The 57,671-nt window shown below is 74.6% G+C and carries 13 protein-coding genes and 3 pseudogenes (2 of these 16 only partly in view); 14 read left to right on the top strand and 2 right to left on the bottom strand.

Annotated features, from left to right (window positions below; genetic code table 11):
* From ACGFIW_RS24685 to ACGFIW_RS24660, 6 genes and pseudogenes are all read left to right on the top strand, one after another.
* Positions 1-2,874 (top strand): annotated as a pseudogene (locus ACGFIW_RS24685) (type I polyketide synthase) (its annotated part extends 3,345 nt beyond the left edge of the window); the annotation flags it as partial.
* A 2-nt stretch (positions 2,875-2,876) separates the two neighbouring features.
* Positions 2,877-12,230, top strand: a complete 9,354-nt coding sequence (locus tag ACGFIW_RS24680) for a type I polyketide synthase (RefSeq protein ID WP_393320012.1) — start codon at positions 2,877-2,879, stop codon at positions 12,228-12,230.
* A gap of 42 nt (positions 12,231-12,272) precedes the next feature.
* A complete protein-coding gene (locus ACGFIW_RS24675; RefSeq protein ID WP_393320009.1) occupies positions 12,273-17,237 on the top strand; it encodes a type I polyketide synthase in 4,965 nt (1,654 codons plus the stop codon).
* A 62-nt stretch (positions 17,238-17,299) separates the two neighbouring features.
* Positions 17,300-28,174: a type I polyketide synthase gene (locus ACGFIW_RS24670; RefSeq protein ID WP_393320006.1), complete on the top strand. Its 10,875-nt coding sequence runs from the start codon at positions 17,300-17,302 to the stop codon at positions 28,172-28,174.
* A gap of 42 nt (positions 28,175-28,216) precedes the next feature.
* Positions 28,217-35,143: pseudogene (locus ACGFIW_RS24665) on the top strand (type I polyketide synthase); the annotation flags it as partial.
* Between the two features lie 29 nt (positions 35,144-35,172).
* The gene (locus tag ACGFIW_RS24660; protein ID WP_393320003.1) at positions 35,173-35,940 is read left to right on the top strand and encodes a thioesterase II family protein; all 768 of its coding nucleotides are present in this window, start codon (positions 35,173-35,175) and stop codon (positions 35,938-35,940) included.
* A 345-nt stretch (positions 35,941-36,285) separates the two neighbouring features.
* On the opposite strand, the gene ACGFIW_RS24655 is transcribed toward ACGFIW_RS24660, so the two are convergent.
* Complete coding sequence (locus tag ACGFIW_RS24655) at positions 36,286-38,481, bottom strand: MMPL family transporter (protein WP_393320001.1); 2,196 nt, start codon at positions 38,479-38,481, stop codon at positions 36,286-36,288.
* A gap of 82 nt (positions 38,482-38,563) precedes the next feature.
* On the opposite strand from ACGFIW_RS24655, the gene ACGFIW_RS24650 reads away from it, so the two are divergent.
* The 8 genes and pseudogenes from ACGFIW_RS24650 (at position 38,564) to ACGFIW_RS24615 (ending at position 57,625) form a co-directional block, all read left to right on the top strand.
* Positions 38,564-39,205, top strand: a complete 642-nt coding sequence (locus tag ACGFIW_RS24650; protein WP_393319998.1) for a TetR family transcriptional regulator — start codon at positions 38,564-38,566, stop codon at positions 39,203-39,205.
* A gap of 379 nt (positions 39,206-39,584) precedes the next feature.
* Entirely contained in the window at positions 39,585-48,848 is a 9,264-nt protein-coding gene (locus ACGFIW_RS24645) for an SDR family NAD(P)-dependent oxidoreductase (protein WP_393319996.1), read from the top strand.
* Between the two features lie 26 nt (positions 48,849-48,874).
* Positions 48,875-49,144, top strand: a complete 270-nt coding sequence (locus ACGFIW_RS24640) for a DUF5988 family protein (RefSeq protein ID WP_393319994.1) — start codon at positions 48,875-48,877, stop codon at positions 49,142-49,144.
* Entirely contained in the window at positions 49,141-50,946 is a 1,806-nt protein-coding gene (locus tag ACGFIW_RS24635) for a methylmalonyl-CoA mutase subunit beta (protein ID WP_393319991.1), read from the top strand. The genes ACGFIW_RS24640 and ACGFIW_RS24635 overlap by 4 nt, the downstream gene beginning before the upstream one ends.
* A gap of 44 nt (positions 50,947-50,990) precedes the next feature.
* Positions 50,991-53,135, top strand: a complete 2,145-nt coding sequence (gene scpA / locus ACGFIW_RS24630; RefSeq protein ID WP_393320126.1) for a methylmalonyl-CoA mutase — start codon at positions 50,991-50,993, stop codon at positions 53,133-53,135.
* Positions 53,132-54,094, top strand: a pseudogene (gene meaB, locus ACGFIW_RS24625) (methylmalonyl Co-A mutase-associated GTPase MeaB); the annotation flags it as partial. The gene scpA and the pseudogene meaB, both read left to right, overlap by 4 nt.
* A gap of 60 nt (positions 54,095-54,154) precedes the next feature.
* Positions 54,155-54,601 carry a methylmalonyl-CoA epimerase gene (mce, locus tag ACGFIW_RS24620; protein WP_393320123.1) on the top strand — a complete coding sequence of 149 codons (447 nt, stop codon included), beginning with the start codon at positions 54,155-54,157 and terminating at the stop codon, positions 54,599-54,601.
* Positions 54,602-54,862: 261 nt separating this feature from the next.
* Positions 54,863-57,625 (top strand): ATP-binding protein, encoded by a 2,763-nt coding sequence (locus tag ACGFIW_RS24615; protein WP_393319988.1) that lies wholly within the window; start codon positions 54,863-54,865, stop codon positions 57,623-57,625.
* A gap of 4 nt (positions 57,626-57,629) precedes the next feature.
* Here ACGFIW_RS24615 and ACGFIW_RS24610 read toward each other — a convergent pair whose 3' ends face one another.
* Positions 57,630-57,671: the end of a metallophosphoesterase family protein gene (locus ACGFIW_RS24610; RefSeq protein WP_393319986.1), read on the bottom strand. It continues 798 nt past the right edge of the window; the window shows 42 of its 840 coding nt (coding positions 799-840); the start codon falls outside the window, past its right edge — the gene reads right to left on this strand; its stop codon occupies positions 57,630-57,632.

Here is a 57,671-nt window from a genome sequence, read left to right as displayed (position 1 = left end):
ACCGACCCGGCCGGCGCGCCCGTCGTCGCCGTCGACGCGCTGACCCTGCGGCCGATCGCCGACCCCGCGGCCGCGCCGGTCGCCAACCTCTACCGGGTGCGGTGGACGCCACTCGCGGCGACCGGCGCGAACGCCCCGGTCGTCGCCGCGCTGCCGGTCGGCGCAACGGACCTGTCCGCGCTGGCCGCCGACCCGGTGCCGGACCTCGTCATCGCGTACGTCGAACAGGCGATCGGCCCGCGCGCCGCGGTCAACGACGTGGCCGGGCTGGCCCGCGCCTGGCTCGCCGACGCCCGTTTCGCCGACGCCCGCCTCGCCTTCGTCATCCGCTCCGGGGACCTGGCACACGCCGCCGCGGGCGGTCTTGTCCGATCCGCGCAGGCCGAGCACCCGGGCCGCTTCGCGCTCGTGGAGAACGACCGGGCCAAGCTCACCGCCGAGGACATCGCCGAGGCGGTCGGCCGCGGCGAGGACCACGTACGCATCGGCGAGGCCGAGGTCAGCGCCCCGCGCCTGACGGCGGCCGGGCAGGGCGACACCCTCGAACCGCCGGCCGAGCGACCGTGGCGGCTGGAGAGCACCGGCGCCGGCACCCTCGACGCGCTGCACCTCGCGCCCGCCGGCGCGGACGTCACCGGCCCGCTCGCCCCGGGCCACCTCCGCGTCGAGGTCCGCGCCGCCGGGGTCAACTTCCGGGACGCGTTGATCGCCCTGGGCATGTACCCGGGCGAGGCCGCGCCCTGGCTCGGTGACGAGGGCGCCGGTGTGGTCACCGAGGTCGCCCCGGACGTCACCGGTTTCGCCGCCGGTGACCAGGTGATGGGCCTGATCCCGCGCGCGTTCGGCACCCATGCGGTCGCCGACGCCCGCCTGATCGTCCCGCTGCCGGCCGGGTGGTCGTTCGAGACCGGGGCATCGGTGGGCATCGTCTTCGCCACCGCGTGGATGAGCCTGGTGGAGATCGCCGCGGTGCGTCCGGGTGATGTGGTGCTGGTGCACGCGGGCGCCGGTGGGGTGGGCATGGCTGCGGTGCAACTGGCCCGGCACCTGGGCGCGGAGGTCTTCGCGACGGCGAGCCCGGGCAAGTGGGACGTGCTCCGCGGGCTCGGGTTGGACGACACGCACATCGGGTCGTCCCGGTCGCTGGAGTTCCGGGATCGTTTTCTGGCCGCGACCGGCGGCCGGGGCGTGGACGTGGTGCTGAACGCGCTGGCCGGCGAGTACGTCGACGCGTCGCTGGACCTGCTGCCCGGCGGCGGCCGATTCGTGGAGATGGGCCGCACCGACATCCGGGACCCGGCCGCGATCGCCGCCGACCGGCCGGGCGTGACGTACCGGGCGTTCGACCTCGTCGAGGCCGGCCCGACAGCGATCGGAACCATGCTCCGCCAGGTGGTCGAGCTGGTGACCGCCGGTGCGCTACAGGTCCTGCCGGTGGCGTCGTGGGACGTGCGGCAGGCGCCGGAGGCGTTCCGGTTCGTCGCCCAGGCCCGCCACGTCGGCAAGGTGGTGCTGCGCGTACCGCCGGCCTGGGACCCGGACGGCACGGTCCTGATCACCGGCGGCACCGGCACCCTGGGCGCGGCTCTGGCCCGGCACCTGGTGTCCACGCGCGGGGTCCGCCGGCTGGTGCTGGCCGGACGGCGAGGGCCGCAGGCGCCGGGCGCACCGGAGCTGCGGGCCGAGCTGGAGGCGGCCGGTGCCGAGGTGACGATCGCCGCCTGCGACGTCGCAGATCGTGACCAGGCCGCGGCGCTGCTGGCCGGGCGGCGGCTGACCGCGGTGATCCACGTCGCCGGGGTGACCGACGACGCGGTGCTCGGGTCGCTGACACCGGAGCACGTCGACCGGGTGCTGCGGGCCAAGGCCGACGCCGCGTGGCACCTGCACGAGCTGACCGTGGGCCAGGATCTCGCCGCGTTCGTGCTGTACTCGTCGGCGTCCGGCATCGTCGGCACACCCGGGCAGGGCAACTACGCCGCGGCCAACGCGTACCTCGACGCGCTCGCCGCCCACCGCCGCACACGCGGTCTCCCCGCCGTCTCGCTGGCCTGGGGGCTGTGGGACGCGGAAAGCACGATCACCGGCAAGCTTGGCGACGCCGACCGGGCCCGTGTGCAGCGTTCCGGCGCGCGTCCCCTCACCACGGCCGAAGGGCTGGCGCTGTTCGACGCGGCGCTGCGCCTCGACGAGCCGCTGGCCGTGCCGATCGGCCTCGACCTCGGTGCCCTGCGCGCGACCGCCGCGGCCGGCAAGCCCGTGCCGGCGCTGTTCCGCGCACTCGTCCGGCCCGCCGCCCGTCGCGCGACCGCCGGCTCCGCGGCGGCGCCGGACGGGCGGGAGTGGTTGCGGCGGGTGGAGTCGGTGTCCGGGGAGGAACGGCTCCGGCTGGTGCTCGACCTGGTCCGGGAGCAGGCCGTGGCGGTGCTGGGATTCGGTGACGTGACCGGGGTTCCGGTGGACCGGCCGTTCCGGGAGGTGGGATTCGACTCGCTGACCGGCGTCGAACTGCGAAACCGGTTGAACGCGGTGACCGGTCTGCGGCTGGCGGCGACGGCGGTGTTCGACCATCCGACGCCCGGTGAGTTGGCGGCGCACGTGATCACCCACCTCGATCCGGCCGACGAGAGCCGGGCGGTGCCCCGGATCCTCAACGACCTCGGACGGCTGGAGGCGGAACTCGCCGGCCTCGTCGCCGGGGACGCCGCACGCCTTGAGATCAGCCTGCGGCTGCGCACCATCCTCGCCCGGTGGGACGACACCCCGGACCGGCCCGCCGACGCGGTCGGTGACGTGGCGACCGCCACCGACGACGAACTGTTCAGCTTGCTCGACGACGAACTTCGCACTCCTGACGCGGCCCGGGACAGGTGACCATGAGCAACGAAGAGAAGCTCCGTTCGTATCTCAAGCGGGCAACGGCCGACCTGCGGGACGCGCGCCAGCGCCTCGCCGAGTTGGAGGAGCGCGACCAGGAACCGGTCGCGATCGTCGGCATGGCCTGCCGCTACCCGGGCGGCATCGCCTCCCCCGAGGACCTGTGGGACCTGGTCGCCGGTGGCCGGGACGCGATCGGCGGCTTCCCGGTGAACCGCGGCTGGGACCTCGACGCGCTCTACGACCCGGACCTGCGGACACCCGGCACCTCGTACGTCCGCGAGGGCGGCTTCCTGCACGACGCGGGCGAGTTCGACGCCGGACTGTTCGGCATCTCCCCGCGCGAGGCGCTGGCGATGGACCCGCAGCAGCGGATCCTGCTGGAGAGCTCCTGGGAGGCGCTGGAACGCGCCGGGATCGACCCCGGCGCACTGCGCGGCAGCGCCACCGGCGTCTTCATCGGCGCCGGCCACCCGGGGTACGGCACCAAGTTCGGCAGCACGCCGCAGGAACTCGAGGGCTACTCGATGACCGGTAAGGCGGCCAGCGTCATCACCGGGCGGATCAGCTACACGTTCGGGCTGGAGGGTCCCGCCGTCACCGTGGACACCGCGTGCTCGTCCTCGCTTGTCGCCCTGCACCTCGCGGTCCGCGCACTGCGCCAGGGCGAGTGCTCGCTCGCGCTGGCCGGTGGGGTCACCGTGATGCCCTCGCCGGAACTGTTCGCCGAGTTCAGCCGTCAGCGTGGGCTGGCCCCCGACGGGCGCTGCAAGCCGTTCGCCGGAGCGGCGGACGGCACCGGCTGGGCCGAGGGTGTCGGTGTGCTGCTGGTGGAGCGGCTTTCCGACGCGCGGCGCAACGGGCATCGGGTGTTGGCGGTGGTGCGGGGTTCGGCGGTCAACCAGGACGGTGCGTCGAACGGGTTGACCGCGCCGAACGGTCCGTCGCAGCAGCGGGTGATCCGGCAGGCGCTCGCCAGCGCCGGGCTCGCCTCCAACCAGGTGGACGCGGTGGAGGCGCACGGCACGGGTACGACGCTTGGTGACCCGATCGAGGCGCAGGCGTTGCTCGCCACGTACGGGCAGGGCCGCGAGCCGGACCGGCCGCTCTGGCTCGGCTCGCTCAAGTCGAACATCGGGCACGCCCAGGCGGCCGCGGGCGTCGGCGGCGTGATCAAGATGGTGATGGCGCTCCGCCACAGCTTGCTGCCCCGCACCCTGCACGTCGACGAGCCGACGCCCCGCGTCGACTGGGAGTCCGGCGCGGTGTCCCTGTTGACCGAGGCCCGCCCCTGGCCGGCCGGCGATCGTACCCGGCGTGCCGCGGTCTCGTCGTTCGGCGTGAGTGGCACCAACGCACACGTGATCGTGGAGGAGGCCCCCGACGAGGAGGCCCCCGAGGAGACGCCCGTCGCACCGGCGCGGGTCGGCGGCGGGATGCTGCCCTGGGTGTTGTCCGCCCACGATCCCGAGGCGGTGCTCGCCCAGGCGCGACGACTGCGCGAGGCGGCGGCGACGGCCGCGCCGGACGCCGTGGCCCGCACCCTGGCGCGAGGCCGCGCGGTGCTCGGCCGGCGCGCGGTGGTCGTCGGATCCACCCGGGAGGAGCTGCTGTCCGGCCTGGACACTGTCGTTCCCGGTGGGGGCGTCGCGGAGGCGGCGTCGCGTCCGGTGTTCGTGTTCCCGGGTCAGGGTGCGCAGTGGGCCGGGATGGGTGTGGAGTTGGCGGAGGCGTTTCCGGTGTTCGCGGATGCCTTGGCCGAGTGTGCGGAGGCGTTGCGTCCGGTGGTGGGTTGGGATCTGCTCGCGGAGTTGTCGGGTGATCTGTTGCGGGTGGATGTGGTGCAGCCGGCGTCGTGGGCGGTGATGGTGTCCCTCGCCCGGTTGTGGGAGTCGTTCGGTGTGACTCCGGCTGCGGTGATCGGTCACTCGCAGGGGGAGATCGCGGCGGCCGTGGTCGCGGGTGCGTTGTCGCTTGCCGACGGTGCCCGGGTGGTCGGCCTGCGGAGCAGGGTGATCGCGTCGCGGTTGGCCGGCAAGGGTGCGATGGCGGCGGTGGCTCTGCCGGTGGACGAGGTGCGGGCCGGGTTGACCGGTGGTGTGGCGGTGGCGGCCGTGAACGCGGAGTCCTCGGTGGTGATCTCGGGTGATCCGGCGGAGGTTGACGCGCTGGTCACGGCGTGGGATGCCGCGGGGGTGCGGGTGCGGCGGGTCGCGGTGGATTACGCGTCGCATTCACCGCAGGTGGAGGTGTTGCGTGCGGAGTTGGTGGAGGCGCTGGGTGGGATTGCGCCGCGTGCGTCGCGGGTGCCGTTCTATTCGACGGTGAGCGGTGGTGTGCTCGACACGGCGACGATGGATGCGGGGTACTGGTATCGGAATCTGCGGCAGACGGTGGAGTTCGCCGCGACGGTGGAGGTGTTGCGGGCCGACGGGTTCGACACGTTCGTGGAGTGCAGTTCGCATCCGGTGTTGACGGTGGGTATTCCGGAGGCGGTTGGGTCGTTGCGCCGTGATGACGGTGGTGCGCGTCGGTTCGTGACGAGCCTGGGTGAGGCGTACGTCGCCGGGGTGCCGGTGGAGTTCGGGTCGTTGCTGGGGGAGGGCCCACTCGCCGACCTGCCCACTTACGCCTTCCAGCGCCGGCACTACTGGCTCGTCCCGGCCGAGGCGGCGACGAGCGGTGGCGACGACGACGGCTTCTGGACGGCCGTCGAGAACGGGGACGTGGCCGCCCTGGCCGGCTCGCTGGCGACCGCCGAGGACGACCTACGGCGGGTGCTGCCCGCCCTGACCGGATGGCGTCGCCGCCGGCAGGAGCAGGCCACGCTCGACTCCTGGCGCTACCGCATCGACTGGCGTCCGCTCACCGTCACCGGCCCCGGCACCCTCACCGGCGCCTGGCTCGTCGTCATCCCGGCGGGCCCCACCCAACCGTGGGCCGCGGAGGCCGTGCGCGCCCTCCGCGACTCCGGCGCCGACGTCACCGAGTTGGTGCTCGACGCCGCCACCGCCGACCGGGCCGCCCTCGGCGGCGACCTCGCCCGGCGCGCCGGCCTGACCGGCGTCCTGTCCCTCCTCGCCCTCGACGAGCACCCGCTGCCGGACCACCCGGCCGTCACCGCCGGGTACGCCGCGAACCTCGCGCTCGCCCAGGCGATGGCCACCGCCGGCACCGGGGCACGCCTGTGGTGCGCCACCCGGGGAGCCGTCGCCGTGACCCCCGGCGAACGACCCGCCAGCGTGTCGCAGTCCCCGCTGTGGGGGCTTGGCAGGGCCGTCGCCCTGGAACACTCCGACCTCTGGGGTGGCCTGATCGACCTGACCGCCACGCCCGATCCGGACGCCCGCGACCGGCTCACCGCGGTCCTCGCCGGCCTCGGCGACGAGGACCAGGTGGCGCTGCGGCCCACCGGTGTCCTGGCCCGCCGGATGGTCCGTGCGCCGCTGCACGGCGCGACGCCGGGCCGCACCTGGCGTCCCGACGGCACCATCCTGGTCACCGGCGGGACCGGCGCGCTCGGCGCCCATGTCGCCCGGTGGCTGGCCCGGGCCGGCGTACCGCACCTGCTGCTCCTCAGCCGCCGGGGAGCCGACGCGCCCGGTGCCGCCGAACTGTGCCGCGAACTCACCGCGCTCGGCACCGAGGTCACCCTCGCGGCCTGCGACATCACCGACCGCCACCAGCTCGCCGCGCAGCTCGACGCCATCCCGGCCGACCGCCCGCTGACCGCCGTCGTGCACACCGCCGCGGTGCTCGACGACGGCATGGTCGACGCGCTGAGCCCCGCCCGCGCCGACCGGGTGCTGCGGGTCAAGGCCCTGGGCGCCGTACACCTGCACGAGCTCACCCGGCACCTCGACCTCTCCGCCTTCGTACTCTTCTCGTCGTTCTCCGCCACCTTCGGCACGCCGGGCCTCGGCAACTACGCACCCGGCAACGTCTTCCTCGAGACCCTCGCCGCGCAGCGCCGCGCGGACGGCCTGCCCGCCACCGCCGTCGCCTGGGGCACCTGGGCCGGCGCCGGAATGGCCGAGGGCGCCGTCGGAGACCGGGCGCGACGGCACGGCATCTTCGAGATGTCCGCCGACGCCGCCACCCGGGCTCTGCAGCAGTCCCTCGACCACGACGAAACCTGCCCGATCGTGATCGACCTGCGGTGGGACCGGTTCGCCGTGGTATTCACCTCGGAACGGCCCAGCCGGCTGCTCGACGAGATCCCGGAGGCCCGGGCGGCGTTCACCACCGCCGAGGCACCGGAGGCCGAGGAGACCGGGGCGCTGACCCGGCGGCTGCGGACCCTGTCACCGGAGGCGCAGACCCGCGAGCTGACCGAGCTGGTCCGGGTCAACGCCGCGCTGGTGCTCGGCCACGACGGACCCGCCACGATCGACCCCCGGCACGCGTTCCGGCAGATCGGCTTCGACTCGCTGACCGCCGTCGAGCTGCGCAACCGGCTCAACGGCCTGACCGGGCTCCAGTTGCCCGCCACCCTGGTGTTCGACTACCCGACCCCCCGGGTGCTCGCCGAGCACCTGCGGACCACCCTGACCGGCGGCGACCACACGCCGGACTCGGTCGCAGCTGTCCACACCGGCGCGGAGGACCCAATCGTCATCGTCGGGATGGCCTGCCGCCTGCCCGGCGGGGTCGCCTCGCCGGACGACCTGTGGCGGCTCGTCGATTCCGCGGGCGACGCGATCACCCCGCTGCCCACCGGCCGCGGCTGGGACGTCGACGGCCTGTACGACCCGGACCCCGACGCCCCCGGCCGCACCTACGTCCGAGTCGGAGGTTTCCTGCACGACGCGGACCGCTTCGACCCCGACTTCTTCGGCATCTCCCCGCGCGAGGCGCTCGCCATGGACCCGCAGCAGCGGCTCCTGCTCGAGGTCGGCTGGGAGCTGTTCGAGAACGCCGGCATCGACCCGGACACCCTGCGGGGCAGCCGCACCGGCGTGTTCGCCGGGCTCACCCACCACAACTACGGCATCACCGACCCCGGCGTGCCGGTGCCGGCGGGGCTAGAGGGCTACCGGATGACCGGCAACACCGCGAGTGTCGCGTCCGGCCGCATCGCGTACACCTTCGGCTTCGAGGGCCCGGCAGTCACGGTGGACACCGCGTGCTCGTCGTCGCTCGTCGCCCTGCACCTCGCGGCGCAGGCCCTGCGCCGCGGCGAGTGCGCGATGGCGATCGCCGGTGGTGTCACGGTGATGTCCTCCCCGGCCGCGTTCACCGAGTTCAGCCGGCAGCGCGGGCTGGCCCCCGACGGGCGCTGCAAGCCGTTCGCCGAGTCCGCCGACGGGTTCGGGCTCGCCGAGGGGATCGGGCTGCTGCTGGTGGAGCGGCTTTCCGATGCGCGGCGTAACGGGCATCGGGTGTTGGCGGTGGTGCGGGGTTCGGCGGTGAATCAGGATGGTGCGTCGAACGGGTTGACGGCGCCGAATGGTCCGTCGCAGCAGCGGGTGATTCGGGAGGCGTTGGCCGACGCGCGTCTGTCCGCTGCCGAGGTGGACGCGGTGGAGGCGCACGGCACGGGTACGACGCTTGGTGACCCGATCGAGGCGCAGGCACTGCTGGCCACGTACGGGCAGGACCGTGACCCGGACCGGTCGCTCTGGATCGGCTCGCTGAAGTCGAACATCGGGCACACCCAGGCCGCCGCCGGTGTGGCCGGAGTGATCAAAATGGTCCAGGCCATGCGGCACGGCACCCTGCCGAAGTCGCTGCACGTCGACGCGCCCTCCTCGCACATCGACTGGTCCACAGGCGGGGTGACAGTGCTCGACGAGGCCCGGCCCTGGCCGCGGACCGGTGCCCCGCGCCGCTTCGGCGTCTCGTCATTCGGCATCAGCGGCACGAACGCCCACATCCTCTTCGAGCAGCCGGAGCCCGCGACGGTTCCGGCCGAGCAGCCGGCGGCCGCTGTCGTGCCGTGGGTGCTCTCCGCGCGTGGCGGCCGGGCGTTGCAGGCCCAGGCGACCCAGCTCCGCGAGCACCTGACCGACGCGGACCCGGCCGCGGTCGCGCGGTCACTGGTCCGCACCCGGGCGCAGCTGAGCCACCGCGCCGTCGTGGTGGGCGCGGACCTGCCCGAGCTCGTCGCCGGCCTGGACCGGGTCGCCGCCGGAGTCGCCGACATCGTCGGTACGGCGAACGCGGCCTCGCCCGACCGTCCGGTGTTCGTGTTCCCGGGTCAGGGTGCGCAGTGGGCCGGGATGGGTGTGGAGTTGGCGGAGGCGTTTCCGGTGTTCGCGGATGCGTTGGCCGAGTGTGCGGATGCGTTGCGTCCGGTGGTGGGTTGGGATCTGCTCGCGGAGTTGTCGGGTGATCTGTTGCGGGTGGATGTGGTGCAGCCGGCGTCGTGGGCGGTGATGGTGTCGCTCGCCCGGTTGTGGGAGTCGTTCGGTGTGTCCCCGGCGGCGGTGGTGGGTCATTCGCAGGGGGAGATCGCGGCGGCCGTGGTGGCGGGTGCGTTGTCGCTTGCCGACGGTGCGCGGGTGGTGGGGTTGCGGAGTCGGGTGATCGCGTCGCGGTTGGCCGGCAAGGGTGCGATGGCGTCGGTGGCTCTGCCGGTGGATGCGGTGCGGGCGGTGCTGCCGGAGGGTGTCGCGGTCGCGGCGGTGAATGCGGCGGAGTCGGTGGTGGTGTCGGGTGACCCGACGGGTGTCGACGCTCTGGTCACCGGTTGGGAGAGCGCTGGGGTGCGGGTGCGGCGGGTCGCGGTGGATTACGCGTCGCATTCGTCGCATGTCGAGGTGTTGCGTGCGGAGCTGATCGAGGCGCTGGGTGGGATTGCGCCGCGTGCGTCGCGGGTGCCGTTCTATTCGACGGTGACCGGTGGTGTGCTCGACACGGCGACGATGGATGCGGAGTATTGGTATCGGAATCTGCGGCAGACGGTGGAGTTCGCCGCGACGGTGGAGGTGTTGCGGGCCGACGGGTTCGACACGTTCGTGGAGTGCAGTTCGCATCCGGTGTTGACGGTGGGTATTCCGGAGGCGGTTGGGTCGTTGCGCCGTGATGACGGTGGTGCGCGTCGGTTCGTGACGAGCCTGGGTGAGGCGTACGTCGCCGGGGTGCCGGTGGAGTTCGGGTCGTTGCTGGGGGAGGGCCCACTCGCCGACCTGCCCACGTACCCCTTCCAGCGGGAGAGCTACTGGCTGCGGGCCGACCCGGCCGAGGCCCCGGCCAGTGCCCGGGACGAGGTCGAGGCGAAGTTCTGGGAGGCCGTCGAACGGGAGGACCTGGAGTCCCTGGCCGACTCGCTGAGCGCCGGCCCGGACGACCTCGAACGGGTGCTGCCGGCCCTGTCCGGTTGGCGTCGCCGGCACCGCGAGCACAGCACCATCGACTCCTGGCGCTACCGCATCGACTGGCGGCCGCTGCCCGACGCCGTCACGCCCCCGCTCACCGGAGCCGTCCTGGTCGTCGCCGGCCCGACGGAGCCGGCCGGCGACGCGCTGGCGGCGCACCTGGCGGCCGGCGGTGCCGACGTGCACCGCCTCGACGTCAGCGCCGAGGACCTCGACCGTGCCGTACTCACCGCCCGGATCGGCGAGCTGGCCGCCGCCGGCACCACGATCGGCCGGGTGGTCGGTCTGTGGGCGCTGGACGAGAGCGCCCACCCGGAGCATCCCTGCCTCAGCGTCGGCGCCGTCGGCAGCCTCCACCTGCTGCAGGCCCTGCACGACCTGGGGATCGAGGCGCCGCTGTGGCTCCTCACCCGGGGCGCGGTCAGCACCGGCGGCGGCGAACCGGTCACCTCGCCCGGCCAGGCGCAGGTGTGGGGTTGGGGCCGGGTCGCCGCGCTGGAGCACCCCCGCCTCTGGGGCGGCCTCATCGACCTGCCGGAACACCTCGACGACCGGGCGCTGCGCCAGGTCGCGCGGGCGCTCACCGCGCCTGACGGCGAGGACCAGCTGGCCGTCCGGCCGGGCGGCACGTTCGTCCGCCGGCTCGCCCGGGCGCCGCTGGCCGGGCGTACCCCGGCGCGGCCGTGGCAGCCGCGCGGGACCGTCCTGGTGACCGGTGGAGTCGGCGGCATCGGCAGCCACCTCGCCCAGTGGCTCGCCCGCAACGGCGCCGAGCACCTGGTGCTGATCAGCCGCCGCGGCAGCGACGCGATCGGCGCGCCCCAGTTGGCCGCCGCGATCACCGAGCTGGGCGCCCGGGTGACGGTCGCCGCCTGCGACATCACCGACCGGGACGCGCTCGACGGCCTCGTCGACGGCCTGCGCGACGCCGGAGAGAAGATCACCGCCGTGGTGCACGCCGCCGCGCACATCGGCCTCGGCTCGCTCGCCGACCTCGACGCGGCCACGCTCGCCGAGATCTGCCGCGCCAAGGTGGTCGGCGCCCAGCACCTGGACGAGATCTTCGCCGGGGCCGACCTGGACGCATTCCTGCTGTTCTCGTCGATCGCCGGGTTCTGGGGCAGCGGCGACCACGGCGCGTACGCCGCCGCCAACGCCCACCTCGACGCGATCGCCGAACGCCGCCGCGCGAACGGCTCCGCCGCCGCCTCGATCGCCTGGGGCATCTGGGACGCCGCCAACGACTGGGACGAGCAGAACACCCGCATCCGGACCCTCAAGAACGAGAAGTCCAGCCGGCACGGCCTGCCGTTGCTCGACCCCGGCCCGGCGTTCACGGCGCTCCAGCAGATCGCCAGCCACGACGAGACAGTCGTCGCCGTCGCCGACGTCGAATGGGGCCGGTTCACCGCGCTGTTCACCATGGCGCGCGGCAACCGCCTCCTCGCCGACCTTCCGGAGGCGCAGGTCGCCGCCGACGAACCCACCGGCGGCGACGCGGCCGAGGGCACCGGCGAGTTCGCCGCGAAACTGTCCGGCCGGCCCCGGGTGGAGCAGCAGCACCTGGCGCTCGACCTGGTCCGGGCGCAGGCCGCGGCGGTGCTTCGCCACGGTGGTGGCGCCGAGGCGATCGACACCGGGCGCGCCTTCCGCGACATGGGGTTCGACTCGCTGACCGCCGTCGAGCTGCGCAACCGGCTGCGGACGGCGACCGGCCTCACCCTGCCCGCCACTCTCGTCTTCGACCATCCGACACCGGCCGACCTGGCCGCCCAGTTGGTCGACCGGCTGGTGCCGGACGAGGACAGCCATCCGATGCTCGGCTCCCTGTCGGCGATGGAGGCGGCACTGGGCGCCACTCCACCCGACCCGGAGACCGGTGCACTGATCGCCAAGCGCCTGCAGAGCCTGGTCTGGAGCATCACCGGCACGAACGGCGACCACGCGGTCGCCCCGGAGACCGCAGTGGACGTGTCGTCCGCGTCCGCCGACGAACTGTTCGACCTGATCGACCGGGGCCTCACCGCCCCCTGAGCGTCGCCCGGCACGAGCCCTCGCACCGAACTGGAGAAGACCATGTCGGACACCCCTACGTCGGCGAACGAACAGAAGCTCCTCGGCTATCTGCGCAAGGTCACCACCGACCTGCAGCAGGCCCAGGCCCGGCTGCGCGCCGCGGAGGACCGCGACCAGGAACCCGTCGCGATCGTCGCCATGGCCTGCCGCTTCCCCGGTGGCGTCCGCGACCCCGAGGACCTGTGGCGGCTGCTCGGCGACGGCGGTGACGCGGTCTCGGCGTTCCCCGCCGACCGGGGCTGGGACCTCGCCGCCCTGCACGACGACGACCCGGACGCGGAGGGCCGCACCTACGTCGAGCGCGGCGGCTTCCTGGACGACGCCGGCCGGTTCGACCCGGCGCTGTTCGGCATCTCCCCGCGCGAGGCCCTCGCCATGGACCCGCAGCAGCGGCTCGTGCTGGAGACCACGTGGGAGGTGTTCGAGCGGGCCGGCATCGACCCGCTGTCGGTACGGGGCCAGCGGATCGGCACCTTCCTCGGTGCGAACCCGCTCGACTACCGCTCCGGGGTCACCGAGGTGCCGGAGGGTTTCGAGGGGCACCTGATGACCGGCGCGGCGGCGAGCGTGGTCTCCGGGCGGGTGGCGTACACGTTCGGTCTGGAGGGCCCGGCCATCACCCTCGACACGGCGTGCTCGTCGTCACTTGTGGCACTGCACCTGGCGACACAGGCGCTGCGCCAGGATGACTGCACGCTCGCCGTCGCCGGCGGTGTGGCGGTGATGTCGACGCCCGCCGAGTTCGTCGGGTTCAGCCGGCAACGCGGGTTGTCCCGCGACGGCCGCTGCCGGGCCTTCTCGGCCGACGCCGACGGCATGGGTCTCGGCGAGGGTGTGGCCGTGCTGCTCGTCGAGCGGCTCTCCGACGCCCGCCGACACGGGCACCCGGTGCTCGCCGTCGTCCGCGGCTCCGCGATCAACCAGGACGGTGCCTCCAACGGCCTCACCGCGCCCAGCGGCCCGGCCCAACTGCGCGTGATCGAGGCCGCGCTGGCCGACGCCCGGCTCGCCCCGGACCAGGTCGACGCGGTCGAGGCACACGGCACCGGAACCCGGCTCGGCGACCCGATCGAGGCGCAGGCCCTGCTCGCCGCGTACGGCCGGACCCGCCCCGCCGACCGGCCACTGTGGATCGGATCGCTCAAGTCCAACATCGGTCACGCCCAGGCCGCCGCCGGCGCCGGCGGGGTGATCAAGATGGTCCAGGCGATCCGGCACGGTGTGCTGCCCCGCACCCTGCACGCCGAGGTCCCCACCCCCGAGGTGGACTGGAGCAGCGGTGCGGTCCGGCTGCTCACCGACGAGGTGCCGTGGCCCGGCTCGGGCCGTCCGCGCCGCGCCGGTGTCTCCGCGTTCGGCATGAGCGGCACCAACGCCCACCTCATCCTGGAGCAGGCCGAGAGCGCGCCCGAGGCGCCGCCGGTGACGCCGGCCTTCGGCGAGCCGGTCGCCTGGGTCGTCTCCGGTCGCACCGCGGAAGCCCGCCGCCGCCAGGCCGCCCGCATGCACGACTTCCTGGCCGGCGCCGCCGCCGACTCGGCCGGCGGCGACCTGGCCGGCGCCGATCCGGCAGATGTCGGCTGGTCGCTGGCGACCACCCGGGCCGCCCTCGACCACCGGGCCGCGGTGATCGGCACCGGCCGGGCGGAGCTGCTCGCCGGCCTGGCCGCGATCGCCGACCCGGCGTCCGCCCCGGCCGCCGACACGACGCTCAGTGGGGCGGCCGTGGCCGGCGCGGGACGGCCGGTCCTGGTCTTCCCCGGGCAGGGCGCCCAGTGGAGCGGCATGGCGGTCGAGCTGGCCGCGGCGTACCCGTCGTTCGCGGCGTCCCTGCGTGCCTGCGCGGACGCGCTGCGCCCGCACGTGGACTGGGATCTCCTGACCGAGCTCGGCGGCGACCTCACCCGGGTCGACGTGGTGCAGCCCGCCTCGTGGGCGGTGATGGTGTCGCTGGCCGCGCTGTGGCGTGAGCACGGCGTCGAGCCGGCCGCCGTTGTCGGCCACTCCCAGGGCGAGATCGCCGCTGCCGTGGTGGCTGGCGCGTTGACGCTCGCGGACGGCGCCCGGATCGTCGCCCGCCGGAGCCGCGTCATCGCCGAGCGGCTCGCCGGCCACGGCGCCATGGGCTCGGTCGCGCTCGGCCAGGCGGAGGTGGCGCAGCGGCTGGCCCCGTGGGCGGGCCGGCTCGGCGTCGCGGTGGTCAACGGCAGCCGTTCCACAGTCGTCGCCGGCGAGCCCGCGGCGCTCGACGAGTTCCTCACCGCGGCGGCGGCCGACGGCGTGCGCACCCGCCGCCTGCCTGTCGACTACGCCTCACACTCGCCGGCCGTCGACACGATCCGGCCGGAGCTGCTGGCCGAGCTCGGTGAGATCCACCCCCGGGCGACCACCGTCCCGCTCTGGTCCACCGTGCGGCCCGGACCCATCGACACCCTGATGATGGACGCCGACTACTGGGTCCGCAACCTGCGGCAGACCGTCGAGTTCGAGGCCGCCACCAGGCTGCTGCACGACGCTGGACACACGGTGTTCATCGAGGTCAGCGCCCACCCGGTGCTCACCGGCGCGATCGAGGAGACGGCCGGGACCGACGTCGTCACGGTGGGCTCCCTGCGCCGCGGCGACGGCGGCCGGGCCCGCTTCCTCGCGGCGCTGGCCGAGGCGTACGTGCACGGCGTCGCGGTCGACTGGGCGCCCTCCTACCCGGGCCGGCGGACCGTGCCGCTGCCCACGTACGCGTTCCAGCACAAGCACTACTGGCTCGAATCGCCCGCCTCCACCACCACCCGGCCCACCGTCACCGGTGACGCTGAGGTGGACCGCTTCTGGGCTGCCGTGAACGGCCGTGACGTCGCCGCTGTCGCCGGCATGCTGAAGGTCGGTGACACCGAGACCCTCGACGCGGTGGTGGACGCGATGTCCGGCTGGCACCGCGAGCGCGGCCGGCGCGCCGCCCTGGACGACCTCCGCTACCGCGTCGACTGGCGGCCGGCCGGTGCCGTGGCACCCGGTGCGCTGGCCGGCACCTGGCTGATGGTCGTGCCGGAGCGGGCCGCGGACGGCGAGTTCGCCACCGGGGTCGCCGCCGCGCTGCGCGACGCCGGCGCCGACGTCGTCACGCTCACCGTCGCGCCGGCCGACGCCGACCGTGGCAAGCTCGCGGTCCGGCTCGCCGAGACCCTCGGCGACGGCACCGGCCTCGGCGGCGTGCTCAACCTCTGGGCGCTGGAGACCGCCGACCACCCCGACCGGCCCGGCGTCCCGGTCGCCGGCGCCGGGACGATGTGCCTGTTGCAGGCGCTCATCGACTCCGGTCTGCCGGGCCCGCTGTGGTGCGTCACCCGGGGCGGCGTCGCGGTCGACGACGCCGACCCGCTGGCCGATCCGGTGCAGGCGCAGCTCTGGGGCATCGGCCGGGTCGCCGCGCTGGAGAACGCCCGCCTCTGGGGCGGCCTGGTGGACCTGCCCGCCGTGGCGGACGCCGGACAGCTCGCCGGGGTGCTGCGCCGCACCGACGGCGAGGACCAGCTCGCGGTACGCGGCGACCGGGTGCTCGCCCGCCGGATGGTCCGCGACCGGCTCCCCGACCGCCCGCCGGTCCGCAATTACCATCCGCGTGGCACCGTCCTGATCACCGGCGGCACCGGGGCGCTCGGCCGGCTGCTCGCCCGCTGGTTGGCCGCCAACGGCGCCGAGCACCTGGTGCTCACCAGCCGCCGCGGCCCGGACGCGCCGGGGGCCCGGGAGCTCGCCGCCGAACTGGGCGAACTCGGGGTGCGCGTCACGAACGCCGCCTGCGACATCACCGACTACGACGAGCTGTCCGCAGTGGTCCACCGGGTGACCGCGGACGGGCCGCCGATCACCGCCGTCGTGCACACCGCCGCGCACATCGACCTCGGCTCGCTCGAGGAGACGACGATGGAGCAGTACGCCGACACGTACGCCGCGAAGGTGGCCGGCGCGGAGAACCTGGACCGGCTGTTCGACGCCGACACCCTCGACGCGTTCGTGCTGTACTCGTCGATCGCCGCGTTCTGGGGCAGCGGCTACCACGGCGCGTACGCGGCCGCCAACGCCCACCTCGACGCGCTCGCCCACCGACGCCGGGCCCGTGGACTCACCGCCACCTCGGTCGCCTGGGGCGTCTGGCGGCCGGTGGACATCCAGGAGAGCTACGTCGCCGAGCGGATGGCGATCAGCGAGCGGGCCCAGGCCCAGGGCCTGCCGTTCCTGGAGCCGGACCTGGGGGTGGCGGCGCTGATGCAGGCGCTGGACAACGACGACACGTACGTGGCGCTGGCGAACATCGAGTGGGACCGCTTCGTCTCGCTGTTCACCATGGCGCGGCCCACGCACCTGCTGGACGAACTGCCCGAGGCGGTCCAGGCGATACGCCGGCAGGACGAGCCCGCCGAACCGGACGAGGCAGCGGACGCGTCACCGCTGCTCCGGCAGCTCACCGGCATGCCACCCGCCGACGCCCAGCGGCACCTGGTGGACCTGGTCCGGGACCACGCCGCCGCCGCGCTCGGCCACGACGGCACCGCCGAGGTGGCGGCGTCCCGGGCCTTCAAGGACCTCGGGTTCGACTCGCTGACCTCGGTCGACCTCCGTAACCGGCTGGGCCGGGCCACCGGTCTGCGGTTGCCGGCCAGCCTGGTGTTCGACCACCCGACCCCGGCGGCCATCGCCGCCCTGCTCCAGCGGGAACTGCTGGCGGAGACCGTGGTCACCGCCGAATCGCTGCACGCCCAGATCGACCGGCTGGAGACCGCGCTCGGCGGCGTGACGCTCGACGACCTGGAACGCGGCCCCCTGGCCGACCGGCTGCGCGGGCTCCAGGAGCGGTGTGCCGCCGGTGCCGGCGCAGCGTCGGCCGGCGCCTCTGTCGCCCAGCGGCTGGAGTCGGCCTCCGACGACGAGATGTTCGATTTCATCCGGCGCGAGCTGGGCCGTTCCTGACCCGGCGGGCCCCCGTACGACCTCTCAGACGACACCCTCGGCGACCTTCGCGGGAGACACCAGTGGCAAGCAACGAAGACACCCTCCGTGACTACCTCCGGTGGGTCACCGCCGACCTGCACGAGGCCAAGCAACGGCTCCGGACCCTTGAGGACGCGGCCCACGAGCCGATCGCGGTGATCGGCATGGCCTGCCGCTTCCCCGGCGGGGTGGCCTCGCCGGAGGACCTCTGGCGGATGGTGCTCAACGGGGAGGACGCGGTCTCCGGGTTCCCGGTCGACCGCGGCTGGGACGTCGACGGCCTCTACGACCCCGACCCGGACGCGCCCGGCAAGTCGTACGTGCGCCACGGCGGGTTCCTGCACGACGCCGCGCAGTTCGACCCCGACCTGTTCGGCATCTCGCCGCGCGAGGCCCTCGCCATGGACCCGCAGCAGCGGCTGCTGCTGGAGACCTCCTGGGAGGTGTTCGAGCGGGCCGGCATCGATCCGCAGTCGGTGCGGGGACGCCGGATCGGCACGTTCATCGGCGCGAACCGCCCGGACTACGCGAACAACCTCGCCCGCGTGCCGGACGGTATGGAGGGCCACCTGCTCACCGGCAGCAACGCCAGCGTGGTCTCCGGGCGCATCGCGTACACCTTCGGGCTGGAGGGGCCGGCGGTCACGCTGGACACCGCGTGCTCGTCGTCGCTCGTCGCCCTGCACCTGGCGAACCTGGCGCTGCGCCACGGTGACTGCGGCATGGCGCTGGCCGGCGGTGCCGCGGTGCTGTCCGGCCCGGAGGGTTTCGTGGCGTTCAGCCGCCAGCGTGGGCTCTCCAAGGACGGCCGCTGCAAGGCGTTCGGCGCGGGAGCCGACGGGCTCGGCCTCGCCGAGGGCATCGGCGTCCTGCTGCTCGAGCGGCTCTCCGACGCCCGCCGCAACGGGCACCCGGTGCTCGCCGTGGTCCGGGGTTCCGCGGTCAACCAGGACGGCGCCAGCAACGGGCTGAGCGCGCCGAACGGGCCGGCCCAGCAGCGGGTGATCCGCCAGGCCCTGACCAACGCCCGGCTCACCGCGACCAACGTCGACCTGGTGGAGGCGCACGGCACCGGCACCACACTCGGCGACCCGATCGAGGCGCACGCGCTGCTGGCCACGTACGGGCAGGACCGCCCGGCCGGCCGGCCGCTGCACCTGACCTCGTTCAAGTCGAACATCGGCCACGCCCAGGCGGCCGCCGGTGTCGCGGGTGTGATCAAGACCGTGCTCGCCCTCCAACACGGGGTGCTGCCCCGCACCCTGCACGCCGACGAGCCGTCGCCGCACATCGACTGGACCGCGGGTGACGTCTCGCTTGTCACCGAGTCGGCGCCGTGGCCGGAGACCGGCGATCCGCGCCGCGCCGGCGTGTCGTCGTTCGGCATCAGCGGCACGAACGCGCACGTCATCCTCGAACAGGCCGGAAGCGACGACGTCGCCGACGAGCCGGACGCCGCGCCGGCCGTGGGTGGGGGAGTGGTGCCGTGGCCGCTGTCCGCGAAGACCGCCGACGGCGTCCGGGCCCAGGCCACCCGCCTGCTCGACCGTCTGCGCGACGATCCGGAGTGGACTCCGGCGGGCGTGGCCCGGCCTCTGGCCGAGCACCGGGCGAAACTGGAGTACCGGGCGGTGGCCGTCGGCGCCGACCGGGACACGCTGCTGTCCGGCCTACGGGCGGTGGCCGGCGGAACCGCCGCGGCCGAGGCGGTGTCCGGTCCCGGCGTACGCGGCGACCGTGCCGTGTTCGTGTTCCCCGGCCAGGGCGCGCAGTGGTCCCGGATGGGCCTGGACCTGGCGGCGGCGTTCCCGGTGTTCGCCGACGCGCTGCGGGAGTGTGCCGACGCGCTGCGCGAGGTGACCGGCTGGGACCTGCACGAGGCCCTGGCCGGCGACCTCGCCGACGTCGACGTCGTGCAGCCGGCGTCGTGGGCGGTGATGGTGTCGCTCGCCCGGCTGTGGGAGTCGTTCGGCGTCAGCCCGGCCGCGGTCATCGGGCACTCCCAGGGCGAGATCGCCGCCGCCGTGGTGTGCGGCGCGCTGTCGGTCGCCGACGGGGCCCGGGTGGTCGCGTTGCGCAGCCGGATCATCCGCGAGCGGCTGGCCGGCTCCGGTGCCATGGCCTCCGTCGCGCTCTCCGCCGAGGAGGCACGGGGCCGCCTGGCCGGGTACGCCGGCACGGTCGCGGTCGCCGCCGTCAACGGCCCCCGCTCGGTGGTGCTCTCCGGCGAGCCCGCCGCGATCGACGAGGTCTCCGCCGCGCTGGCGGCCGACAACGTGCGCGTCCGGCGGGTTCCGGTGGACTACGCCTCCCACTCGCCGCAGGTGGCCGCCCTCGAAGCCGAGCTGCTGACCGCCCTCGACGGGATCAGCCCCGGCGAGTCGCGGATCCCGTTCTTCTCCGCGGTGGACGGCACCACGATCAGCACGGCCGGCCTCGGTCCCGCCTACTGGGTGCGTAACCTGCGGCAGGAGGTCCGCTTCGAGACCGCCGTACGGGCCGCGACCGGCGCGGGGCACAGCATCTTCGTCGAGTGCGGCGCGCACCCGGTGCTGTCCTTCGGCATCACCGAGACCGCCGACGCCGCGGGCGTCGAGGTGGCCGTGGTCGCCTCCCTGCGCCGCGACGACGGGGGCCCCGGCCGGTTCGTCACGTCGCTCGCCGAGGGATTCACCGCCGGTCTGCCGGTCTCGTTCGCGCCGCTGTCCGGCGACGCCGCCACCGTCGACCTGCCCACGTACGCCTTCCAGCGCGACCGGTACTGGCTGGAGGCACCGGCCGGCGACCCGCCGGCCCGGACCGCCGATCCGGCCGAGGACCGGTTCTGGCAGGCCGTGGAGGACGAGGACCTGCCGTCGCTCGCGGAGTCGCTGGACACCGGTGCCGACGACCTGCGCCGGGTTCTGCCGGCCCTGTCCACCTGGCGGCGTCGGCAGCGGGAACGCTCCCGCCTCGACTCCTGGCGGTACCACCTGACCTGGCAGCCGTTGCCGGACGCCGACCGACCCACGCTGACCGGCACGTGGCTGGTCGTCACGCCGGACACCCCGGCGGCCACGACACTCGCCGCGGACATCGACGCCGTGCTGGGCGAGCACGGCGCCGAGGTCCGCCGGGTCACCGTGGACGCCGTCACCACGACGCCGGACGCGCTGGCCGCCGCGCTGGGCGAGGCGGCCGTCGACACGACCGTGGCCGGTGTGTTGTCGTTGCTGCCGCTCGACACCCGCGACCACCCCGGCTTCCCGGCGCTCACCGTGGGTACCGTCGCCACGCTCGCGCTGGTCCGCCGGGTCGCCGAACACGCGCCCTCGGCGCTCCTGTGGACGGTCACCCGGGGTGCGGTCGCGGTCTCCGCCAACGACCCGCTCGACGAGCCGGACCAGGCACACACGTGGGGCGTGGGCCGGGTCGCCGCGCTTGAGTACCCGGAGCGCTGGGGCGGACTGGCCGACCTTCCGGAAGCGCCGGACGGCACCGCTCTGCGCCGGCTCGTCGCGACGCTCGCCGCCACCGACGGCGAGGACCAGATCGCGATCCGCGCCACCGGCCGGCTCGCCGCCCGGCTCGCCCGCGCCACCCGTCCGGCGGGGCCCGGCGACGCGTGGCAGCCGCACGGCACCGTACTGGTCACCGGCGGCACGGGCGCGATCGGCGCGCACGTGGCGCGCTGGCTGGCCCGCTCCGGCGCCGCGCACCTGGTCCTGACGAGCCGGCGGGGCGCGGACGCGCCCGGTGCCACCGAGCTGCGCGACGAGCTGACCGCCCTGGGCGCCGAGGTGACCCTGGCAGCCTGCGACGTCGCCGACCGGGACGCGCTCGCCGCGCTGCTGCGGTCGCTGCCGGCGGCGCACCCGCTGACCGCCGTGTTCCACGCGGCCGGCATCACCGACGACACCATTCTGGACACCCTCACCCCGGAACGCGCGCAGACCGTCGCGGCCGCCAAGTCGCTGTCCGCCCGGCACCTGCACGAGCTGACCGCCGATCTCGGACTTGACGCGTTCGTCACGTTCTCGTCGTTCGCCAGCGTCTTTCCCAACATCGGGCAGGCGAACTACGCCGCCGCCAACGCCTATCTGGACGCCCTCGCGCAGCACCGCCGCCGGGCGGGGCTGCCGGCCACCTCGGTGATGTGGGGTTCGTGGGGCGGCGGCGGGCTGGCCGACGGCGCCATCGGCGAGCGACTGCGCGCCGCGGGTGTCCCTCCGATGGACCCGGACGCGGCGATCGCCGGGCTCGCCGACGCGCTGGCGGGCGACGAGACCGGGCTCGCCGTCGTCGACATCGACTGGGCGAGGGTCGCGCCCGACGCCGCGTCGGTGCGGCCCTACCCGTTGATCACCGGCATCCCGGAGGCCGCGCGTGCCATCTCGGCCGCCAGCGCGGGGCAGCCGGAGACCGACGGCGACGGCTCCGCGCTGACCCGCCGGCTGGCCGCGCTCAGCCCGGCGGACCGCGACCGTGAGTTGCTGACGCTGGTCCGGGAACAGTCCGCGGCGGCGCTGGGCCACCGCAACGCCGACACGATCCCGGCCGGCCGCCCGTTCAAGGACCTGGGTGTCGACTCGCTCATCGCGGTCAACCTGCGCAACGGCGTCAACGTCGCCACCGGGCTCAAACTGCCCGCGACGCTCGTCTTCGACCACCCGACCCCGCAGGCGCTGGCCCGGCACCTCACCGAGCGCCTGTTCGCCGGCGAGGCGGCGGGGCCCGTCGCGGCGGCGCCGGCCACCGCCGCCGCGGACACCGAGCCGATCGCCATCGTCGGCATGGCCTGCCGGCTGCCCGGCGGCATCACGTCACCCGAGGAACTGTGGGACCTGGTGGTGAACGGTCGGGACGCGATCACGCCGTTCCCGGACAACCGCGGCTGGGACATCGACCGGCTCTACCACCCCGACCCCGACGTGCCTGGCACCACGTACGTGCGCGAGGGTGGTTTCCTGCACGACGCCGCCGACTTCGACGCCGCGTTCTTCGGCATCTCGCCGCGTGAGGCCCTGGCGATGGACCCGCAGCAACGGCTGCTGCTGGAGACGTCGTGGGAGGCCGTCGAGCGGGCCGGCCTCGACCCGGAAACGCTTGCCGGCACGCCCACCGGCGTGTTCATCGGCGCCGGGCACCGCGGTTACGTCAACAGCCTCGAACAGTTGCCCGAGGGCGCCGAGGGCTACGTGATGACCGGCAACGCGTCAAGCGTCGTCTCCGGCCGCATCTCCTACACGTTCGGCTTCGAAGGACCGGCCGTCACTGTCGACACGGCCTGCTCGTCGTCGCTTGTCGCGCTGCACCTGGCCGGCCAGGCCCTGCGGCAGGGCGAGTGCACGCTCGCGCTCGTCGGCGGGGTCGCGGTGATGCCGAACGCCGAGGTGTTCGTCGAGTTCAGCCGCCAGCGGGGGCTGTCCGCCGATGGGCGGTGCAAGGCGTTCGCGGCCGCCGCGGACGGTACCGGCTGGGCCGAGGGCGCCGGTGTTCTGGTGGTCGAGCGACTGTCCGACGCGCGCCGCCACGGGCACCGGGTGCTCGGGCTGGTCCGCGGCACCGCGGTCAACCAGGACGGCGCGTCCAACGGGCTGACCGCGCCCAACGGCCCGTCGCAGCAGCGGGTGATCCGGCAGGCGCTCGCCGGCGCCCGACTGTCCGCGGCGGATGTCGACGCCGTCGAGGCGCACGGGACCGGCACCCGGCTCGGCGACCCGATCGAGGCACAGGCGCTGCTGGCCACGTACGGGCAGGATCGCGACCCCGCCCGCCCGCTGCTGCTCGGCTCACTGAAGTCGAACATCGGGCACACCCAGGCGGCGGCCGGCGTTGCCTCGGTGATCAAGATGGTCATGGCGATGCGTGCCGGCGTCCTGCCGAAGACCCTGCACGTGGACACTCCCACTCCCGAGGTCGACTGGGAGGCCGGCGCGGTCACCGTGCTCACCGAGTCGACGCCGTGGCCGGACACCGACCGGCCGCGCCGGTGCGCGGTCTCGTCGTTCGGCGTCAGCGGCACCAACAGCCACATCGTGCTGGAGGCGGCGCCGGCCGAGCAGCCGGTCCCGCCGGCCCCGGAGCCGCCGGTGGTGGCGTGGCCGGTGTCGGCGCGCTCCGCCGAGGCGCTCGGTGGCCAGTTGAGCCGGTTGCGCGGGTTCGTGGCGACGGCCGGGGTGTCGAGTGTGGACGTGGGCCGATCCCTGGCGGCGACGCGGCAGGCGTTCGCCCATCGCACGGTGCTGGTCGGTCCGGATCTCGGTGAGGTGTCCGGTGTGGTGCCGGAAACCGGCCCGGACGGGGTGGGTTTCCTGTTCGCGGGCCAGGGTGCGCAGCGGCTCGGGATGGGACGCGACCTGGCGTCGTCGTTCCCGGTGTTCCGGCAGGCGTGGGACGAGGTCTGCGCCGCGGTGGACGCGGAGCTGGGCCGGTCGTTGACCGAGGTGGTGTGGGGCGAGGACGCGGATCTGCTGGCCGAGACCCGTTTCGCGCAGCCCGCGCTGTTCGTGTTCGAGGTGGCGTTGTTCCGGCTGCTGGAGTCGTGGCGGGTGCGCCCCTCGGTGCTGGCCGGTCACTCGGTGGGTGAGGTCGCCGCCGCCTGCGTCTCGGGTGTGTTGTCGACTGCCGACGCGGCCCGGCTGATCGTGGAGCGTGGCCGGTTGATGCAGGCTCTGCCGCCGGGCGGGGTGATGCTGTCGGTCGCGTTGCCGGAGACCGAGGTCGCCCGTTTCGCGGGCGTGTCGGTGGCGGCGGTCAACGGCCCGTCGTCGGTGGTGCTCTCCGGCGACGGCAGCGTGCTCGCGGACGTCGAGGAAACCCTCAGGAACGAGGGGGTACGCGTTCGCCGCCTCCGCGTGTCGCATGCCTTCCACTCGGCGCTGATGGAGCCGATGCTCGACGACTTCCGCGACGTCGTGTCGCGGATGAGCTTCGCCACGCCCCGCATCCCGGTCGTGTCCACGGTGACCGGTGCGGTGGTGAACGGTGAATGGTCGGACCCGGAGTACTGGGTGTCGCACGTACGGCAGACGGTCCGTTTCGCGGACGCCGTCCGGGCGCTGCCGCCGCTGCGTACCGTGCTGGAGGTCGGCCCGGACGCGACCCTGACCGGCCTGGCCGGGCAGTCCGATGTGGACGGCATCGCGTTGTGCCGCAAGGATCGGGCGGAGGACGTGTCGGTCGTGGAGGGCGTCGGCCGGGCCTGGACGGTGGGGATCGTTGTCGACTGGGCGGCGATGAACCAGGGTGGCCGGCTGGTCGATCTGCCCACCTATGCGTTCCAGCGGGAGCGCTACTGGCTGCCGAAGGCGACAGCCACCGACCCGGCGGCGCTCGGCCTCGGGGCGGCTGGGCACCCGCTGCTGGGCGCGGCGGTGTCGATGGCCGACGGTGGTGGTGTCGTTCTGACCGGCCGGGTGAGCCGGTCGGCGCAGTCGTGGCTGGCCGAACACGAGATCGGCGGGCGCGTGCTGGTGCCGGGCACCGCGTTGGTCGAGATGGCGATCCGGGCCGGTGACGAGGCCGGGTACGACCGGCTGGACGAGCTGACCCTGCGGGAGCCGATGCTGGTTCCCGACGGCGGCGCGTTGCAGGTCCAGGTGGTGGTGGACGGGGATGGCCAGGTCCGGGTCCACTCCCGCCCGGACTCCACGGTAGAACCGTCGTGGACCCTGCACGCCACCGGCGCGCTCAGCGAGAGCGGCGCACCCACCGCCGCCGGACCGGTGCCCGTCGCGCCGGCCGCCTGGCCGCCGGCCGACGCGGAGCCCGTCGACCTCACCGGCTTCTACGAGCGGCTGCACGCCGCGGGCTCGGCCTACGGCCCGGCGTTCCAGGGCATGCGCGCCGCATGGCGATCCGGCGACGACGTGTGGGCCGAGGTCACCGCACCGGCCGACCTCGACGTCACCGGCTACGGCATCCACCCCGCGCTGCTCGACGCCGCCCTGCACCCGGTCGCCCTGGCCGGCGCCGCCGGCACCGGCGGGAGGCCGATGGTCCCGTTCTCCTTCGAGGGTGTGCACCTGCACGCCACCGGTGCCCGGACCCTGCGGGTACACCTCACCGCCGGTGTCGGTGACACCCTCACCGTGACCGCCACCGACCCGGCCGGCGCGCCGGTGGCGACAATCACCACGCTGACCCTCCGCCCGATCGCCGACCCGGCCACCGCGCCCGTCGCCAACCTCTACCGGATCCGGTGGACGCCCGTCGGCCGCACCGGCGAGGCGCCGGCCGGCGTCGCGGTCCTCGACGGCGACGATCCGGCCGCACTGGGTACGCCGATCCCGCAGTTGGTCGTCACCTACGTGGACCCGGACGGCGAGGCCCGCGACGCGGTGCACCGCACGCTCGCCCTGCTCCAGCGGTGGCTGGCCGACGAACGCGTCGCCGACGCCACCCTCGCCGTGGTGACCCGTGCCGGGCTGCTCTCCCACGCGGCCGCCGCGGGCCTGGTCCGCAGCGCGCAGACCGAGAACCCCGGCCGGTTCCTGCTCGTCGACGCCGACGAGGACCGGCCCGCCCCGGACCGGATCGCGGCGGCGTCCGCGACAGGTGAATCCGAGATCCGCCTGCGCGGCGACGAGTTCCACGGTCCCCGGCTCATCCCCGCCGCCGGGCCGGACACCCTGCCCGTGCCGGACGCCGCCGACTGGCGGCTCGCCGTCCGCGGCGGCACCGGAGCCCTCACCGACCTGACGCTCGCGCCCCGCGAGGAGTCTCCCGACGCCGGCCTGCGGGCCGACGAGGTCCGGGTCGCGGTCCGCGCGGCCGGGGTGAACTTCCGCGACGTGCTGATCGCGCTCGGCATGTATCCCGGCGACGCTCCGCCGGCGCTCGGCAACGAGGCCGCGGGTGTGGTCACCGCCGTCGGCCCCGGCGTCACCGACCTGGTACCCGGGGACCGCGTCCTCGGCCTCATGCCGGACTCCATCGGCCCGATCGCCCGTACCGAACGCAGCTTCGTCACTCCGCTGCCCGCCGGGTGGTCGTTCGAGACGGGCGCGTCGGTGGGTGTGGTGTTCGCGACCGCGTGGATGGGTCTGGTGGACATCGCCGGTGTCGGCCCCGGCGACCGGGTGCTGGTGCACGCGGGCGCCGGTGGGGTGGGGATGGCCGCGGTGCAGGTGGCCCGGTCGCTCGGTGCCGAGGTGTACGCCACCGCGAGCCCCGGCAAGTGGGAGGTGTTGCGGGGTCTGGGCCTGGACGAGGAGCACATCGGGTCGTCGCGGTCGGTGGAGTTCCGGGACCGGTTCCTGGTGGCGACCGGTGGCCGGGGGATGGACGTGGTGCTGAACTCGCTGGCGGGTGAGTTCGTGGACGCGTCGCTGGACCTGTTGCCGCGTGGTGGCCGGTTCGTGGAGATGGGCAAGTCCGACATCCGTGACGCGGAGACGGTCGCGGCGGCCCGCCCGGGGGTGCGATACCGGGCGTTCGACCTCATCGAGGCCGGCCCACGGCGGATCGGCGAGATTCTGCGGCAGGTCGTCGAGCAGTTGACCGCCGACACCCTGCGGCCGCTGCCGGTGACCTCGTGGGACGTGCGGAGGGCGCCCGAGGCGTTCCGGTTCATCTCCCAGGCCCGGCACGTGGGCAAGGTGGTGCTGACCGTGCCGCCGGCCTGGGACCCGGCCGGCACGGTGCTGATCACCGGCGGCACCGGAACCCTGGGCGCCGCGCTGGCCCGGCACCTGGTGACCACGCGGGGGATGCGCAACCTGCTCCTGGCCGGCCGGCGGGGCCTGCGGGCCCCGGGTGCCGCCGACCTCCGGGCCGAGTTGGAGGCCGCCGGTGCCGAGGTGACGGTGGCCGCCTGCGACGTGAGCGACCGCGACCAGGTCAAGCAGTTGCTGGCCGGTCGCCGGGTGACGGCAGTCGTGCACGCGGCGGGGGTGACCGACGACGCGGTGCTCGGATCGTTGACGCCGGAGCAGGTCGACCGGGTGTTGCGGGCCAAGGTCGACGCGGCGTGGCACCTGCACGAGCTGACCGCCGGGCACGACCTTGCCGCCTTCGTCATGTACTCCTCGATCGGCGGAGTGTTCGGCGGGGCGGGGCAGGGCAACTACGCCGCGGCCAACTCCTATCTGGACGCCCTCGCCGCCCACCGGCACGAGCGGGGGTTGCCGGCCACGTCGCTGGCCTGGGGACTGTGGGCCGAGGAGAGCGGCATGACCGCCCGGCTGGGCAACAGCGACCGGGTACGCGCCGACCGCTCCGGCGTCCGCCCGATGCCCACCGCCCAGGGCCTGGCGCTGTTCGACGCGGCCCTGCGCCTCGGTGAACCGCTCGCCGTACCCGTCGACCTCGACCTGGCGTCGTTGCAGGCCCGCGCTCGTGACATCACCAGCGTCCCCGGCCTGTTCCGGTCCCTCATCCGGGTCTCCTCCCGGCGGACCGCCGGCGACGCGGGCGCGACGGACGCGCAGGAGTTGCGGCGGCGGCTCGCGGCGGCCTCCGGCGACGAACGACGCCGCCTCGTGCTCGAACTGGTCCGCGAACAGGCCGCCGCGGTACTCGGTTTCACCGACACCGCCGCCATCCCGGCCGGCCGGCCGTTCCGCGACGTCGGGTTCGACTCGCTGACCGGCGTCGAACTCCGCAACCGGCTCAACACCGCCACCGGCCTACGCCTGCCGGCCACCGCGGTGTTCGACCACCCCACGCCCACCGAACTCACCGATCACCTGATCACCCACCTCGACCCCGCCGAGGCGGCGCCCGCCGGCATCGAGCAGTCCGAGATCGAGTTCCGGCGGGCACTCGCCGACATTCCCCTCTCCGCGTTGCGGGACGCGGGTGTGCTCGGCGCCCTGCGCCGGCTGACCGGGTTCGACGACTCCGCCGCCGAGGCGGAGGCCGACGTCGCCGCCATCGCCACGATGGACGTCGCCGCACTCGTCGACATGGCGCTGAACACCAAGGACTCCTGAACCGTTTCCGAGAGCGGAGCACGCAACATGACCACATCGGCCGATCGGCTCGTCGACGCCCTCCGGGCATCGCTGACGGAGACGGAGAACCTGCGGCGGCAGAACAAGGAACTTGTCGCCGCGCTCAGCGAACCCGTCGCGATCGTCGGGATGGCCTGCCGCTACCCCGGCGGCGTCCGCACTCCCGAGGATCTGTGGCACCTGGTGACCGACGAGGTCGACGCGATGTCGTCGTTCCCAGGTGACCGTGGCTGGGACCTGGACGCGCTGTCCGACCCGGAGTCCGGCAGTTATGTGCAGGAGGGAGGCTTCGTCCACAGCGCCGCCGAGTTCGACGCCGAGTTCTTCCGCATCTCGCCGCGCGAGGCGCTCGCCATGGACCCGCAGCAGCGGGTGGTCCTGCAGGCCGCCTGGGAGGCGATCGAACGCGCCGGCATCGACGCCGCCTCGCTCAAGGGCACCCGTACCGGGGTGTTCATCGGCGCCGGTAGCCCCGGCTACGCCACCGATCTGAAGGAGATCCCGCAGGAGGTGCAGGGGTACACCCTGACCGGCCTCGCCACCAGCGTCGTGTCCGGCCGCATCGCGTACACCCTGGGGCTGGAGGGGCCGGCGGTCACCGTCGACACCGCCTGCTCCTCCTCGCTCGTCGCCCTGCACCTCGCCGTGCAGTCCCTGCGGCAGGGTGAGTGCGGCCTGGCGCTGGCCGGCGGCGTCACCATCATGTCCAGCCCCGGCGTGTTCCAGGAGTTCAGCCGGCAGCGCGGGCTCGCACCGGACGGGCGGTGCAAGGCGTTCGCCGCCGCGGCCGACGGGACGGGCTGGGCCGAGGGCGTGGGTGTGCTGCTGGTCGAGCGCCTGTCGGACGCCCGCCGCAACGGGCACAGGGTCCTCGCGGTGGTACGCGGCTCCGCCGTCAACCAGGACGGCGCGTCCAACGGACTGACCGCCCCCAACGGGCCGTCGCAGCAACGCGTCATCCGGCAGGCCCTGGACAACGCCCGCCTCACCACCGACCAGATCGACCTGTTGGAGGCGCACGGCACCGGCACGACGCTGGGCGACCCGATCGAGGCACAGGCACTGCTGGCCACCTACGGGCAGGGCCGCGCGACCGACCGTCCGCTCTGGCTGGGCTCGCTGAAGTCGAACATCGGCCACGCGCAGGCGGCGTCCGGTGTCGGCGGCGTTGTCAAGCTCGTGATGGCGCTGCAACACGGTGTGCTGCCGAAGACCCTGCACGTCGACGAGCCGACCCCACACGTCGACTGGGAATCCGGCGCGGTGTCCCTGCTCACCGAGGCCCGGCCCTGGCCGGAGACCGGCGAGCCCCGCCGTGGCGCGGTGTCGTCGTTCGGCGTCAGCGGCACCAACGCGCACGTCATCATCGAACAGGCGGAGCCCGCCCCGGCGGTGCCCACCGAACCGGCGCCCACCGGCGCGCCGGTCCCGTGGGTCCTGACCGCGCGCGACGGCGACAGCCTGATCCGCGTCGCCCAGCAGACCCGCGCCTTCCTGGAGACCCGGCCCCACCTGGGCATCCGTGAGATCGGCGGGGCCCTGGCCGGCAGCCGGGCCGCCCTTGAGCACCGCGCGGTGGTGATCGGGGCGGACCGGGCGGAACTGCTCGCCGGCCTGGACGCCGTGGCGGCCGGCACGCCTGCGGTGTCCGGCGTGGCCGAGTCGGCGTCGGCGTCGCGTCCGGTGTTCGTGTTCCCGGGTCAGGGTGCGCAGTGGGCCGGGATGGGTCTGGAGTTGGCGGAGGCGTTTCCGGTGTTCGCGGATGCGTTGGCCGAGTGTGCGGATGCGTTGCGGCCGGTGGTGGGTTGGGATCTGCTCGCGGAGTTGTCGGGTGATCTGTTGCGGGTGGATGTGGTGCAGCCGGCGTCGTGGGCGGTGATGGTGTCCCTCGCCCGGTTGTGGGAGTCGTTCGGTGTGTCGCCGGCTGCGGTGGTGGGTCATTCGCAGGGGGAGATCGCGGCGGCGGTGGTGGCGGGTGCGTTGTCGCTTGCTGATGGTGCCCGGGTGGTGGGGTTGCGGAGTCGGGTGATCGCGTCGCGGTTGGCTGGTCGGGGTGCGATGGCGGCGGTGGCTCTGCCGGTGGACGAGGTGCGGGCCGGGTTGACCGGTGGTGTGGCGGTGGCGGCGGTGAACGCGGAGTCGTCGGTGGTGGTCTCGGGTGATCCGGCGGAGGTTGATGCGTTGGTGGCGGGGTGGGATGCCGCGGGGGTGCGGGTGCGGCGGGTCGCGGTGGATTACGCGTCGCATTCACCGCAGGTGGAGGTGTTGCGTGCGGAGCTTCTGCGGGTGTTGGAGTCGGTCACCGCGCGTGCGTCGCGGGTGCCGTTCTATTCGACGGTGACCGGTGGTGTGCTCGACACGGCGACGATGGATGCGGAGTATTGGTATCGGAATCTGCGGCAGACGGTGGAGTTCGCCGCGACGGTGGAGGTGTTGCGGGCCGACGGGTTCGACACGTTCATCGAGTGCAGTTCGCATCCGGTGCTGACCCTCGGCATTCCGGAGGCGGTCGGGTCGTTGCGCCGTGACGACGGTGGTGCGCGTCGGTTCGTGACGAGCCTGGGTGAGGCGTACGTCACCGGGGTGCCCGTCGTCCTCACCGGCCTGGTCGGTGACGGCCCGGCCGTCGACCTGCCCACCTACCCCTTCCGGCGAAGCCGGTACTGGCTGCATGCCGACCCGGCGGAGACCACGACCCGCACCGACGCCGACGAGGTGGAGGCACGGTTCTGGGAGGCCGTCGAACGGGAGGACCTGGAGTCCCTGGCCGACTCGCTGCGCACCGACCAGGACGACCTCGAACGGGTGCTGCCGGCCCTGTCCGGCTGGCGTCGCCGGCACCGCGAGCACAGCACCATCGACTCCTGGCGCTACAAGACCGCCTGGCGGCCGGTCGCCGAGTCCGGCACGCCGGTGCTGTCCGGCACCTGGCTGCTCGCCGTGTCGGAATCGCTCACCGACGCCCCCTGGCACGACGCCGCCGAGACCGCACTCCGCGCCCACGGCGCCCGCGTCGTTCGCCTGCCCCTCGACGCCGGGGCCGGTCGCGACTACTACGCCGCCGTGCTGCGCGCCACGCTCGCCGCCACGCCCGACGTGACAGGCGTGCTGTCCCTCCTGCCCCTCGACGACCGGCCGCATCCCGAGCACCCGGCCACCGCGCGCGGGCTCACCGGCACGCTCGCCATGGTGCAGGCACTCGGCGACGTGGACATCGACGCGCCGTTCTGGTGCGCCACCCGTGGCGCCGTGTCGGTCGGTGCCTCCGACCCGCTCACCGCCCCCGCGCAGGCCACGGTCTGGGGCCTCGGCCGGGTGGTCGCCGAGGAGAGCCCGCACCGCTGGGGCGGCCTCGTCGACCTGCCCGCCGTCGCCGACAGCCGGGCGGGCGCCCGGCTGGCCGCCGTCCTCGCCGGGCTCGACGACGAGGACCAGGTGGCGATCCGCCGGTCCGGCGTCTACGGCAACCGCCTGATCCGTGCCGACTGGGGCGACGGCCGACCCCGCCGGGACTGGCGGCCGGACGGCACCGTGCTGGTCACCGGCGGCACCGGCGCGCTCGGCGGGCACGTCGCCCGGTGGCTGGCCGGCCGTGGCGCACCGCACCTGCTGCTGCTCAGCAGCCGCGGCCCGGACGCGCCCGGCGCCGACGACCTGCGCCGCGAGCTGACCGAGCTGGGCGCACGGGTCACCATCAGCGCCTGCGACGTCGCCGACCGGGCCGCGCTCGCCGCCGTCCTGGCCGGCGTGCCGGCCGAGTACCCGCTACGCGCCGTCGTGCACACCGCAGCCGTGCTGGACGACGGCGTCCTCGACGCGCTCACCCCCGGCCAGCTCGACCGGGTGCTGCGGGTCAAGGCCCTCGGCGCCGTGCACCTGGACGAGCTGACCCGTGACCTCGACCTGACCGCCTTCGTGCTGTTCTCGTCGTTCGCCGGCACCTTCGGCGTCGCCGGGCAGGGCAACTACGCGCCCGGCAACGCCTTCCTCGACGCCCTGGCCCGCGCCCGCCGTGCCGGCGGCCGGCCCGCCACCTCGATCGCCTGGGGGCACTGGTCCGGCGGCGGCATCGCGTCCGGCGCCGCCGAGGCCCAGCTGCGCCGCCGCGGCGGTTCCGAGATCGACCCGCCCACCGCGTTGCGCGCCCTCGGCGAGGTGCTCGACCACGACGAGACGGTGGTGGCACTGGCCCTGATCGAGTGGGAGCGGATCGCCGCCGGTGCCCGCGAGCTTGCCAGCCGGCCGCGCCCGTTCCTGCGTGAGCTGACCGACGTCCGGCGGCTGCTCGCCGGCGAGGGTGCCGCGACCGGCCCGGACCCGGCCGCGGGCGGCACCCCGCTGGCCGACCGGCTCGCCGGGCTGCCCGAGGCCGAACGCGACCGCGCCGTCCTGGACCTGGTACGCGGCCAGGTCGCCGCCGTACTCGGTCACGGCTCGCCGGACGCGGTGCACGGCGGCCGCCCGTTCCGGGAGCTCGGCTTCGACTCGCTCACCTCGGTCGAGCTGCGAAACCGGCTGAGCACCGTCACCGGCCTGAAACTGCCGGCCACCGTCGTCTTCGACCACCCGACACCCGACGCGCTGGCCCGCCATCTCCGGACGATCGCGACCGGCGGGAACGAGCCGGCAGGCGTCCCGGAACCGCCGACGACGGCAGCCGCGACCGGCGACGACCCGGTCGTCATCGTCGGCATGAGCTGCCGGCTGCCCGGCGGCGCCGACACCCCCGACGACCTGTGGCAGCTCGTCGCCGACGAACGTGACGCGGTCGGCGGGCTACCGACCGACCGCGGCTGGGACGTCGAGACGCTTGTCGCCGCCGGCGTCGACGTGCCCGGCATGCGTTTCGTCCGCCAGGGCGGCTTCCTGCGCGACGCCGCCTCGTTCGACGCCGGGTTCTTCGGCATCCCCGGCCACGAGGCGCTCGCCATGGACCCGCAGCACCGGCTGCTGCTGGAGATGTCCTGGGAGGCGATCGAACGCGCCGGCATCGCACCCCGGACCCTGAGCGGTGAGTCCGTCGGCGTGTTCGTCGGCACCTTCTCCCAGGGCTACTGGACCGGCATGCAGGAGGTGCCCGAGGACACCCGGCCGCACCTCAGCGGCGGCATCTCCCCGGCGCTCGCCGCCGGACGGATCGCCTACGCACTCGGCCTGGAGGGCCCGGTGCTGACCCTCGACACCGGCTGCTCGTCCTCCGCCGTCGCGCTGCACCTGGCCGTGCAGGCGGTCCGGGCCGGCGAGTGCGACCTGGCGCTCGCCGGCGGCGCGTCCGTGCTCGCGAACCCCGCCGTCTCACCCGACATGGGGGTCGGCGCCGCCGGCGACGGGCGCTGCAAGTCCTACTCCGAGGCCGCCGACGGCACCGGATGGGGCGAAGGCGCCGGCGTGCTCGTCGTCGAACGACTCTCCGCGGCCCGCCGCGCCGGCCACCCCGTCCTCGCGGTGATCCGCGGCACCGCCGTCAACCACAACGGAGGCGGCAACGGCCTGGGCGCGCCCAACGGCCCGTCGCAACGCCGCGTCATCCGCCAGGCCCTCACGAACGCCGGTCTCACGCCCGCCGACGTCGACGTCGTCGAGGGACACGGCACCGGCACCCCGCTCGGCGACCCGATCGAGGCCGAGGCCCTGATGGCGGTCTACGGCGCCGGCCGTGACCCCAGCCGGCCACTCTGGCTCGGCACGGTCAAGTCGAACCTCGGACACCCGCAGGCCGCGTCCGGCGTGGTCGGGGTGATCAAGACCGTGCAGTCCATGCGGTACGGCATCCTGCCGCGATCGCTGCACTCCGACGAGCCGAGCGGTTACGTCGACTGGACCGCGGGCGGCGTCCGGCTGCTGACCAAGACGGTGCCCTGGCCGGCGACCGGCCGCCCGCGTCGGGCCGGCGTCTCGTCGTTCGGCGCCAGCGGCACGAAGGTCCACGTCATCCTGGAGCAGGGCGACAGCACGGAGCAGGCCGACCGTCCGGAGCGGACGGTCACGAACCCGCCCCAGGTGGTCCCGGTCGTGCTGTCCGCGCGCGACGACGCCGCGCTGCGCGCCCAGGCCGCCCGGCTGCACGGCCATCTCGCCGCGCGGCCGGCCCTGGCCGTGGCGGACGTCGCCTGGACCCAGGCCGTGGGCCGCTCCCCGCACCCGCACCGGACCGTGCTGCTCGCCACCGGGCGTGCCGGACTGCTCGACGGCCTCGCCGCCGTCGCGGCCGGCCACCCGGACACGACCGCGGTGTCCGGCGAGGCACCCCCGAACGAGCCGGCGGTGACCTGCGTGTTCCCCGGGGAACCGGTCGACGCGGACGCGGTCCGGCGGCTGCACGCCACATATCGGCCCTTCGCGGACGCGGTCGACGTCGTCGCCGCGCACCTCGACCCGATCCTCGACCGGCCGTTGCTCGACGTGCTGCTCGACGGTGACGAGCAGCCACCCGCACCCGGTTCGATGCTGGCCCACGCGGCTTCCCTGGCGGTCGAGTACGCCCAGTTCACGCTGCTGCGGTACGTGGGTGTGCCGGTCACCGCGGTCACCGGGCGGGGCCCCGGCGCGATCGCCGCGGCCCTCGCCGCCGAGGCCGTCGAACCCCAGGACGCGGCGCGACTCCTGGCCGCGCTCGCCGAGGGACGGCCGGCCCCGGCCGACGGCTGGCGGACGCCGGTGTTGCAGGTGCTGTCGCCCACCGGGCCCGACGACCTGGCCGACGCGTGGGACGCGGACACCGTGACCGTCGCCGAGGACGGCGTCACCGTCCGGGCCGGCGTGCCGGACGACGGCATACTGCGCACGCTCGCGGCTCTGCACGTCGCCGGGGCGCCGGTCGACTGGGCCCGGGTGCTCGGCACCGCCGCCGGCCGGCTGGTCGACCTGCCCACATACCCCTTCCAGCGGGAACGCTACTGGCTGCGTACCCCGCTGGACGGACTCCTCAGCGGCGTCGCTGCCGAGTGAACCGCTCCGCCACCTTCGGGAAGGACGTCATGTCGCACGATCTCCGTACCAGCCGATGGATTCAGAAGCTGGGCACGCAGCACGGCGACCGGCCGCGCCTGCTGTGCCTGCCGCACGCGGGCGGGTCCGGCTCGTTCTACCACCCGCTCAGCGTCCACCTCGGTGCCACCGTCGACGTGTTCGCCGTGCAGTACCCCGGTCGCCAGGAGCGGCGCAGCGAACCGCCGCTGGTCACGATCGACGAGTTGGCCGAACGGATCCACGCCGAACTCACCACGTGGACGGACCGGCCGCTTGTGCTGTTCGGGCACAGCATGGGAGCGGTGATCGGGTACGAGGTTGGCCGCCGGTTGGAGCGCGACGGCGTCCCGCCGGCCGGCCTCATCGTGTCCGGTCGGCGGGCTCCCTCGCTACACGTCGAGGAGAGTCTGCACCGCCGTGGCGACCAGGCGCTCATCGCCGAGGTGCGGCAGCTCAGCGGTACCGCCGCCGCCCTGCTCGAAGACGCGGAGCTGCTGGAGATGATCCTGCCGGCGCTGCGTGCCGACTACCGGGCCATCGAGACCTACCGGCACCGGCCGGGCCGCGAACTCGACTGCCCGGTCACCGCGTTGGTCGGCGAGGACGACCACCGGGCCTCGGTCGACCATGTCCGGGCCTGGCGGGAGCACACCACCGGCGCGTTCGACCTGCGCACGTTCCCCGGCGGCCACTTCTACCTGAACAACCGCTGGCCCGACGTCGCGGCCGCGATCCGCGCCGCCGTCACGTCGTTCACCGCCCCGGTCCTGCCGTGACCGGGCACCCCGCTTGCCGCCACGGCAGCCACACGCGCCACGACTGAATTCGACAAGAGACCGGACCGCCGGACGCGACCGCGTCCGGCGGTCCGTTGCTGGCCTGCCGGCGGTCCGTTGCTGGCCTGCCGGCGGTCCGTTGCTGGCCTGCTGGAGTACCAGGCTGGCGGCTGGCGGCTGGCGGATGGCGTGCGGGGGTGTTGGCGCGCTGCCTCCTGTGCCGTGCCGGCTTGCTGCCGTGGCAGGCTGTGTGGCCCGGGCGCCGATGAGGCGACCCGGGCCACGGGAGCGCCGGTCAGACCACCGAAGGGGGTCGGCAGGGGCCTGACCGGCGGCGCGGGCTGGTCAGACCCGCTGGCTCTCATCCGTCGTGCCTGGCGACGACTCCGGCGCCGGCTCCGGCCCGCCGCCGGCACCGACCACCGGGGCGGGGCGGGGCCGGCCGCGCCCGGGGCGCCACCAGGCCGCGTTGCCGAGCAGGCTCATCACGGCCGGCACCAGCACCATCCGAATCACCGTGGCATCCATGATGACGGCGGTGGCCAGGCCGATACCGATCATCTGGATCAACGTCTCGGGAACCGAGACGAAGCTCAGGAAGACACACGCCATGATGATCGCCGCCGCCGAGATGACCCGCGCCGTGGTGCCGATGCCGACCACCACGGCGCGGTGCGGATCACCATCTTTGTCGTACGACTCGCGGACCGCGGAGAGCAGGAACACCTCGTAGTCCATCGACAGTCCGAACAGCACGGCGAACAGGATCATCGGGACCGCGGACATGATGGGCACCGTCTTGTCGATGCCGAGCAGGTCCAGGCCCCAGCCCCACTGGAACATGGCGATGATGACGCCGAACGACACACCGATCGACAGCAGCGTCATCACCGCGGCCTTCAGCGCGACCACCGGCGCCCGGAACATCAGCAGCAACAGCAGCATGCCCGCGCCGACCACGGCCAGGATCACCCAGGGCAGCCGCTCACCGACCACGTCGGCCATGTCGATCACCACCGCCGTCGCGCCACCGACCAGCGCCGTACCACCGGACGCGGCCAACGCCTCGGGCCCGATCGTGTCCCGGATGCGGTGGACCAGGTCGGACACCTCCTGGTCCTGCGGGGCGTACCGGGGGATGGCCGTGACCAGCGCGACCCCGCCGTCGTCCTGGCTGAGGGCCGGCGGCGTCACCAGCTCGACGTCGGGGTCGGCCGCGAGCGTGCGGGCCAGCGTGGCCAGGCCGGTCTCGTCCGCGCCGGTCACGGTGAGCACCAGCGGCGCGTTCCAGCCCGGCCCGTAGTGCTCGGCGATCAGGTCGTACGCCTGCCGCTGGGTGTTCTTGGCGGGCTGGATGCCGTCGTCCGGCGTGCCCAGCCGCAGGGACAGCACCGGCGAGGACAGCACCAGCAGGAAGGCGGTCGCCAGCAACGCGTAGAGCACGCGGAAGCGTTGCACGTGCCGGCCCCAGCGGTACGTCGGGCCGCTCTCGTCGTCCGGGTCGGCGGGGCCCGCCGCCCGGGTCCGGCGCGACAGCTTCGGGATGGCCAGCGAGTTGACCCGGTGCCCCAGCAGGCCGAGCAGTGCCGGCAGCAGCGTGATCGCGGCAACGACCATCACTGCCACCGTCACCGCGCCGGCGACACCCATCGCGCCGACGAAGGGAATGCCCGCGAAGCTCAGGCCGAGGATGGCCACCACGACCGTGCCGCCCGCGAACACCACCGCGTGCCCGGCGGCCGCGGTGGCGTGCCCGGCGGCGTGCACCGGTTCCTCGTGATGGGCGAGATTCGCCCGGAACCGGCTGAGCACGAACAGGGCGTAGTCGATGCCGGCGCCGAGACCGAGCATCACCGCGATGATCGGCGCGGACGAGGGGATGTCGACGAACAGGCCGACGAGCAGGACGATCGCGGTGCCGACCACGATTCCGACGCCGGCGACGAGGAGCGGCAGCCCGGCGGCGACCAGCGACCCGAACGCGATGATCAGCACGAGCAGGGCGGCCCCGACGCCGACCAGTTCGGCGGCGGACGTGGTGGGTTCGGTGCCCAGGTCGACGACCGCGCCGCGGTACTCGACCTGCAGGCCGGCGGCCTCGGCCGGCTTGGCGGCCTCGCGCAGCCGGTCGTAGTGGGTGCCGTCGAGCTCGCCCAACTCCTTGCCGTAGTCGACGTTGACCATCGCGGCGCGTCCGTCCGGGCTCGGGAACGGATCGTCCACCGCCGCCACGTCCTCCTGACCGCGGATCGCGGTGATCATCTGCCCCACCGCGGCCTGCCGCGCCGGATCCTGCAGGTTGCCCCCCTCGGCGCGCCAGACGATCGTCGCGCTCACCACGCCGTAGGTCGGGAAGTGTTCCCGGGCCACGTCGGTGGCCTTCTGGGATTCGGTGCCGGGCACCCGGAAGTCGTTGACGAACGTGCTCCCGGCCGTCTGGCCGACCCCGAGCAGCACGCCGGCCGCGAACAGCCAGAGGAGGAGGGTCCGCCAGGGGTGTCGCGCGCAGAGGCGACCGAGCCGGTCCAGTGGGCGTTCCATGCCTTTCAGGGATACAGCATTCGGTGCAAATATGCAACGAGTGCGTTTATTTACCGAGTGTCAGAAGAGTAGAGTTGGTTGCGTGACACAACCAATCGGCCTGCGCGAACGCAAGAAGCGGCGCACGCGCGCGGCGCTGATCACCGCGGCGGTCGAGCTCGTCTCCAGCAAGGGGTACGACGAGACGACCATCGCCGAGATCGCCGCCGCCGCCGACATCGCGCCACGCACGTTCTTCGCCTACTTCCCTGGCAAAGAGGACATCTTGTTCGCCGACTCGCAGTCGCGGGTCGACGAGATCGCCGCGCTGGTCGCCGAGCGGCACCCCGGGGAGGCCGTGGCCGACGTGCTGCTGCGCGCACTGCGCACGGCGGTGACCTCCGGCGCGGCGACCCGCGACCTGACCGGTGACCTGGCCGTCCGCCGGGTGCACGTGGTGCTGTCCACGCCGGCGTTGCAGGCCGGGGTGCTGCGCCGCATGGTCTCCGCGCAGCACCAGCTGACCGCGGCGCTGCTGACCGCCTTCCCCGGTGAGCTGTCGGAGGGTGATGCGGCGGCCGCGGTCGGCGCCCTGGTCGGCTCGATGGTCACCGTCGCGTTCACCACCTTCGCCCGCAACCCGTCGCCGGAGGAACTGCTGCGGGTGCTGCTGAGCGCCACCCGCGTAGCCCTCGACGGCATCCGCTCCCTCGGCCCGGCGGCGGAGCGGCCCGCGGCGGAGTGACCCGCGGCCCGGCGGCGGAGCGGCCCGCGGCGGAGTGACCCGCGGCCCGGCGGCCCGGCGGCGGGGCGGCCCGGCGGCGGAGTGACCCGCGGCGGAGCAGCCTGCGGCGGAGTGACCCCAGCCCGGTGACCCCTGGCCCGGTGGCCTCGGGTCCGTGGCCTGTGGGCCGACGGTGCCTGGCCAGGTGATTCTCGGCGCGGCCAGGGTCGATGTCTGGGGTCTGGCCGGGGGACCGCACTAGGGCTCCGCGTCCCGCCCCACCCGCAGAATCGACTCGCTACCCCACGGTCGCCGTAGCCCGCCGGTCCACCGGCGCCTGCGGCGGCGGCCGGCTTCGGCCGGACGGGCAGCTGAGGGAATCCAGCGGGGAGCTGACGGAATGACGAGCGACTTCGCCGACGCGCACATCGCGGTGACCGGCATCGCCTGCCGGCTGCCCGGCGCGCCGGACCCGGGCCGGTTCTGGGAGCTGCTGCGCACCGGGACGGACGCGGTGACGGTGCCCGGCGAGGGCCGCCGGGACCAGCCGGGCCTGCCGCCGCGGGCGGGGTTCCTCGACCGGATCGACACGTTCGACCCGGAGTTCTTCGGCATCTCCCCACGGGAGGCCGCGAACGTCGACCCGCAGCAGCGGCTCCTGCTGGAGCTCGCCTGGGAGGCGCTGGAGGACGCCGGCACCGTGCCGGGCAGCCTGCGGGGCAGCCGGACCGCCGTGCTGACCGCCGCGATCTGGGACGACTACCACGACCTGACGCAGCGGCGCGGCGCGGACGGGCTCAACCACCACTCGTTCACCGGCACCCGCCGAGCCATGCTCGCCAACCGGCTGTCGTACGTGCTCGGCCTCACCGGCCCCAGCCTCACCGTCGACAGCGGACAGTCGTCGTCCCTGGTGGCCGTGCACCTGGCCGGTGAGGCACTGCGCCGGGGCGAGGCCACGACCGCGATCGTGGGTGGCGTCAACCTCATCGCCGGGCCGGGCTCCACGGCCACCTCCGCGCGGATGGGCGCGCTGTCGCCCACCGGCCGGTGCCACACCTTCGACGCGCGGGCCGACGGCTACGTGCGCGGTGAGGGCGGCGTGGTGCTGGTGCTGAAGGTCCTCGACCAGGCGCTCGCCGACGGCGACCGGGTGTACGCCGTGCTGCGCGGGTCGGCCGTCAACAACGACGGTGGTGGCGGCGCCCTCGGCGAACCGCAGCGGGCCGCCCAGGAGGAGGTTCTCCGCCTGGCCCACCGGCGGGCCGGGACGGATCCGGCCGCCGTGCACTATGTCGAGCTGCACGGCACCGGAACACCGGCCGGGGATCCGGTCGAGGCCGCCGCCCTGGGCGCGGTTCTCGGGTCGGCCCGGCCGGCCGGTGACCCGCTTCCGGTCGGCTCGGTCAAGACCAACATCGGCCACCTGGAGGGCGCGGCCGGGATCGCCGGTCTGCTCAAGGTGATCCTCAGCGTGCACCACCGGGAGCTGCCGCCGAGCCTGCACTTCGAACGACCCCGTGCGGATGTCCCGCTGGATGTGCTCAACCTGCGCGTCCACACTCGCGGCGGCGCGTGGCCCGCTCCCGGCCCGGCACCGCTGGCCGGCGTGTCCTCGTTCGGCCTCGGTGGCACCAACTGCCACGTGGTCGTCGCCGGACACGCCGGTGTGTGGCTGGAAGGGGCCGGGACCGCCGAGCCGGACGCCGGCCGGACCCAACCCTGGATCCTGTCCGCCACCAGCGCCCACGCGCTGCGGGACCAGGCCGACCGGTTGCGGCGTCACCTGGTCGCGCATCCCGCCGCGGCGGTGGCCGACGTCGGATATTCGCTGGCCGTCACCCGCACCGCCTTCCGCCACCGGGCCGCCCTGATCGGCGCCGACCGGGCGGAACTCATGATGGCCCTGGACGCGCTGGCCGCCGGACTTCCCGCGCCCGCCGTGGTGGAGGACGTCGTGTCGCCGGGCGCGGACCGTCCGGTGTTCGTGTTCCCGGGGCAGGGCGCGCAGTGGGCGGGCATGGGCCTGGCACTCGCCGAGGCGTACCCGGTGTTCGCCGAATCCCTCGCCGAGTGCGCCGAGGCGTTGCGTCAGGTGGTCGACTGGGACCTGCACGCGGAGTTGGCCGGGGACCTGTCCCGGGTCGACGTGGTGCAGCCCGCCTCGTGGGCGGTGATGGTGTCCCTGGCACGGCTCTGGGAGTCCTGCGGCGTACGCCCGGCCGCCGTGATCGGGCACTCGCAGGGTGAGATCGCGGCCGCCGTCGTCGCGGGCGCGCTGTCGCTGCAGGACGGTGCCCGGGTCGTCGGTCTCCGCAGCCGGGTGATCGCGGCGCGGCTGGCCGGCAGCGGTGCGATGGCCTCCGTCGACCTGCCCGCCGAGCGGGTCCGCGGCGACCTTCCGCCCGAGGTCGCGATCGCGGTCGTCAACGCCCCCGGCTCGGTGGTGGTCTCCGGCGAGCCGGCCGCGGTGGACCGTCTGGTCGCCGGCTGGACCGGCGAGGGTGTCCGGGTCCGGCGCGTCGCGGTCGACTACGCGTCCCATTCACCGCAGGTCGAGCCGCTGCGCGAGGAACTGCTCGACGCGCTCGCCGGTGTTACGCCCGTGCCGTCGCGGGTGCCGTTCTGGTCCACGGTCACCGGTGGCGTGGTGGACACCGGCACACTGGACGCCGCCTACTGGTACCGCAACCTCCGGCAGACCGTGGAGTTCGCCGACACGGTCCGCGCCCTGCTCGCCGACGGCTTCCAGGCGTTTGTGGAGTGCAGCTCGCACCCGGTGCTGACCAGCGCCGTCCGGGACGCGGGGGCGGCCCTCGCGGCCGGGACGTTGCGCCGCGACGACGGCGGTCCCGCCCGGTTCCGTACCGCCCTCGCCGCCGCTTGGGCCGGTGGACTCGGCGTGGACTGGCGCGACCGGTATCCCGGGGCCCGGCGCGTCCCTCTGCCCACCTATGCCTTCCAACGGGAGCGTCACTGGCTTCCCCCGGCCGCCCACACCGAAGCGCCCGCCGCGCCGGCCGCCGACACCGCCGCACCCGCCGCCGACACCGCAGCGCCGGCCGCCCACACCGAGGCGCCCGCCGCCCGGACCACGTCGGCGCCCGTACCCGGGGACCTGCGCACGCTGGTCCGGGCGCACGCCGCGGCGGTGCTCGGCCTGCCGAACCCGGACCGGGTCGACGACGCCGTGCCGTTCCGGGACGCCGGGTTCGACTCGCACATGATCGGTGAACTGCGCGACCGGCTCAACCGGGCGACCGGCCTCACGCTGCCGTCCGACACGCTCTTCTCGCACCCGACGCCCGCGGCGCTGGCCGAGCGGCTCCGCGCCGACCTGTCCGGTGCCCCGGCCACGCCGTCCGGCCCGCAACGGCCGGTGCTCGAACCGGGCGAGCCGATCGCCGTCATCGGCATGGCCTGCCGTTTCCCGGGCGGCGTCCGGTCGCCGGAGGACCTGTGGCGGCTGGTCGACGACGGCGTGGACGCGATCTCCGGCTTCCCCGACGACCGGGGCTGGGACCTGGAAGCCTTGTTCGATCCCGACCCGGAGCACCCGGGCACGTCGTACGTGCGGCACGGCGGCTTCCTCGACGGCGCGACCGAGTTCGACGCCGGGTTCTTCGGCATCTCGCCGCGTGAGGCGTACGCGATGGACCCTCAGCAACGCGTCCTGCTGGAGACCTCGTGGGAGGCCGTCGAGCGTGCCGGGATCGCACCGGCGACCCTGGCCGGCACCGTCACCGGGGTGTTCGCCGGCGCCATGGCACCGGAGTACGGCGCCCGGCTCGACCAGGCGCCCGACGGCTTCGAGGGTCAGCTGCTCACCGGCACCGCCGGCAGCGTACTGTCCGGCCGGATCGCGTACACCCTGGGCCTGCACGGCCCGGCCGTCACCGTGGACACCGCCTGCTCCTCGTCGCTTGTCGCGCTGCACCTGGCCGCCCAGGCACTGCGCCAGGGCGAGTGCGACATGGCCCTGGCCGGCGGGGTCACGGTGATGTCCAGCCCCGGCATGTTCCTTGAGTTCAGCCGCCAGCGCGGGCTGGCGCCGGACGGCCGGTGCAAGGCATTCGGGGCCGGCGCGGACGGCACCGGCTGGGCCGAGGGCGTCGGCATGCTGGTCCTGGAACCGTTGTCCGCCGCGCGCCGCAACGGCCGGCGGGTGCTCGCGGTCATCCGCGGCTCCGCCGTCAACCAGGACGGCGCCTCGAACGGGCTCACCGCGCCGAACGGCGCGGCCCAGCAGCGGGTCATCACGCAGGCGCTGGCCGGCGCCGGGATCGACGCGCTGGGTGTGGACGCCGTGGAGGCGCACGGCACGGGCACCACGCTCGGCGACCCGATCGAGGCGCAGGCGCTGCTCGCCACGTACGGGCGCGACCGAACCGCCGCCGACCCGCTCCTCCTCGGCTCGCTGAAGTCGAACATCGGGCATGCCCAGGCGGCGGCCGGTGTCGGCGGCGTGATCAAGATGGTGATGGCGATGCGGCACCGCCGACTGCCGCGCACGCTGCACGCCGCCGAACCGACCCCGCACGTCGACTGGTCCGCCGGCCCGGTCGCGCTGCTGACCGAAGCGCGTCCGTGGCACGACCGCGGTCGCCCGCGCCGGGCCGGGGTGTCCTCGTTCGGGATCAGCGGCACGAACGCCCACCTGATCATCGAGGAGGCCCCGCCGGCCGATCCGGTGCCCACCCGCACCGGGCCGTCCGGGGCGACGACGGCGTGGCCGGTCTCCGCGTCTGACCCGGAGGCGCTGGCCGGGCAGGCCGCCCGGCTGCACGCGTACCTCCGGGCGCGTACCGACCTGCCGGCGGGCGACGTCGGACTCGCCCTCGCCACCGCCCGCGACCACCACCGGCATCGCGCCGTCGTGGTCGGGACCGACGCCGGGACGCTGCTCGACGGGCTCGCCGCCCTCGCCTCCGGGGAGACCACGGACACGGTCGTGTCGGGTGTCGCGGGCACCGGCCGGCCGGTGTTCGTGTTCCCCGGTCAGGGTGCGCAGTGGCCGGGCATGGGTCTGGAGCTGGCGGAGGCGTTTCCGGTGTTCGCGCAGTCGCTGGCCGAGTGTGCGGAGGCGTTGCGGCCGGTGGTGGGTTGGGATCTGCTCGCGGAGTTGTCGGGTGATCTGTCGCGGGTGGATGTGGTGCAGCCGGCGTCCTGGGCGGTGATGGTGTCCCTCGCCCGGTTGTGGGAGTCGTTCGGTGTCACCCCGGCGGCGGTGGTCGGTCACTCGCAGGGGGAGATCGCGGCGGCGGTGGTCGCGGGGGCGTTGTCGCTCGCCGATGGTGCCCGGGTGGTCGGCCTGCGCAGCCAGGTGATCGCGGCGAAGCTGGCCAGCAGCGGTGCGATGGCGTCGGTCAACCTGCCGGCCGCGGACGTCCGGGCCCGGCTGGACGACCGGGTCGCGATCGCCGCGGTCAACGCACCCGACTCGGTGGTGGTCTCCGGCGATCCGGTGGCCGTCGACGACCTCCTGGCCGGCTGGGAGCGGGACGGGGTACGGGTACGCCGCATCGCCGTCGACTACGCCTCCCACTCGCCCCAGGTGGAGGTGTTGCGGGACGAACTGCTCCGGACGCTCGCGGGCCTCACCCCGCTACCGTCGCGGGTGCCGTTCTACTCCACCGTCACGGCCACGGCCGTGGACACGTCCACTCTGGACGCCGACTACTGGTACCGGAACCTGCGGCAGACCGTGGAGTTCACCGGCGCGGTGCGCGCGCTCGTCGCGGACGGCTACGGGCTGTTCGTCGAGGCGAGCACGCACCCGCTGCTCGGCGGCGGCATCGCGGACATCGCCGCCGACGCCGGACGGGACGTGACGGCGGTCGGGACGCTGCGCCGCGACGACGGCGGTGCCGCGCGGTTCGTGCGCTCGCTCGCCGAGGCCCACGTACACGGCGCCACCGTCGACTGGACGCCGTGCCACCCCGGCGCGCGCCCCGCCGACCTGCCCACGTACGCGTTCCGGCGGACCCGCTACTGGATGACGGCCGCCCCCGCGTCCCGGACTGCGCCCGCGCACCCGCTCACCGCCACCGTCACCCCGCTGGCCGGCGGCGGCGGGGCGGTGCTCACCGGCGAGGTGTCCCGGGACACCGTGGCCTGGATCCCCGACCACGCGGTGGCCGACGTCGTCCTGCTGCCCGGCGCCGCCCTCGTCGAGCTCGCCCTGCGTGCCGGCGAGGAGAGCGGCTGCCGCACGCTCGCCGAGCTGACCCTCCAGGCGCCGCTCGTGCTGCCCGAGCGGGGTGGGCTGTCCCTGCAGGTCGTGGCCGGCGCCGCCGAGGACGGCACCGGTCGCCGGCCGGTCACCGTGCACTCCCGGCCGACCGCGGACGCGCCCTGGACCTGCCACGCCACCGGCGTGCTCGCACCGGCCACCGGACCCGGGGCGGACCTCGACGTCGCGTGGCCGCCACCTGCCGGGTCCGTCCCGGTCGACACGCTCTACGCCGACCTCGCCGGGCTCGGGTACCAGTACGGGCCGTCGTTCCGCGGCCTCCGCGCCGCCTGGCGTGACGGTGAGGACGTCTACGCCGAGGTCGCCCTGCCGGCCGGCGAGGAGCCCACGACCTCCGGGTACGCCGTGCACCCGGCCCTGCTCGACGCCTGCCTGCACACCGCGCTGCTCGGCCGGGTCGGGGGACCGCACCACCGGCCGGCGCTGCCGTTCGCGTTCACCGGCGTGCAGGTGCACGCCACCGGCGTCGCCACCGCGCGGGTACGCCTACGCCCGGCCGGTCCCGACGCGGTCACGCTGTCCGTCTGGGACGGCACCGGACGGCCGCTGGCCACCGTGGAGTCCCTCGTCCTGCGCGACGCCCCCGACCTCGCCGCCACGACCACCGACCTGTACCGCCTCGACTGGATCCCGACCGAACCGGCCGCCGGCACCGGCGACTGGGTCGTGCTGCCCGCCGGGGCGACCGACACCGGCACGCTCACCGGCCCGCCGCCCGCCTCGGTCATCGCCCCGGTGGGCACACCGGAAACGGTCACCGGTGCGGTGGACACCGCCCTCGCGCTGCTGCGCGGCTGGCTGGCCGACGAGCGGCTGGCCGGCACCCGACTGGTGTGGTTGATCGGCGGGGACAGCCCCGCCGAGGCCGCCGTCGCCGGCCTGATCCGGACCGCCCAGCGGGAGCACCCGGGCCGGTTCCTGATCCTGCACACCCCCGAACCGGACCGGTTCCTCGCCGACCACCCCGCCGTGCGCGCCGCGCTCGCCACCGGCGAGCCGGAACTGCGGGTCACGGCCGGCCGGCACGCGGTGCCCCGGCTGGTACGCGCCGGCCACCGGCCGCCGCTCGACCTGCCGGCTGCGGGGCCCTGGCGGCTCGGGCTCACCGGGCGCGGCACTCTCGACCACGTGGCGCCGCTGCCCGCGCCGGCCGCGGCGGCGCCCCTCGACGCCGGCTGGATCCGGATCCGGGTGGCCGCCGCCGGCCTCAACTTCCGCAACGTCCTGGTGGCGCTCGGCATGATCCCGGGGCACGACGGCATCGGGCTGGAGGGGTCCGGCACCGTGCTGGAGACGGGCCCCGGCGTCACCGACGTCGCGGTCGGTGACCGCGTGATGGGCCTGTTCCCAGACGCGATCGCGGACGTCGCCGTGGCCGACGCCCGCACGGTCGTGCCGGTGCCGCCGGGCTGGACCCCGGTGCAGGCGGCTGCCGTGCCGGTGGTGTTCGTCACCGCCTGGCTCGGCCTCGTCGAGCTCGCCGCGTTGCGGCCCGGTGACCGGATCCTGGTGCACGCCGCCACCGGCGGCCTCGGCCAGGCCGCCGTGCAGGTGGCCCAGCACGCCGGTGCGGAGGTGTTCGCCACCGCCGCCCCCGCCAAACAGCACCTGTTGCGCGCGCTCGGGCTGCCCGCGGACCACATCGCCTCGACCCGCGACCTGGACTTCCGCGACCGGTTCCTGGCCGCCACCGGCGGCGCCGGGGTGGACGTGGTGATGAACGCCCTCAGCGGCGAGTTCACCGACGCGTCGCTGGCGCTGCTGCCGCGCGGCGGACGCTTCGTCGAGATGGGCCGGACCGACGTCCGTGACCCGGCCGACGTCGCGGCAGCCCATCCCGGCGTCGACTACCGGCACTTCGACCTGCTCACCGAGCCCGCCGACCGGGTGGGCGCGGCGCTGCGCACCCTGGCGGAGTTGTTCGCCGCGGGCCGGTTGCGCCCGCCCGGCATCACCACCTGGGACGTCCGGTCCGCGCCCGAGGCGCTGGAGACGCTGCGCGGTGCCACCCAGCCCGGCAAGATCGTCCTCACCCTGCCCCGGCCGTGGGATCCCGGCCGGACGGTCCTGATCACCGGTGGCACCGGCACGCTCGGCGGTCTGCTGGCCCGGCACCTGGTCACCCGGCACGGCGTCCGCCACCTGCTGCTCACCAGCAGGCGTGGTCCGGCCGCCGAGGGCGCCGCGGAACTGACCGCGGAGTTGACCGCGCTCGGCGCCGACGTCCGGATCGCCGCCTGCGATGCGGCCGACCGGGACGCGTTGCGCCGTACGCTCGCCGAGATCCCGGCGGACCGCCCGCTCGGCGGTGTCGTGCACGCGGCAGGTGTCCTCGACGACGGGCTCGTCGAGTCACTGACCACCGAGCAGGTGCACCGGGTGGTCCGGGCGAAGTCCGACGCCGCGGCGCACCTCGACGCGCTCACCGAGGATCTCGATCTGGACGCGTTCGTGCTGTTCTCGTCGGTTGCCGGCACGCTCGGCACCGCCGGTCAGGGCAACTACGCCGCCGCGAACGCCGCACTGGACGCCGTCGCCCGCCGCCGCCGGGCCGCCGGCCGCCCGGCCGTGTCGCTGGCCTGGGGGCTGTGGCGGGAGGCGAGCGGAATGACCGGGCACCTGGGCGGGCGCGACGTCGGCCGGCTGGCCGGTGCCGGGGTGGCGCCGCTGGATTCCGCGACCGGCCTGGCACTCTTCGACGCCGCCCTCGCCGACGGGGCGCCGCACCTGGTCACCGCACGCCTCGACCTCGGCGCGATCGCGGCGGACGCGGGCGCGGGGGAGCTTCCGGCCGTCCTGCGCGGGCTGGTCGGGCCGGCCCGACGCCGCGCCACCGCCCCGCCCGCCGGTGCCGCGGAGGCGGACACCGGGACCGCTCTCGCCGCCCGGTTGGCCGCCGCCGCACCCGAGGACCGGCGGCACGCGTTGCTCGATCTGGTGCGCACGCACGCCGCCACGGTGCTGCGCCACGGCACGGTCCGGGACATCGGGCCGGACCGGCCGTTCCGGGAGGTCGGGTTCGACTCGCTGACCGCCGTCGAACTGCGCAACCGGATCAATACGGCCACCGGGCTGCGGCTGCCCAGCACGGTGATCTTCCGGCACCCCACGCCGGCGCTCCTGGCCGACCGGCTCCACCTGGACCTGTTCCCCGCGGCGCCGGACGACCTCGCCGCGGAGTCGGACGGAAGCGCGTCCGCGGTGCTGTCCGACCTCGACCGGTTGCGGTCCCGCCTCGCCGGCATCGTCGCCGACGCGGCCGGCCGCGACGAGATAGCCGACCGGCTCCGGCTGCTGCTCCGCGAGTTCGATGGGGCCACCGCCGACGCCGCCACGCTCGAGGACGAGCTGGCGGCCGCCACCGACGACGAGATGTTCGCGCTCATCGAGAAGGAGCTCGGTCTCGACTGAGTCCCGACCCCTGCGGAGGTTGTGCTGTGACGTACCAAGTAGATCCCACCATCGACGGCGACGCGACAGCGCTCGGCATCGACTCCGACCTGATCGACGCCGTCCTCGAAGGCGGACCCACCTCGTTCCCGGCCCATCTGCGCAGCCACCGGGTGCCCCGGACGGAGCAGAAGGTCAAGATCGCGCACTACGGCGGCTACGAGCACTTCGAACGCGGCCCGGACACCGGCGACCCGCTGGTGCGCGGCGGTCCGGTGGTGTTCCGGTGGACGACCCGTACCCGGGTGGCCGAGTGACTGCCGTGCCGGTCGGCCCGCCCGTGGACTCGCCGCTTGCCGCCCAGTGGCGGCGAGCGGCGCTGGGCGCGCTGCGCAAGGGCGGCCGGGCGGGTCCGGACGACACGCCCGACGACGTCGAGACCCGGCTGTCGCACACCACCTACGACGGCCTGACGATCGCACCCCTGTACGTCGGTCCGCCCGCCGTGCGCCCGTCCGGCGTACGGCCCGGTGCGTGGGAGGTGTGCCAGCGGCACGCCGATCCGGACCCGGCGGTCGTCGCCGCGGCGATCGCGAACGACCTCGGCAACGACGTCACCGCGCTCTGGCTGACCGTCGGCGACGGGGCGCTGGGCCTGGACCGGCTCGGCGAGGCGGCCGACCCGATTCCCCTCGACCGGGTCGCGGTCACCTTCGACGCGGGCGACCAGCCGATGGTCGCGGCGGCCATCTGGCTGGATCTGGCCCGTCGCCGCGGCGTGCCGGGCACCGCCCTGCGGGGCGGGTTCGGCGCCGATCCGCTGGCCGAACACGCCCGCACCGGCGAACCGGGCGACTCCGGCGCGCTCGCCGCGCTGGCCCGCCGGTGCGAGGTGGAACTGCCCGGCATGCGGGCGGCGATGGTCGACGCGACAGTGCACCACGACGCTGGCGCGTCGGACGCCGACGAGCTGGCGGCGTCCCTGGCGACCGGCGTGGCGTACCTGCGGATGATGACGGACGCCGGGCTCGGCGCCGCGGCGGCGCTGGACCGGATCGAGTTCCGCTACGCGGCCACCGCGGACCAGTTCGCCACCATCGCGAAGCTGCGGGCCGCCCGCCGGCTGTGGGCCCGGGTCGCCGAGGCCTGCGGCGCCGCCGGGCACGGCCGGCAGCGGCAGCACGCCGTCACCTCGGCGGCGATGATGACCGTGCGGGATCCGTGGACGAACATCCTGCGCACCACGGTCGCCGCGTTCGCGGCCGCCACCGGGGGCGCCGACGTGATCACCGTGCGACCCTACGACTCGTGCCTCGGGCCGCCGGGCGAGACCGCCCGCCGTCTCGCCCGCAACACCCACGCGCTGTTGCGCGAGGAGGCCCACCTGGCGCGCGTCGCCGATCCGGCCGCCGGCTCCTGGTACGTCGAGTCGCGCACCGAGGCCCTCGCACTACGGGCCTGGGAGCGTTTCGTCGAGATCGAGCGGGCCGGCGGGATGGCCGCGGCCGTGGACTCCGGCCTGCTCGCCGGCTGGTACGACGAGACCTGGACGGCCCGGTCGGCGAACATCGCCCGGCGGGCCGACCCGATCACCGGGGTGAGCGAGTTCCCGGACCTCGGCGAACGGTTGCCGGTCCGACCGGCCGCCCCGGTGGTCACCCGGGCCGGTGGTGGGTTGCCGGTCCGATGGCACGCCACGGTGTTCGAGGAGCTGCGGGACCGCTCCGACGCACACTTCCGGGCGACCGGTGCCCGCCCGACGGTGTTCCTCGTGCCGAACGGCTCGCCCGCCGCCCGGGCGGCCCGGGTCGCGTTCGTGACGAACCTGTTCGCGGCCGGTGGCATCGCGGTCACCGAGGCCGACGGTTCCGCCGATCCGGAGACGATCGCCAAGTTGTTCGTCGACAGTGGCCTGCCGGTGGCGTGCCTGTGCGGCCCGGACGCGGACCGGGACGCGGTCGGCCCGATCGCCGCCGCGCTGGTGTCCGCCGCCGCGACCCGGGTGTGGTGCGCCGGCCCGCCCGGCGACCATCCCGACGTACACGGGTATCTGTACACCGGCTGTGACGTCGTGGCGGCGCTCACGGTCACCTTGACCGACCTGGGGGTGGCACAGTGATCCCGGACTTCACCGGACTGGCGCTCGGCGAACGGCCGGCGCCGGTGACGGTAGCCGCGGACGGCGGCGAGTGGCTCACCCCGGAGGGGATCACGGTGCGCGGCGCGTACGCCGCCGCCGACCTCGACGGCCTGGACCTGACCACCATGCCGGGCCTACCACCCTACCTGCGCGGGCCCTACCCGACGATGTACACGACGCAGCCGTGGACGATCCGGCAGTACGCCGGCTTCTCCACCGCGGAGGAGTCGAACGCGTTCTACCGCCGCAATCTCGCCGCCGGGCAGAAGGGCCTGTCCGTCGCCTTCGACCTGGCCACCCACCGTGGGTACGACTCGGACCACCCGCGGGTGGCCGGTGACGTCGGCATGGCCGGGGTCGCCATCGACTCCATCCTGGACATGCGGCAGCTGTTCGACGGCATCCCGCTGGACCGGACCAGTGTGTCGATGACGATGAACGGCGCGGTGCTGCCGATCCTGGCCCTCTACATCGTGGCGGGGGAGGAGCAGGGCGTACCGCCGGAGAAGCTGGCCGGGACCATCCAGAACGACATCCTCAAGGAGTTCATGGTCCGCAACACGTACATCCACCCGCCCGGCCCGTCCATGCAGATCATCTCGGACGTGTTCGCCTTCACCGCGGCGCGCATGCCGAAGTTCAACTCGATCTCCATCTCCGGCTACCACATGCAGGAGGCCGGTGCCACCGCCGACCTCGAACTGGCCTACACGCTGGCCGACGGGGTGGAGTACCTGCGCGCCGGTCGCCGTGCCGGGCTGGAGGTGGACGCGTTCGCACCCCGCCTGTCGTTCTTCTGGGGTGTCGGCATGCCCTTCTTCATGGAGGTGGCGAAGCTGCGCGCCGCCCGGCTGCTGTGGGCGCGGCTGGTGGGCGGGTTCGGCGCCACCGATCCCCGGTCGCTGAGCCTGCGCGCGCACTGCCAGACGTCCGGTTGGTCGCTGACCGCGCAGGACGTGTACAACAACGTGGTACGGACGTGCGTGGAGGCGATGGCCGCGACCCAGGGGCACACCCAGTCGCTGCACACCAACGCGCTGGACGAGGCGCTCGCGCTGCCCACCGAGTTTTCCGCCCGGATCGCCCGCAACACGCAGTTGCTGCTGCAACAGGAGTCCGGCACCGCCCGCGTCATCGATCCGTGGGGCGGCAGCGCGTACGTCGAACGACTCACCCACGACCTGGCCGCCCGGGCCTCGGAGCACCTGGCCGAGGTGGAGGCCGCCGGTGGCATGGCCGCGGCCATCGACGAGGGACTGCCCAAGCTGCGCATCGAGGAGGCGGCCGCCCGCGCCCAGGCCCGCATCGACTCGGGCCGGCAGCCGATCATTGGGGTGAACCGGTACCGGCCGGAGACCGAGGAGCAGATCGAGGTCCGCAAGGTCGACAACTCCGCGGTCCGCCGCCAGCAGATCGCCCACCTCGCCACCCTGCGCGAGCAGCGCGACAACGCCGCCTGCACGGCCGCCCTGGCCGCTCTCACCGGCGCCGCCGGCCGGGCCGAATCCGGCGCGCGTGGCGCGGGCCTCTCGGACAACCTGCTCGCCCGGGCGGTCGACGCGGCCCGCGCCGGCGCCACGGTCGGCGAGATGTCCGACGCGCTCGAGCGGGTGTACGGCCGGCACGTCGCGCGGATCCGTACCGTGTCCGGGGTGTACCGGTCGGAGGCCGGCGACACCGGTGCGGTCGACGCCGCCCGGGCCGCGACCGACGCGTTCGCGCGCGCCGAGGGCCGCCGCCCGCGCATCCTGATCGCCAAGGTCGGTCAGGACGGCCATGACCGGGGCCAGAAGGTGGTCGCCACCGCGTTCGCCGACCTCGGCTTCGACGTCGACATCGGACCTTTGTTCCAGACCCCGGCCGAGGTGGCCCGCCAGGCCGTCGACGCCGACGTGCACATCGTCGGCGTCAGTTCGCTCGCCGCCGGCCACCTCGCGCTGGTGCCCGAGCTGCGCCGCGAGCTTGTCGACCTGGGCGGCCCGGACATCATGATCGTGGTGGGCGGGGTGATCCCGGCGGACGACCACGAGCCGCTGCGCGCGGCCGGCGCCGCGGCGATCTTCGTGCCCGGCACCGTGCTGGCCGAGGCGGCGGTGACGCTGGTGGCGGAACTGGCGGCCCGGCTCGGGCACCGGACCGGGGACGTCGCGGGCGGCGATCTCCGGTGACCCGCCGCGCGGTGGACGCCGACGCGTACGCCGCCGGGGTGCTGGCCGGGCAGCGGGTCGCGGTGGCGCGCGCGATCACCCTGGTCGAGTCGGCGCGGGCGGCCGACCGCGACGCCGCCCGGCGGCTGCTCGAACTGTTGTCCGTGCGGCCCGGCCGTGCCCACCGGGTCGGCGTGACAGGTGTGCCCGGCGCGGGCAAGTCCACGTTCATCGACGCGCTCGGCTCCCACCTGACCGCCGCCGGGCACCGGGTCGCGGTGCTCGCCGTGGACCCGTCGTCGGAACGCACCGGCGGCAGCATCCTCGGCGACCGGACCCGGATGGCGCGGCTGGCCGCCGACCCGGCGGCCTACGTGCGGCCCACCCCGAGCGCCGGTGCGCTGGGCGGGGTCGCCCGCAGCACCCAGCACGCGATCGCCGTGGTGGAGGCGGCCGGGTACGACGTGGTGATCGTGGAGACCGTCGGCGTCGGCCAGGCCGAGACGCTCGTCGCCGACCTGGTGGACACCTTTCTGCTGCTGGCCGTGGCCGGTGCCGGCGACGACATCCAGGGCATCAAGATGGGTGTCCTGGAACGCGCCGACGTGATCGCCGTCAACAAGGCCGACGGGCCGGGCGCCGACGCCGCCCGGCGCGCCGCCCGGGAGATCGCCGGGGCTCGCCGGCTGCTGCCGCGTTCGACCGGCCGGACCACTCCGCCGGTGCTGACCTGCAGCGCCCGCGACGGATCCGGCATCGCCGAGGTCTGGGACCGGGTCCGCGGCCACCACGACGGCCTGGCCGCCTCCGGTGCGCTGGCCGGCCGCCGCCGGGAGCAGGCGGTCGCGCGCATGCGAACGGTGCTGCACGCCACCGTCCAGGACCTGGTCACCACCCATCCCGTCCTCGCCGCCGCCCGCACGTCGCTGGAACGGGCGGTCCGGGCCGGTCAGCTCGGCCCGGCGGACGCCGCGGAACGGCTTGCCGCCCTGCTGGTACCCCGGGATCGCTTTCCCTCAACACACGAAAGGCCACACGAGATGCCGTACCAGAACGACAACGCCCTGGGCCTGCGGGGCATCGACCATGTCGGTGTCGCGGTGGCGGACCTGGACCAGGCGATCGCCTATTACACAGACGTCTTCGGCATGCGCTGCGTGCACCGCGAGGAAAACCAGGAACAGGGGGTTCAGGAGGCGATGCTGGAGGTCGGCGAGCCGGGTGGGGCGCGCGTGCAGTTGCTGGCACCGCTCTCCGAGCAGTCACCGATCGCGCGGTTCCTCGACCGGCGCGGCCCCGGCGTGCAGCAGGTGGCCTATGAGGTCGCCGACATCGAGGCGGCGAGCGAGCTGTTGCGGGAACGGGGAGCACAACTGCTGTACGAGGCCCCGCGGACGGGCACGGCCGGCTCCCTGGTCAACTTCGTGCACCCGCGCTCGGCGGGCGGCGTCCTGGTCGAGCTGGTGCAGCCACACCGTCCCGAGTAGCGACCGACGGATTCCCCTCCCTACCGGATAACCACCCAAATGCGAGGTCGACGGCAAAAGCCGCAGATATGCATTCGTTGTATTGGGCAACAATTCCTGTGGTCCTCCGCGTGGATCGAATCAAAAGTTACCGAAGGGTTTTCCGATCTCGCGGATAGGATCTCCGGAGCACCCGATGCGGGGATCGTCCCGCAGAAAGTTGAATGATTCGCGTCAAAGTGGATTCGACATTCGAACCATGTGCTGCGGGGGGCCCGGAACATGTCACTGAGCGAACGTCGACAGCAACTGCGGACGTTGGAGGATGCCTACCGGAGTTGCGTCAACGGGCACGGCCGGGTCGTCGTCGTCAGCGGCCCGCTGGCCGGCGGCAAGACCGCACTGCTACACGCCTTCGGCAAGACGGCTGTCGAGGCGGGCGCCCGCTACATCGAGGCGAACGCCTCACGCACCGAGCGGCGGCTGCCGCTGGGCACTGTCGCCCAGTTGTTCCGCGCCACCCGCCAGGCCGGCGTCGAGGCGGCGGAGTCCGGCCGCATGCTCGACGACGGCGTACTGGCCGCGGTTCTGCACGACGGTGAGCCGGAGGCGCTCGAGGAGGCGCTCGCCCCGGTCCTACGTGGACTCACCCAACGCCTGCTGGCGCTCGCAGAACACGAACCGCTGGTGATCGGCATCGACGACGTCCAGTACGCCGACGTGCCCTCGCTGCTCTTCCTGGCGCAGCTCGCGCGCCGTGCCGAGAGCGCCCGGGTGCTGGTCGTCGTCACCGAGGGGCTGTTGGTCCGGCCGGGCCATCCGCTGCTCGCGGCCGAGCTGAGCCGCCGTCCGGGATGCGTGTCGATAAGCGTCGGGCCGCTGTCCGCCGAGGGTGTGGCCGGTCTGCTCGGAGAACTGCTGGACGACGAGCGGGCCACCGTGCTCGCGCCTGCCTCGTACGCGCTGACCGGCGGCAATCCGCTGCTGGTCCGTGCCCTCGCCCACGACGTCCGCTTCGGCGCGCCCGGCGATCCGGCCGAGCCGGTTCCCGGCCGGTCCTTCGAGCGGGCCGTGGTGGCCTGCCTGCACCGCGGCGACACCCTGATGCGGCGCACCGCGCAGTGCCTGGCGGTGCTCGGCGAGCCGGCGCCCGCGGAGCGGGTCGGTCACATGCTCGACATGCCGGCCGACGTCGCCCGGCGCGCGTTTGCCGAACTCGAACGGGCGGCGCTGCTGGACGCGGGCTGGTTCCGGCACCCGCGGGTCGCCGCGGCGGTGCTGGACGACATGGACCCGGCCGAACGTGCCGACGTCCACGAACGGGCGGCGGCCGTGCTGCGCCGCGAGGGCGCCCGGGCCGGGCACATCGCCCGGCACATCGCCGCCACCGAGCGGGTCGGCGCGCCCTGGATGGCGCCGGTGCTGCGCGAGGCGGCCGAGCACATCCTCACCGCGGGTGGCGACACCGAGGACGCGTTCGCCTACCTGCGGCTGGCGGCCGGCGCCGGGGACGAACGGCAACGCGCGACAATCGCGTCGATGCTCCTGCGCGCGGCGTGGCGGATCGACCCGAACGGCGCGATCCGGTATCTCGACGACGCGCTCTCGTACGCCCACCAGGGTCTGCTCGACGAATCCGACACCGTCGCCGTCGCCCGCTACCTGCTCTGGTACGGCCGTCTCGACGAGGCGCTGCGTCTGATGGCCGACCTCGACGACCGGCACGCCGACCCGGCCGGAGCCGACCCGACCAGGCAGGACACCCGCCAGCTCCCGGCGTTCGCGTTCCCCGGGCACACCGAGGCGCTGCGCGGTTGCGCGAGCGGATCGGCGATGCATCCGGCCGCCGCGTCGATGCGGCAGGTCCTGAAATCACTGTGGACGGTGCTGGAGGACGGTCCGGACAGCTCCACCGTGCAGCTGGCCCTGCAACTGCTCCAGCGCAGCCACTGGGACGGCGCGATGATCGCCGGATCCACGATGACCCTCACCTCGCTCCTGCTCAGCGACCGCCTCGACATGGCCGCGGTCTGGTGCGACCGCCTGCTCGCCGCGGCCACTCCGGCTCGGGCGCAGACCTGGCGGGCGATCCTGACCGCGATCCGGGCCGAGATCTCGCTGCGTCGGGGCGACCTGTGCGGCGCCGAGTCGCAGGCCCGCGCCGCGCTGACACTGCTGCCGCCGAGGAGCTGGGGCATCCTGGTCGGGGTGCCGCTGAGCACGCTGCTGCGGGCGGCGACCGAGGCCGCCGACTTCCGGCTCGCGGCGGGTCAGCTCAACATCCCGGTGCCGGCGGCGATGTTCGAGACGCCGCTCGGGCCGCACTATCTCTACGCGCGGGGCCTGTACCAGCTGGCCGGCGGGGATCCGGAGGCGGCACTCTCGGACATCGAGACCTGTGGCACGCTGCTGATCAGGTGGCAGCTCGACCTGCCGGCGCTGATCCCCTGGCGGACCGCTGTCGCCCGGGCCTACGCCGCGCAGGGCCGCACCGGCCAGGCGCGGGCCCTGGTGCAGGATCAGCTGGCCCGGCTGCGCCCCGGGCACCTGCGTACCCGTGGCATGTCGCTGCGGATCCTCGCCTCGGTCAGCGACGAGGCGATGCGACCGGCGCTGCTGAGCGAGGCGACGAGTCTGCTCAAGGCGGCCGGCGACCGGCTGGAGCTGGCCTACGCGTACGCCGATCTGAGCGTGGCCCTGGACCGTAGCGGGGAGACCCGGCGGGCCGAGCTGGTGCGCCAGCTCGCGCAGCAGCTCGGCATCGAGTGCGGCGTGCCGATGCTGCCGCAGCGGTCGCCGGCGTCCTCCCGTGCCTCGGAGGCCCATCCGGGCACCATGCTCAGCCGGGCCGAACGGCGGGTGGCGGCCCTGGCCGCCCTCGGCCACAGCAACCGGGAGATCGCCGGTCAGCTGCATCTCACGGTCAGCACCGTCGAGCAGCACCTGACCCGGGTCTATCGCAAGCTCCGGGTGCGCCGCCGCACCGACCTCCCGCCGGGGCTGCACGTCCACGCCCATCCACGGCGGGTACGGAAGGAGAAGTGAGCGGTCAGCTCCGGGGGAGGATCTGCCGCGGCCCCGGCGGGCGCGA

The organism is Micromonospora sp. NPDC048935 (genome assembly GCF_043197875.1).
GTDB lineage: Bacteria > Actinomycetota > Actinomycetes > Mycobacteriales > Micromonosporaceae > Micromonospora.
This window is presented reverse-complemented; position numbering and strand designations above follow the sequence as displayed.

Bases quoted from the DNA above. Each gene is read 5' to 3' on its own strand.
- mce (WP_393320123.1), top strand. From the start codon at position 54,155: ATGCCGTACCAGAACGACAACGCCCTGGGCCTGCGGGGCATCGACCAT.
- ACGFIW_RS24675 (WP_393320009.1), top strand. From the start codon at position 12,273: ATGTCGGACACCCCTACGTCGGCGAACGAACAGAAGCTCCTCGGCTAT.
- ACGFIW_RS24615 (WP_393319988.1), top strand. From the start codon at position 54,863: ATGTCACTGAGCGAACGTCGACAGCAACTGCGGACGTTGGAGGATGCC.
- ACGFIW_RS24645 (WP_393319996.1), top strand. From the start codon at position 39,585: ATGACGAGCGACTTCGCCGACGCGCACATCGCGGTGACCGGCATCGCC.
- ACGFIW_RS24660 (WP_393320003.1), top strand. From the start codon at position 35,173: ATGTCGCACGATCTCCGTACCAGCCGATGGATTCAGAAGCTGGGCACG.
- ACGFIW_RS24655 (WP_393320001.1), bottom strand. From the start codon at position 38,481: ATGGAACGCCCACTGGACCGGCTCGGTCGCCTCTGCGCGCGACACCCC.
- ACGFIW_RS24680 (WP_393320012.1), top strand. From the start codon at position 2,877: ATGAGCAACGAAGAGAAGCTCCGTTCGTATCTCAAGCGGGCAACGGCC.